Source organism: Candidatus Margulisiibacteriota bacterium, from assembly GCA_041650855.1.
Classification (GTDB): domain Bacteria; phylum Margulisbacteria; class WOR-1; order O2-12-FULL-45-9; family XYB2-FULL-48-7; genus JALOPZ01.
The window spans coordinates 1-54,101 of sequence record JBAZKJ010000001.1; the positions used below are offsets into that span (position 1 = coordinate 1).

Genomic DNA, 54,101 nt, shown 5'->3' on the forward strand with positions numbered 1-54,101 from the left:
AAACTGCACCGCTCCGCGAACCTGCACCGCTCCGCGAAACTGCACCCCTCCGCGAAACTGCACCACTCCGCGAAACTGCACCACTCCGCGAAACTGCACCGCGCCGCGAAACTGCACCCCTCCGCGAAACTGCACCACTCCGCGAAACTGCACCACTCCGCGAAACTGCACCGCGCCGCGAACCTGCTTTGGCCGACTAAACAGCCTTGACCAAATACACATTTTTCGGGAAAGACTTTAATCTCCGTCAAATCTGTATTCCCCGGGATATTTTTCCAGCCGTTCTCGTCCCTTGGAATAGCGTCAAACGCTGCTTGGGTCATTATTTTGCGTTCCATTCTTTTCCCTCCTCTTTTTCAACCGGGCCAGCGGGCGAGAGAGAATAGCCTGCTCCCCCACCCGCCGCCCTTACCCAGCTGTTGTAATGCGGCTGGGATCATTTTTTCCGAAAGGCATCTCCCGGATTCTTTCCGGCCAGCGTAAGTTCGGCTTAAGAAAAAGTGGCAGGCCGGCCGCTTGGATCTTTTCGATCAGCGGTTTGGCCCAGACCTTGCTCGAGATCTCATCCTTCGGCGTATAAGCGTTGCCGATGCTCTCCGCCCCGACGATCGCCCAATCTATGCCATCGAGGTCGATCTCTCTGATGACGCCCAGGATCGGCTCGAATGAGATGAACCTTAGCCCGGCTTCGATCCCCCTTATATCGTCCGCCCGGCCGACGTCCTCCTGGCAAGTGATCGTCGTGCCAATCCAACAGTTTTTCGGGTACGGCTGGAAGTCGGCGTAACGAGCCGGGTTTTTCGTCAAAAATTGGAAGATGTGCTGCGGGCACTTTTCTGCCACTTCTTTCACTTCCTTAATCTGCCAATCCTTCACCCATTCGCCCATCAGGTCGCCGGTATTCGCCACGAAGATCATCGTCGGCCTTTTAAGCCCCAACGGTTCGTCGTGCCGTTCCGGATGGTAGCGGGGCGTCGTGTCTTTCATGAAGCGCCGGCAGTAGCAATAAGGGCAGTTATGTTTACACCCGGTCGTGATCTTCCAGGTCATTTCCGTCCACTCGATGTTTGTCTTCTTCATTGCTCTTTCTCCACTTGAACCGTCTCCGGCAATAACAAAAATTCCTTTTGCTTCCCGCTCTCGATCTGCTCTTTGTATTGCGGCAATAAGACCTGGCCGAGCGTGGAACTGTTGCCGCGGCCATCGGAAATGATCAGGTGCGGCATAAACTCCTCCATGAACTCCGTCAGGCCGTTATCGATCGCCACGAACTTGGCTTTGAGGTGGTAGAACAATATCCGGTGCAGCCGGTTCAGTTCCTGCTCGTACTTTTTTTCGATATTGCCGGACCGTGTTTTTGGGAAATTAACAATGATCGGGACCAAAATACGAACGCCAACCGGCTTTTCCTGATCCGGCAGTTTTGCCAGGAATTCTATGGCGAACCGGTTCTCCGCGTTCGTGAACCGTGTCTGATAAATGCCGCGTTGGTTCAGCATTTTTACGATCGCCGTCTGGCTCTTGGCCCAGTTGACCGTCGTGGTTTTATAAGCCTTCATTCTTTTGTTCCCTCCTCTATCTTTTGCAGCCAGATGCGGACTCGCGGATCGTCCGGGCAAACAAACGTCTCAACCTCCCAGTGCTCGATCTGCCGGTCGTTTAAGATCACGCCGGCGAATTGCAGGGCATCGTAAACCACGTCGTCCATGTTTACGCCGTCCTGCCGCCGGTCCTTCTTGTAGATGACCAGTCTGACCGCCACCGGCCCGGTCAACCCGAGCTTGGCCGATACCGGCGTCTGCAGGGCAAAATCGCGCTTATATTGCGCGACCGCGCCGCCCCGGTGCCGGTGCCGGCCGTCGAGGTCGTTCTTCATGGACGGCGGGCAGCCTTTAACTTCCCAGGTTAAGAACATTCATCCTCCCTGCTTGCCGACTACGACCTGGAAGGTCCGGATGTTCACCTTTACGTCAAGGTCGAGGACCAGGCCGAGCCGGGACTTGATCTCTTTCTCGAACGGCAAAGCGAACGACGATGACGAACCCTCCCCCTTCAAATAACCGCAGTCCATGCTAAGCTTCTCCGCTTCCGCCAGGATCTCGTCGAACGGCCGGTTGAAGGCATCGGCGAGTTCCCGGGCAGTCGCCCGGTTGTCGATCATGCTTTGCAGCTTTTCTACTTCCGGGCCCCATGCTGCTCCTGCCCCCCCCCCCCCGTTTTTTGCGGGCGCCGCCTTTCGTTTTCAGCCCCAGGGACGTGGCTTTGGCGTTGATGGTCCCAATCTTCCGGCCGAACTGTTTGACTAAGTCATCGGGACCGTCGCCTCTCTTAACGGCCCGCGTGAGGTTCGTTATCTCTTCTGGCGTCCACCGCTTTGCCATGTCTATTTACCTCCCTTTTTCTTCTTGCCCGCGATCTCCGCCGGCACTTTGCCCTTGAGATCATGCCCCAGGATCCAGGTGATCAACTCCGGCTTCTTCATTTGCGCGAGAGCGGTTGCCTCCTCGGCTTTCCTGTATAGCCCGAGTTCCTTGGCTAGTTTGAGCAGCTGGGCCTTGGTCTTCGGCTGCAGGTACGCCTCGTCGATAACGAAATCCTTCGCGACCGACTTTTTCAGGTGGGCGGCAAAATACTCCAGGTCTTCATCTTCCAGGTTGAGGCTGCGGTTGATGGCGATGTCGAACAGATGGACCATGACCGTCGCCAATTCTTTTGAGGGCAAAGCCAGGAATTTCTCGGCAATCTTCCCGCTGCAGTCCAGATCACTCAGTTTGTCGATGAGCGGATTAGAACCCTCCCTAATCGAGGCATAATGAGAAACATACTCCAGCAAAAGATGGGCGACTATGCAGTCTATATCGGCCGGCGAAGCGCCCTCGATGATGCTCTTTTTCCAAAAACGCCGCTTCGCTTCGATCACCCGCTCCTCGGCTTGCCGTTTCTCGCGCTCTTTGCGGTAGTCCTCTCCGGTTTCCGACTTCGGACGCTGGGAAGTGGTGAGCCGGCGATAACAGGAACTATCCGGGCAATGCTCCGAGATCGAGGGCATCTGGGCATTAACTCTCTCGTCAACCACGAAAATTAAAGAGGGACATTCGCGGCATTTTTCCTCATACTTTTTTCCCAGCGTCCGCCGTTCATAGTTGTCGCCAATGTCAACCATCGAGTAGTAGTTAGGCGTGGCGTAATACTGTTTTATGGACAGCACCCTGCGACCGGCTTTTTTCAGTTCCACCACCTTAGCTGCAATAAAATCTTCCGCTTTCTTCTTGAAACATAAGGCGTTAAGGCATCGGCCTTCGAGTTTTGTGTCGACGTCGAACAACCCAGCCTGCTGGGTGCCGTTAAAGTTGCACTTGACGCATTCCTTTCTATCAAACGGCGCCTGGCTCAACTCCCGGGCAAACTCGGCCAGGGCGTTCTCGGCGGAACGGATCGACAACTTTTCCTTTACGATATGGCCGTAAAACTTGTCCCGAACCCCCGGAGTGAGCCGTAGGATCACCGCGCCATGCCCCGGGGTGATCGTGCCGCTGGCGATCGCGCTCTGGATCGTCTTTGACAACTCGAGCAGTTGCAGCCGGCCGGCGACGTAGCCCTGGCTTTTCCCTACCTTGGACGCGAGATCCTCCTGGGTGATCTTCGTTTCTTCGACGATCCTGGCAAACCCGTTCGCCTCGTCGATCGCGTTCATGTCCTCCCGCTGCAGGTTCTCGATCAGCCGCATTTCATGGACCTGGGCGTCGTCTAAGTCCATGATGACGGCCGGGATCTCTTTCAGCCCGGCCAGTTTCGCGGCTTCGACGCGCCGCGCCCCGCAAACGACCTCGTATTTGCGGACCTTCATGTCGCTCATCTCAACGACCTCGGCCTTTAGCCCCTTCCCTTTTACTTTCTCCGGCAAGGTAAAAACGACGTCCCGCACCACGATCGGCTCGATCACTCCCTGGGCCTTGATCGATTCGGCCAGGTCCTTCAACTTTCCGGCATCCATCTTCTGCCGCGGATTCGACATCGAGATCACCACTTCAGTCAGCGAGAGTTCTTTAACGTTTTTCATCTTCCAATTCCCCCTTTAACTTTTTTACTGCGGCCCTGAACTCCTCCGGGATCTCTTTTGGAATCGCCTCCCCCTGTGAATAAGTCCGGGGATCCGGTTGATTTTGAAAAAGGCCCCCTATATTTATATTATTATCTTTCCGGATATTATTAGGGGTCCAGTTTGACCCACCTTTGGTCGTTTTTGACCCACCTCGTGTCAAAATAGACCCACCTATGGGTCCAGTTTGACCCACCTTGGGGGGTGTGGATAACTCCGGGTGGGTCAAAATAGACCCACCTTCAAAGTACGCCAGGTTCTCCGGCCAGATGTCCAATACCCGGTAGCATTTGACCGGCTGCCGGCCGCCGCCGGTGGCGAGATTACGTTCGCCGATGTACTCGATCCAGCGGCGTTTCAATAGGGCTGCCAACGCCTTTTTGGCGGTGGCCCGGCTAACACCCATCCGGGCGGCCAGTTCGCGTGTGCCGGCCCAGCAGACGCCCGCTTCGCCGGCGACGCTTTTCATCACCAGATAAAGGGATTGCTCGTTAGCTTTTGCGAGGGCCGGGACGATATTAGGGATTTGCGTAAAATACTTTTTATCCCCTGAATTGTCGGCAATAAATAGACGATCGGTTCCCATTGTCATCTCTCTTTCTTTTTAAGAAACGGCCCCGTTTCCGGGGCCGTTTTATTCAGTCCACTAACGACCCTTCGTTCTTCTCGACGTAAGCCAAGGCCTCATTCAGACTGTCAAAATACCTCCGTTTCGATGGAACCCAACGCGAAAGCTCGGAACCTTCCTCGTTCTTAAAGCGTTCGCACGGCGTAACGTAGTATTGTTTCCCGGACTTGCCAACATCGAAACTCAAAAACTGTTCTCCCATTTTTATCACCTCCCTTAGAAGATCATCGATCATTGCTTCAAGTTGCCCGGGGTAACTCTCCTCGATCGTTGCGGACCATTCACCGTCTAAACAGGCGTCAATGCTTTGATAAAACCGGCTTTCCTTAGCAATCTCAATCAAGCGGTCTCTAATTGTTTTTTCTGATCCGATCACTTGATGATCTCCACCCTGCCCCGCTCGATATTGATCCGCACCGGCATTTCGGCCAGCAGGTCGTCGTCGTGACTGATGATGAAGATCCGCTCGAATTGGCCGGTCAGCGACTCCAAAAGTTTCAATATCCGGTCGCTGTTCTCCCCGTCCAGGGCGTCGGCGATTTCGTCGATAAAGAGCGACTTGAGCCGGGAGCCGCCCCGGCGCGCCTGCCAGACCGCCAGGGTCAGCCGGACGGCTGTGCGGATCATCTTCTGTTCGCCGCCGCTGAATTCTTCGATTTTGCGTTCCAGGCCGTCCATCGTGATGATGATGTCGAGGCTTTCGGCGATCGTTCCGTCTTTGTTTTCCTTTTGGGTTTCGAACCTGACGACCATCCGGCCGCCGGTTGCCGCGCCCAGCATTTCGCCTGCAAGTTGCTCCAGCTCCGGCCGGGCCTGCTCGATGATCAGCGGCTGGATCCCGGACCGGCCGAACGCCTGTTCGATCGCCCGGTAATCGGCGATCGCGATCCGGCCGGCCGCCAGTTGTGCCTCCAGGGCATCCGCTTGCCGGCCGGCGGTTTCCAGGCCGGCGATCCGCTCTTTAAGCGCGCCGATCTGGGAAGCAAACCCGGCGAGCGCTTCTTCACTGCGCCGCTGGTCGGCCTTTGCCTGGTCGTAGACGGACTTATCGACGCCCGCGATCGCCTTTTCCGCCTCAGCGGCTTCAGTCTTTAGCTTCACCTGGTCGGTCTTCTTGGCCTCTAAGGCCACCGCCTTCTTCTTGCCGGCCTCGGCCAGCACGCTCATCTTGCCCTGGGCCTCCCGGAGCCGCGGCGCGTCGGCGGTTTCGACCCGGAGTCGGCCGATAAGATCGACCTGTTCACGGAGGGTCTTTTCGTGCTCCGCCGCGTCCTTTAAGATCAGTTTTCCCAGCTGGAAGCCGGCGACCTTCTTCTCGGCCGCCTTTTCGGCCTCGATCGCCGCCGGCAACGCTTCCCGGGCTTTGACGGCGCTGGCGACCAGGGAGCAACCGCTGCAGCAGGCCTGGTTAGGCGTGCTGTCCAGCAGTTTGGCCTGGTTCGCCAGCTGCACCCGATCCCTTCGCCGGTCCTCCACGTCCCGCGTCAAGCGATCAAGTTCCGATCGCTTCTGTTCAAAGTCAAGCCGCGCCGCGTTGTTTTCCTTCTCGATCCCGGATAACTCCGCTTGCAGCCCCTCTTTGATCTCCAAAGCGGCCGCCAGAGCGGCTTCGGCCTTTTCGATCGCCGGCGCCCGGTCGATCATGTCCTTGAGCCGCCGCCACTCCAGCCGGTCGTTATCGACCTGTTTCTCGGCCTGAACGATCTCCTGGTCGAGCTTCTGCAGTTGACCGTTCAGCGATCGCCAGCGCTCAAGGGCGATTTCTCCGGCTTTGCTCTTGGCCTCCAGATCGTACACAACGGCACACTGGCGCGCCAACTCAATGGTTGCCACCTCTTGTCCTTTCTGCGCGCATACAAGACTTTCCTGCGCCGCTGGGAGGCCTTTGGCCCGCTCTCTCAACCCCGATATCTCCCGCTCCTGGCTGGCCGCCTCTGTCTCGGCCGCCGCCGCCTTACCTTTGGCCGCGGCCGACAGCCGGTCGAACTTCTCCAGGCCGAGCAGTTGGCCGAAGACCGCCTTGCGTTCGCTCGGCCGGGCGCTGCAAATGTCCCCGGAATTGGCCTGCGAACTGAACACAGAGGCCATAAACAGATCCTGCGGTCCCAAAAGGTTGACCACGGCCTGCTCGAAATCGTTGATTTTCGGCCCGGAAAGCAGTTTTCCCGGTTTATTCTTGCCTTTGAATAATCGTCCTTGCGCGCTCGTGGTCTTCCCGGTCTTTTTTAACAACCTCGTTGCCGTATAACTCTCGCCATTCATCTCAAAGTCGATCGCGATCACCGCTTCCCCCTCAAATCCCTGCGTGATCCGATCGTAAAGAGATCCCGGCCGGGAGGGAAAAACGCCGTAAAGACAGGCGACGACGGCTTCGATCAGGAACGACTTGCCCGCGCCGTTCTCACCAGTGATCGCGATGAGCGGCCCGAGATCGGAAAAGTCGATCGTGAGATCGCGGTGGGGGCCGATGTTTTGTAGATGAACCTTGTTGATCTTCACCGCAACTCCCCCGCCAGTTCCCGGGCCACCCCGGCGATCCGCGCCCGATCGACATCGTTCCTGCCTTGGCTCTTGAGATATGCGTCCAACAGGTCGGCGTCAGAACGCCCGGCCTCGACGCCCTCGACCTGGCGAACCGGCGCGACACGCTCGGGCACGATCTCAATGGTGATGTTCTTAAAGCGCGGATCGTTTTGCAGGGTTTCTAGCATTAGGGGATTCGGCTTTGACAGATATCTGACCTTCAAATAATCTCCCGGCAAACCGATTACATCCGCTGAACTATCCTTTTCAACCTCGATTGTCCGATACTGCGGCGCCGCGATCTCAATGAATTCATGCGTCCGTTTTTCGGTGTCCACGACCATGAACCCCTGCGGGTTGCCCTCTTCCCCAAAATTATTCTGGCTCATGGCCCCGACGTAGTACCGCTGGCGCTTGTGAATGTCGCCGAAAGCGATCACGTCCGCGCCAAGATCGTCGAGGATCTCGGGGTCAACCTCGAAAGACCCTTTACGGAGACAGACGCCGGAATTCAACTGCGCGCCCTTGACCATGATGTGACCGACCACGATCTTGCATTTCGAGCGGTTCCCCCTGAACAGCCGTTTGATCTCCGTCAGCCAGATCGCCAGGTTTTTCTGCCGTTCCTCGGTATCGGCGATCCAGGGAATATGGCAAACAATAAAGTCGTCGCCCTCCGTCGTTTGCCCGAACGTATCGACCACGCGGATCCCCGCGTCTTTGATGGGCTCGAGCGCCGACTTCTGATCGCCGGTCGCCATGTCGTGATTGCCCTGGTCGATCTCAACCACTATGCCGGCACCGGTCAATCGGTTCACTCCGTCCATGAACGGCCGGTAGATGGTCCCCATGCTCGCTTCGCGATCGGCGATATTCGACTTGTGGAAGACGTCGCCAGCGAGGTTCACGCGGTCGGCTTTCATTTCGAGGATCTTATCGACCACGTTATCCCAGGCGACGGTCTTGTCCTTGAGTATCTTCCCTTGGAAGTGCAGGTCGGCAACGATAACGAGTTTCATCGCACGGCCTCCGCGAAATCCATCTTCTCCTGGCCGAAATGCCGCTCCATCCCCAGCTTGAGCCCGGTTATGCGCTGCTGCAGACTCTTGATCCGATGGTAGCCCTCATGGAAAGCGGCCTCGCCGTCGGCGGGACTGCCGGCGACGTAATAGCCGCCGTGCTCGCGGTCCGATGAGGAAATTATCGGGCAGGCCCCGCTGGTCACTATCTCGGCTACGAGTTCCCGGCACCGGCGATCTTCGACGCCGATCTGGCGAGCGAAAGCCTTGAAGGTAATAGCGTTGCGCTTTCCGACGTGGCAGGTCTCGAGCAGGGACACGATCTTGGTTTTCAGGTTTTCCATTTTAGTAAAATCCCTCCTTCTTAAAGGACGAAATGCGGGTCGAGCAGGCGTAACTGATCTTGTCCAGGCCATCGCACAGATATTTCATCTGCCGGCGCGTAACCTCGTTCTTGCCGTTGATCACGAGCTCGGCTTCGATCTCTGCTTCCCCTTTAGTTATGGGCTTTCCCTTCCGGTCAAGTTTTGTCTGGAGATATTCGAACGTCAGGGCCATTACGACGTCTTTGACATCCGCCAATTCGTTATTTACCCGGGCATAATAGGCGGCCACCTCTCCGCCCAACTTGCTGATCGCATCCGGGTTGCCGGAAGATAAAACCTCCTGAATATCCTGGCTTTCCAGGCGGGCCCGGTATTTATCGAACTCGGTTTTTTTCAGCATCGATCCCCTCCAGAAATTCCATCTTGACCTGCTCCATGCTGCGCAGGAAATCGAAGGGAGCCCTGGCCTTAGCAAGCCTCTGCTTGGCCTGATCCCATTGCTCCGGAGAGATTGGGGCCGGATCGGCCCCCACGATCTTCCCGCCAAAGAACGCGGCTACCTCTTTGATCCCTACTGTTTCCACCATAGGTTCCCACCCGGGTTCTTCGGCAGCCAAGCCGCCGCGCCGCACCCTTTCTTTGGACACTTGAAATCGGGGGACTTTTCCCCCTTCTTGTTTCCCCTCACGTCCAGCGTGGGTGTGCCGCAAAATTTACAGAGCGGCGTACTCGGTTGAGCGGGCGCGGGAGCGGGAGTCTGCGCCGGCGCGGCGGCCGCAGGGGCTGGGGCCCCCTCTTTTTCGCGCTTGTTGCTCTCGGTTCGTAACCGGCTGGCCAGCGCCTCGGCGGCGGCCAGATCCGTGAATTCCATGTCGACCTCGATGCACTGATTCCTTCCGGCCTCTAACGTAACGGTTCCTTTTAAGGTCATGATCTCCTCCTATATGATCCGATCGAGGGGCTGCGATAGGTCGCCAGTGACCAGGGCGATCCCCCCGATAAAGGTGTTGGCTCTTAAACTGGCGAAGTCCCTGGCGATCCGTGTCGCCTCGTCCCGGTCTTCCTCCAAGTCGGCAGTTCGCGGGACCCAAACGTCGATGTAGATCGAGGCCCGGAATCTCCGCTCTCCATTTGATAAATCCGCTGGACTTGACATTTCCCCCTCCCCTTTGTATAATCCCCTTAGATGTGCTGGGTCCCTTACGAACAAAGCCGGAGCGACAACTCCGGCTTTTTATTTGCTCGACCTCAACTCTTTGATCGTCAGCCCCCACAACGTCCCCGTCACCAGGACCAGCGCGGCCTGAACATAAGGCGTCAAGGGCATCATCCAGCTTGCGTCAAACATTTTTCACCCCCCCTTTGGTTACACCTCGGGCCAAAATTAAACGCTTGAATAATCCGAAGTATTAATTGACGAGAAAATCGGCCGACATTATTAGAGGGATGATGCACTGTTGGGGCACTAACAAAAAAGGCCAGGACGCCGGAGGATGTGGCCGCGGATAGCCACCGGACGCACTGACCAATTATATGAACATTAAGATCACGATCCCCTCGGCAGCATCCCTTTACCATCACCAACATCTCCTCTTGAGAAGTTGGGATGAAAGGAAAAGTGATTAACAGTCACCTGCGCTACCACTGCGCTACCGGGGAGTACCTCGTCCCTTGCGGGCGCCCCCATTTTAGCAACATTTACCGCCGCGGGCAAGGGAAGCCCAGCTGCGTCCGATATTATTTTTTTCGGCTGGCCTTTTTATACCAGTTGGTATAAGCGGTCGCGCCGGCGAAACAACAGAGGGAAAACCCCCAAGTAAACCAGATCGGGGATTCGATCCCCCAATGACCGGCGGCCGAAGGGACCGCCATGAACAGGAACGCGATCAGCCAGGCCCAGGTGATCACATAATTAGCGTGAATGAACTCCGGCGCCTGCCATCTCTCTTTGGGGGTGCTTTCCCTGGCGTACTGCAGGGTGAACGGCTGGCCGACCACGATCGAGATCAAGGTGATCAGCGCCAGGGCCAGGTTCCCCAGCAAGCTGATCTCGCGCCACAGCCAGAACGGGCGCGTCAAAGTCAGCAAGAGGGCCATTAAAAAGAAAAAGACGAGCGTCCCGACCGTTAAGATCTTCAAATTGCCGGCACGCCATTCCTTCCAGGTTAGCGCCAGGGCGGCGCTGAACGCCAGCCAGACCGCCCAATGGATCTGGCCAAGGGAGAGAAAGACCCAATAGCTCAGCCAGGGGATGAAAGTGAACAAGGCACTCATGTTTTTTCTCCTTATTTACAAGCTTAGGGGCATTATAGCAAAGTAACCGGGGCCCCGGAAATGATATAATCACTTTCGGACCATGAAATTAAGATTAAAAGAGCCGCTCAGCGGCGCGCTGCATTTCCTGGGGGCGGTCCTTGCCGTCCTCGCCCTGGTTGCCCTCATCCTGAACGGCCTGGATTCTCCCTGGAAGATCGTCTCTTTCTCGATCTACGGAGCGACCCTGATCCTGCTCTATAATTTCAGCACCCTCTATCACTGGGCGCCGCCGGAATTGGGCGGCAAGAACCAGCTGTTCCGGAAGCTCGACCATCTCTCGATCTACTTATTGATCGCCGGCTCTTATACCCCTTTTTGCCTGGTCACCATGCGCGGCCCCTGGGGCTGGTCGCTGCTTGGCGTCGTTTGGGGACTGGCTTTGATCGGGATCATGGTCCAAGCCATTTACATCAACGTTGACCGGCGCCTTACTACCCTAATTTATATTGGGATGGGCTGGATGGTCTTGGTCGCCATAAAACCATTATTGGCCGCGCTGCCGCCGAACGGGATCTGGCTTTTATTCCTGGGCGGACTGGCCTACTCCCTGGGCGGCGTGGTTTACGCGCTGAAGAAACCGAACTTCTCCCGGTTTTTTGGCTTTCACGAGCTTTGGCACTTGTTCGTCCTCCTCGGCTCGTTCCTGCATTTCCTGGCGATCTATTTATATATTGCCGGAACATGACTACCAGCGGACATAACCCGGATATTTTTGCGGCCGATTCCTTTGCCGACCGGACTTTTCAGGGCGTCGTCCTGCCGGAGGGTGATCTTCGGCACAAGGAGTTCTCCGACTGCATCTTTACAAAATGCGAGCTGAACGGCTGCGACCTCTCCGGCGCGCTGTTCGTCGACTGCAATTTTAATAACTGCGACCTTTCCAATATCAAGGTCAACGGCTGCGGTTTTCGCTCCTGCGTCTTTAACGGCTGCAAGCTGGTCGGCGTCGTCTTTTCGACAGTTAACCCGCTTCTCCTGAACTGGGATTTCACCAAATGCAAGATCGCGCTCTGCAAGTTCAGCGATCTGAGCCTGAAGCGGAGCCGTTTCACCGAATGCGTCATTCAGGGAACGGAATTTATCAAGGTGGACATGACCGCCGCCGATTTTTCCGGCTCCGATCTGCAGAACAGCACCTTTGACGGGGTTAACTTGGAGAAGGCGATCTTCCTCGGCGCCTGGAATTACTATATCGATCCGACCCGGAACAAGCTCAAGCAAGCCCGCTTCTCTTATCCGGAAGCGCTCTCCCTGCTCGCCCCTTTCGGGGTCAAGATCGAGTAAAGATAACTTTAATCCTCGATCGGCGGGAGGCGTTTAAGGAACGCCTGCGCCCAGTAGGTCTTGTAGATCATCTGCGCCGCTTCGGCCCGGGTGATCGCCGCCTTCGGCCGGGTGACATTGCCGGTCAGGTTGAGCATCTTCGCCGCCGCCTCGCGGGATAACAGTTGGTCCGGCTCGCTGACGAACGCCGGCATGCTGCTCCGGGCGACCGACAGGATCGTGTCAAAAGAGCCCCGGGTCATTTTTAAGTTCGGGCGGAACCGGCCGTCCGGATAGCCGTCCATGATCCCGGCCGTGGCTAGCAGCTCGATCGCCTCCCGCGCCCAGTAGTTCTTGGGAACGTCGCTGAAATGCCGGCGCTTCAGCCGTTTCACCATCTGGCCCTCTTGCGTCGCAACAGCCGCTTCGGGCGTGGAAGTCCGCCACTCCCCGTCGGTATCCGGCACCTCGCTGTAGCTCAAGGAAAAATAATGGACCTGGTCGCCGGTCGAGTCGCCGTAGCGGTAGAGCGCGTAGTCAAAAGAGAAGCCGGGGAATTTAAGGCCGATGCCGGCCGTCAGGTTGTTGAAGACCGCGTTGCTGGTGGTCGTACCCTGGACCTCGGTAAAACTTTGTTCCACCCCGAACCGGGCCGCCAGGAACCACACCGGCCACCACTCGAGGCCGGAATGGAGCAAGAGCGGGCGGCCCCCGTTCTGGCTCAGGTCGAGATTGGCGGTCACTTCGTGCGCTTCCCGGGAGAGGAGCGCTCCCTGGCCCAGCAATTTAAAGGACGAGCCGAGCCCGATGGTCGGATCGAGCTGCTGGCGCGAACCGTCGCGGTAATCGATCCGCCCGGCAAAATCCTGCAAGGCCAGGCCCAGGTTCAGCCAGGAATACTGCCGGTATTTGAGCGCCAGGTCAATGGCCGAGCCGCTCCCGTTCGCTCCCTCAAAACCGGAAACGTTCCGCGATAGCCCTTTCACGAAAAAGTGGACGTTCAGGCCGGCGGAGAGCTGGTCGCCGTACTGCCGGGCCAGCGCGATGATCGCCTCCTGGTCGGCGTAATCGACCGTCTCGGCCGAGGCCTGGAAACCGGAAAGCGACAATCGCTTGTAAGCGACGCCGACCCAGCCGCCGAACGCCTCGGGGAAAACCGCCCCGATCGAGGCGTAAGCGACCCCGGTCTCCGGCTGGGAATAAAGACTGACGACGTTAAAAGTCTTTACGCCCGTGATCCCGGCCGGATTGGAATAGAGCGAATAACCGTCGTCGGCCAAACCGAGGTAGGCGTTGCCGAGCGCCAGCGGCCGGGCGCCGTTGTAGCCGCTGAGCGAGGTGTCGGCCCAGGCGGACGCCGCCGCGCAGAGCGCCAAAACTAATAATAATTTACGGTACAATGAACCCTCCCGTGTTGGAGCTCTTGTTGCCGTTGTAAATGATCTTCCAGATATAGGCCCCCTTCAGGGTCTCCCCCGCCACGTAACGATCGACCGTGATCGTGCCGACCGTCCCCAGGTCGGCGATCGGTTTCTGGAAGATCGTCTCCCGCCCCGGCCGCCGGATCACGAAGAGCGCCGGGCCGCTCGACGAGGTCGTGACCGTGAAATTCACCCCGGTCGCCGTCGGGATCGCGCTGACCCGGACGTCGGAGACGACCGTCAGGTTGCTGTAGGAGGTCGTGTAAGTGTCGTCAAAAGCGTTGCGCAGCTCGATCCGCAGCGTGTGCTTGCCGACCGCCAGGTCGCCCGCCGGCGAGACGGTCACCGTTTTGCTCTTGAAGCTCTCGTCGCTTAAGTAAATGATCGTCCCGTCGACGGAGATCTTCAGTTCCGTGATCGCCAGCGGCGAAACGACGCTGACCGTGAATGCCGGCCGGTAAGAGATCACCTGGCCGCTGGCGACCGTCACGCCGTTGACCGCGGTCTGCACCGTAACGCTCGCCTTGGTAATGGTGAAATTGAGCAGCGCCTGCTGGCCGGCCGGCGTCAGGTTGCCGGCCGCGTCATAAGCGCGCGCTTCGATGGTGTGGCCGGCCCGCTCAAGCGCGGTCAAGACCTGATAACTGAACGTTTCGCGCGACAAATGGCCGCTTAGCACGGCCGCGCTCCAGCTCCCGTTATCGAGACGGACCTCGACCGACGCGACCCGGAAATTATCGCTGGCCGTCCCCTCAAAGCTCGGCAGCGGATTGCTGTTGTCGAGAAAAGCGCCGAAGACCGTCGCCGGCGCCGTCTGGTCGACGGCAAAAGTCCCGACACCGCTGTAAGCCCCCCAGATCCCGACGTCATTCTGCGCCCGGACTTCCCAGGTGTGATATGCTTCGGCCAGGGCGGCGGCCGGAGCATAGCTGGTGGCCGCCTGGCTGGCGACTTCCGTCCCGTCAAGTCTCAACGCGTACCTGACCGCACCGCTGCTCGTTCCCCACTCCAGGGTCGGCTGCGCCGTGGCGAGATAGCTTTGGTCGGCCGGGGTCAGCAAGGCCGGCGCGTTCGGCCCGGCCGCGACCACCGTAAAGTCGCCGGCGCTCATCGCGCCGTCGGCGTTGCCCGCCCGGTCGACCGCTTCAACGCTGACCCGGCAATGGCTCGATTCCACCCCGCCCGGCACGGTCCAGCTGTAGGCGCCGTCGTTCGGCTCGTTGCCGGCGATCAGCGACCAGCTGCCGCCGCTGTCCCCGGAGAACCGGAGCGTGATCCCGTTCGCTTTGACGCCGCTCCCGCCGTCGGTGGCGGACCAGAGAATGTTAAAGGTCGATCCGGCGGCTATGCGTTCGCCGCCCGCCGGGGCTTCCACCGTCACCAGCGGAGCGATGGTATCCAGCCTGATCGCGGCTTCTACCGTGATCGATTTATTCAGAGCGATGTCGCGCAACCGGTAATAGACCGTTTTGACCGCGTCGCCGGCGCTCAATTCAAAAGTGGCCGGGTTCTGGTAGGCGGTCCAGTTTGCCCCGGCAAAATCGGCGTTTTCCGACGCGATCATCTCCGCGGCGTCGGCGCTGACCCCGGCGGCTTCCAGCGAAACGATCCGCTCCCTGGTGTAGTTGGCGTTGCCGGTCGCCAGGTTCCGGAGCGTGATCCCGTCAACGGCCGGCCCGTTCAGTTTGATCGTGAAAGTCCACTGCGCGCTCTCGCTCCCCCACCACCCCGCCCCATCTTTGGCCCGAACCTCCCAGGTATGCGCCCCGGAAGCCAGCGCGGTCGCCGGCGTATAAGCGGCGGTGGCGTCCCGGGTGATCAGGGCGGAGTCGAGGTTGATCTCGTAACTGGCGATGCCCGACAGGTTATCGGTCGCCGGCGTCCAGCTGAAGAGCGGGGTCGCGTCGCTGGTGGTGGAGCCGCTCGGCGGCGTCAGCAAGACCGGCGCCGTCGGCGGCGTGATATCGATGATAAAACTGCCGCTCTCCCGCGAGCCGATGTTGCCGCACTCGTCGCTGGCGGTGATCCTGACCTTTGCCTCATTCGTATTAAGCGCCGGCGTGGTCCACGGATATGTCCCGTTATTGGCAATGCCGGCGGCGATCGGCAGATCCGCCTCGCCGGTCGTGTAGTAGAGATAAACCGAATCGGCCGCCAGGGCGAGATTGTCGGTGGCTTGCCAGTTAATCGTCTTCGCTGCCCCGCCCTGCCATTTTTCCCCGCCGGCCGGGACCTCGGCCGTGATCAGGGGCGGCGTCGAATCGATCGTAAAATTCGCCGCCGATTCGCCCGTCCCCAGATTCCCCGGCTGATCGCGGACCGCGGCCTTGATCCTGACCTGGGTCGAGTTGATCGTCGCCGGGATATTCCAGCTATACGGGGAAACGACCGCCGCTTCCTGGGTGATCAAATTGGGATACGACGAGCCGCCGTCCGTCGAATACCGGAGCGACAACGAATTCGGCGCTATCCCCCGCTCATCGGTAGCGGAAAAATCGATCAGCCTGGCGGCTCCACCCGCCCATTTCTGGCCACCGGCCGGGGATTCGACCGTCACCAGCGGCCGGATCAGATCGACATAGATCGAGGCTTCTTTAGTCACCGAGATATTCTGGGCCCGGTCGCGCAGTTTAAAGTACACTGTCTGGACCCTGCTTTCGGCCGTCAATATACCTACGAATTTTTGGTAATAAGTTTCCCACTCGGCGCCGTAAAAATCCTCGTATTCCGAGACCAGCATTGTTTCCGGCGACCCGGCTACATCGAACGCCTCGACCGTGACCAGCGGGTCGTTGGTCTCCAGCGTACTGCCGGTCGTCCGGTCCCTCAGTTCGATCCGGCTAAGCGTCGGCGGCGCAGTGTCCAGGATGATCGAGCGCGAAACCGTGTTACTTTCATTGAGCCCGGCATCGCGCAATTTGTAATATACGGTCTTGTTCCCATCGCCAGCGTCGACCTCGAACGTCGTCAGCGGCTGATAAGAGCGCCACTCCGCTCCCGCGAACGACTCGCTGGTCGAGATGAGCATCTCTGTCGGGCTGCCGGTAACGCCGGCCGCTTCTACCGTCATTATCCGGTCGTTGGTCTCCAGCGTGCTTCCCGTCGTGCGGTCTTTGAGCGCAATGCTTTCCACGGACGGCCCCTGGGTCAGCACGGTAAAAAGGAAAGCGGCGGAATAGTTCCCCCAGATCCCCGCCCCATCTTTCGCCCGCACCTCCCACGTATGCAGCCCTTCGGCTAACGGCGCCGGCGTGTAGCTGGTCGCGGCGTCTTGCGTGACCAGGTTGAGATCGAGGCGGACCTCGTAGCTGACGACCCCCGACAAATTGTCGGTCGCCGCTTCCCAGGTCAGTTGCGGCGCCGCTTCTTTGGTCGTGCTCCCGTTGGCCGGGGTAACCGGGACTGGAGCGGTTGGCGGTGTGACGTCGATGATGAAAGGCGCCGCGCTCTCGGCCGAGGCGGTATTGTTGGCCAGGTCGCGGGCCAGCACTTTGACCTTAGCTTCGCTGGTATCGGTCTCCGGCAGCGTCCAATCGTAAGTTCCGTCATTCGCTTCGTTGCTGGCGATCAGCTGATAGGTTTCGCCGGTCGTGTAATAGAGCGCGATCGGGTTTACCGCTAAACCGCGGATATCGGTCGCCAGCCAGTTGATCTGTTTGACCGTCCCCCCCTGCCACTTTTCGCCGCCGACCGGCGCCTCCACCGTCACGACCGGCGGCGTCAGGTCGAGAAAGATCGCCGCCTCGAACGTCACGGAGACGTTCTCGACCGCGTCGCGCAGTTTGTAATAGACGGTCTTGCTCCCTTCGCCGGCGCCAACCTCGAAAGTGACCGGGTTCTGGTACGGCTGCCACTCTGCCAGGCTGAAATCGGCGCTTCCCGACAGCATCAGCTGCGACGGCGCGCCGCTGACCCCGCTCGCTTCCACGGAAACTATCCGGTCGTTCGTTTCTTGAGTATTACCGGTGGTCCGGTCTTTAAGCGCCAGGCTTTCCACCGTCGGCCCTTGCGTATCGACGCTGAATGTCCGGGTACTCCCGTAATTCCCCCAGATCCCCGCGCCATCTTTGGCCCGGACCTCCCAGGTGTGCAAACCATCGACTAACGGGGTTGCCGGCGTATAGTCGGTCGTCGCCCCTTGCGTGATCAAGCTTGTATCCAGGTGGATCTCGTAGCTAACGACCCCCGACAGGTTGTCGGTCGCCGCTTCCCAGGTCAACTGCGGCGTCGTTTCGCGCGTCACCGCCCCGTCGGCCGGAGTGACCGGCACCGGCGCGGTCGGCGGCGTCACGTCGATGATAAAGACGGCGCCGCTTTCGTCGGTCCCGACGTTGCCGCACTCGTCAACCGCCTGGACCCTGACCTTGGCTTCACTGGTATCGATCTCCGGCAAGGTCCAGCCGTAACTGCCGTCGTTCGCCTCTCCCGTCGCGATCGTCACGTAGGCGTCGCCGGTCGTGTAAGCTAAAGTAATAGGGTTGGCGGCCAGGTTAAAATTATCGCTCGCCGTCCAGGTGATCGTGCAAAGCGTCCCGCCCCGCAGCTTTTCGCCGCCGTCGGGATAAGTGACCGAAACCGTCGGCGCGATCGAGTCGATCGTGAACACGCTCGCCGACTCGGCGGTCCCCGGCACTTCCAGGGTGGAAACGGCCGTGACCCTGACCTTGGCCTCCAGCGTGGTGACCGGCGGGACGGTCCAGCTGTAACTGCCGTCATTCGCCTCGTTGGTGGCGATCAACGAATAGGCGTCGCCGGTCGTATAATCGATGGCGACGTAGCCGACGTAAACCGCCGCCTGCGTCGCCGTCCAGGTCACGGTATAATCGCTCCCCCCTTTGATCTTGTTGCCGCCGTTTGGCGCGGTAAGCGCCACGATCGGCGGATCATTGGTCTGGTTACGGTAGTAAGCCCCGATGTCGGCACGCGTCCCGTCCGGATCGGCCGGCGACGCGGGATCGCCCTTGTCGACCGCCGGCGAAAGGTACTGGAGATTATAATTATGCGCCTCGGCGCTGACGAACAGCGGGTCGGCAACGATATCCCCCTCGCCCGACGCAGCCCCCGACCAGTTGGTCGTATTGCCGAATAGATCGTTGTAAGTGGAAGCAACCGTCCCGTAAATACCGTAACTGCCCGCTCCGCCAAGCGCGATAATATTATTCCGGGCCGAAACCGTTCCGCTGGACCGTTCGATCCCCTTGCTGTTCCGAACGATCGTATTCCCTTCGATCGAGACCGACGGATCGCCGGCATAGATAACAATCCCTTGCCAACCGGCCACGGCACTCCTGATCAGGTTCTGCCTGATCAATACGTAACCGGTCCAGCCGTCGAGCTTGATGTTTTCTTGAGTAATGTTGCGGATAGTCGAGGTTTCGATCGTCACCGTCCCCGACCCGCCATTCAGGCGGATGCCGCGAAAAACGTTGCGGACCAGGCAATTGACGACGCGGCCGGACGCCTCAAAAGAAACTTCGCCGTCAAAATGGATCCCGTCGCTCGACATGGTGCCGGAATAGACCGTACAGCTTCTGACCTCGTTGCCGGGGCCGGTGATCAGGACCCCTTTTTTCGACCCGAGCGCGGTAATGTCCAGCGCTTCCAGCACCGCGAACCGTTCAAGCTGAAATATGTTATTGCTCCCGTCCCCTTCGACCGTCGCCAACCCGTTCCCCTTGACCTGGATGCCGTTACTGACGATCAGCGGCAAAGTTTCCGCGGAGCCGGTCATCGTCGTGGAATAAAGCCCGGGTTGGGCCATGATCGTGTCGCCGGTCGACGCAATGGTCAGCGCGTGAGTGATGGTTTGCCAGGGATTGCCGGAAGACCCGTCGCCGACCAGGTTCCCTTCGGCCGTGGCGGCGTCAACGTAATAAGTGGCAGCGATCGCCTGGCCACAAAAAGCGGATAAAATTAACAAAAAAACCGCGAATAGACGGACTTTCGCCATTGTTAAGAGTATAATTTTTATCGTCTGCCGTGTCAAACAAAATAGTAGTGGCGCCGGGCCGGTTTTTTCTATAAAATAAACAGTGATGATACCAAGATTCCTTGAAGTCTCCCGGCTCGATGACTCGCAGGAAAAATATTTAAAGGATATTTCCGAGACCGAGTTCTGCGGTTATCCGCTCGAGCCGATCATCAAAGCGGAAGAACGGCTCCTGGCCGCGGCCGAACGCTCGATCGCCTATTTTTCCATGGAGTTCGGCCTTGCCCCCAGCGTTTACCACACCTTCCAGACCGTTAACCCGATCAGCGGCTCGAATCGGATCGCCCAGCACGAGGTCTTTTCCAACATGAAGGACATGGATTACTACCATTTCCTCCCCTTGAGCAAGATCATCGATTTGCCGATCTACAGCGGCGGCCTCGGCGTACTGGCCGGGGACGCTTTGAAGTCGGCCGCCGATCTGGCGCTCCCGCTGGCCGGTGTCGGCATCCTCTGGGAAAAAGGTTACTTCAAACAGAAGTTCTGGTTCCGCGCCGGCGGCCAGGCCCCCGACGAAATGGCCTGGGACCCGCACTCCTATCCCGGCCTGATCCCGCTCAAACCGCGGATCGAGATCGAGATCAGCGGCCAGAAACTGCTCCTCAAGCTCTGGAAATATTACGTCTACTCCCACGACCTGAAACACGTTATCCCGCTCGTCCTGCTCGACTCCAACGTGCCGGAAAACCCCGATTATTTCCGCGAGCTGACCGACCAGCTCTACCGGAGCACCAACGGCTGGATCAAGCTCTGCCAGCGGGCGATCCTCGGGATGGGCGGGGTCAAGGCGCTGGAAGCGCTCGGTTACTCGATCAGCAAATACCACCTGAACGAAGGGCACGCCGCGCTGGCTTTCGTGGAAAAAGCGAAAAAAGAGGACCCGGAAAAGCTCAAGAGCTCGTTCGCTTACACCTGCCACACGCCGGTCGAGGCCGGGCACGACCGCTTTGACCTGCAGGAGCTGACGGCCACGATCGGCAACGAGGCCGCCGAGATCGTCAAACGTTACGGCCGGGACGAAAAACAACCCAACGTCGGCAACCTGACCCTATTGGCGATGAGCACCAGCGCGCACGCCAACGCGGTGGCGGCCAAGCATGGCGAGGTCACCCGTCTCCAGTTCCCCCGGTTCAAGGAAAAGATCATCAGCATCACCAACGGGGTCCATACCCCCACCTGGATGTCGGCGGCGATCAAGAACGTCCTGCTCAAATACCAGGCGCGGATCGGCGACTGGGTCAACGATAATAATCTGCTGCAGAACGTCCAGAACATCAAGAACGACCCGGAGTTCCGCCGCGACTTGTGGCAGGCGCACGTCGAGAACAAGCGCGCCCTGGCCAAGTTCCTGGAATACTGGTATTTCGACGAACACGCTTTCACCATTGCCTGGGCGCGCCGCCTGGCGCCGTACAAACGGCCGACCATGCTGCTGCAGGACCCGAACCGCCTGCTGGAAATGGCCAAGAAATACGGCCCGATCCAGATCGTGATCGCCGGCAAGGCGCATCCGGCGGACGTCCCCGCCTCCATCCACATGGACAACATGCTGGAAAAGATCACCATGCTTTCCGGCGAGCGCAAACGGCTGCGGATCGTCTTCCTGGAGAACTACGACACCTATTTCGCCAAACTGCTGACCAGCAGCGTCGACGTCTGGCTCAACAACCCGCTCCCGCCGTTCGAAGCGTCGGGCACGAGCGGCATGAAAGCGCTCCACAACGGCGTGCTCCAGCTCTCCACCCTCGACGGCTGGGTGGTGGAAGCGGCCGACAAAAAGATCGGCCGGATCTTCGGCTACGTCCCGCCCCCCGGCGAGATCGGCAGCGAGCATGACTTGAAGCTGGCACAGGACTCGCAGGAACTGTACAAAACGCTCGAGGAATTGATCCCGCTTTACTACGGCACGGCCAGCGGCCGGACGCCGATCGAGCAGTCGGAATGGCTGGAGATGATGATCAATTGCCTTGCGGAGGCCGGCTTCTTCAACACCCAGCGGATGGTGGCGGAATATAACGCCCGGATCTGGGAACGCTGATCAACCCCCGGGCAGCAGCTTCTTGATGTTCGCCAGCAATTCTTCCGATTTGTACGGCTTGGTCATGTAAATGTCCGCCCCGGCCTCTTTGCCGAGCTTGACGTCGGCCTGCTGCACCCGCGCGGTCAGCATGATGATCGGGATCTTCTGGTATTTTTCATCGAACTTCAGCATCCGGCAGACGTTATAGCCGTCCAGCTTCGGCAGCCGCACGTCGAGAATGACCAGGTCGGGACATTTGTTCCTGGCCTGGTTTAAACCGTCCGCGCCGTCACTGGCGACCAGCACTTCGTAACCGTTCGCTTCCAGCCGGAGCCGCAGGCCTTCCACCAGGTCGAGCTCGTCCTCGATCACCAGGATTTTCTTGCGCGGTTCGCTCATGATACCACCTCGGGCAATTCAAAAATGACCCTAGTTCCCGTCCCCGGCCGGCTTTCCGCCCAGATCTTGCCGCCGTGCAGTTCGACGATCCCCTTGCAGATCGACAGGCCGAGCCCGGTCCCCCGGTTGGCCATTTCGGCGGCACCGGTCAGCCGGACAAACCGCTCAAAGATCAGCGACAGGTCTTCCGGCGCGATCCCGAGCCCCGTGTCCGCCACTAAACTGCGGATCACCCCGCCGCGCAGCGAAACGATCACCGTGACCTGGCCGTTATTCGGCGTGTATTTGATCGCGTTATCCAGCAGATTGATAAAGACCCGCAGGATCTGATCGCGGTCCACCCAGGCGAGCGCGCCGCCGGCCGGCGGTTTCACCACTACGCTGATCTGTTTTTTCTCCGCTAACCCCATGATCAAGCCAGCCGCCTGCTCGGCCAGTTTGGCAATGTCCGCTTTTTCCCGTTTCAATTCCAGCGAGCGGGACTCGATCTTGGCGATGTCGAGCAGGCTGTCCAGGATCTGCGCCAGCCGGTCGATGTTCTGCTGGGCGGTCGCCAGCAGCTGCGCCTGTTTCGGGGCGACCGGGCCGGCCAGTCCGTCTTTCACCAGGCTGATGTTCTCCCGGACCACGGCCAGCGGCGTCCGCAGCTCGTGCGAGGCGGTCGCGACAAAATCGTCCTTGATCCGGTCGATCTGCCGGAGCGCTTCCATGGCGTTGACCAGCTCGCGGTTCTTGCCGGCCAGGGCGTCCTGGTTCTGGGTCAGGGTCTTGGAAAAATAGTAGATCGTCGCGGCGAACAGGAAGAACGAGCTAATGGTAAAGACGGCCCGGTTGATGATCAAAAGAAGCAGCTGGTGCGGCGATAAAGTAAAGCTGGGGCCGTAAGCCGGTATAATGCCGAAATAAGTCAAAAACAGCAGGCCAAAATAGAACAGGGCCGAAAAGAGGGCGATCAGGAAAACGACGCTGGAGTAGCGGGAAAAGTAGCCGAAGCCGGCAATGATGATCATGACCAGATAAAGGAACCAGTAGGGGCTCTCCAGCCAGCCGGTCAGGTAGATCAAATATGTCACCGCCAGCAGGTCGAGCAGCTGGACCAGGCCGATTGCCAGGAACATCTGCCAGAACCGCTGGCGGGACCGGGCCAGGTAATAAGCGTGAGCCAGTAAATTATAAGCACTGATGAAGACCAATAGATTAATGATCGGCCCGATGTTGATCCCGTTGGAATACGAATAGAACAGCAGAAAAAGGCCGAAGAGCATGACGGCGTAACGGACCAAGATCGCCCAGAAGAACTTGATCTTCAGGTCGGCGGCCAGCAGGCTTTGTTCGCTTTCGGTCAGGGCCATCCGCTCCCCCCGTTATTTAACCCAGAACATTCCCGTCGTTTTTTGGTAGTCGAGGAACTTGTCGCCGAACTGCTTTTGCATGACCAGTTTTTCTTCCAAATAGCCCTGCAGCCAGATCAAGCCGACAATGAACATCCCGAAATAGAACGAATAGACGGCGGCCCAAAGCCACCACCAGCCGACCTGGATAAAAATAACGCCAAGGTAGACCGGGTGGCGCAGGTAACCGTAAGGGCCGGCAGTCGCGATCCCGGCCGGGACCTGGCCGATCTCCAGCAGCGTCCGGCCGGCGGCCATCTTGACCCAGGCCATCAGGCCGGCGCCGGCGACAATTAGCGCCGCCCCGGCGATCCGCCACCAAAAATAATCGAGCGCGAACTGCGGTTGGGGAAAGAACACCGTGCCGAGCGGCAGGAGCAGGAACAGGCCACTGCCGACCGTCCGATAAGCGGGGAACTGCCAGATCAGCCAAAGATTTAAAGCGAACAGCAGGACAAAAACAATTTGTATTTCCATGGGGTAACTATACCATATTCTAACTGACCCCGACAATGCGGCTCTGAAAGCGGGCCTGCGTGGCGGCAAAACGGTCGAACCGGCGGACCAAGTAAAAGCTGGCTCCCAAAAAAAGCAAGGCCAGAATAATGCTCCAGAGTTCGGAGAACAAGCTTCCGGCCGCTAGACCCAGAACAAAGCAGCCGATCGGTAAACCGAAGACGATCAGCGGGATCAAACGGTTAGCTTCCGCCGTTATTTCGACCTCGACCTGATCGCCGACCTTAGCGCCCAGCGGATTGGCCGCGGTCAGGCCGTGCCGCCCGGGCGCCAGCAGCTGGCAGGCGGCGCAGCCGCGGCACTTGGCTTCGGGGAACATTTCGATCAGCGCCCGGTCTCCGTCCAACCGGTAAACAACGCCGCGATCAAGCACGGAACAGCTCGCAGAAGGTCCAGAGGCCAAAGAGGATAAAAACGGCGGCGCCGACGTATTTGACCGCTTTGGCCGGGACATATTGCCGGGTCCAGCCCCCGGCCAGGACGCTGATCAGGTTAATAAAGACCATCGCCAGGGTCGCTCCGGCCCAGACCGCCAGCGGCGCGCCGTACTTGGCCGACAAGGCCAGGGTCGCCAGCTGGGTCTTATCGCCGAGTTCCGCCAGGAAAAAACTGCCGCAGACGATCCAGAACGGGCTACCGCCCGCCCCCGTCTTGGCCTCTGCCTCCGCCTCTTCCTTGCCGAACAAGGTCCAGAGGCCAAAGAGAATAAATAAAGTCCCGGCGAATGATTGGACGTAAAAGAGCGGAACGAACCGGTTGAGGAAACCGCCGAAAATGACCGCCGCCGCCATCAGGGCGGCCGTGGCGCACGCCACCCCAGACATAACCGGCCAGAATGGATAGCGGGCGGCAAAACCGAAGGTCAGCAATTGGGTCTTGTCGCCAAGCTCGGCCAGCGCGATCACCGTCAAAGCGGCCAGGAAAGGGGCTAGGATCAGAGCGCTCCGTCAGTGTACAGTTTTTTCTTCTCCCGGCGCGTTTCGCAATCGCCGCAGTTGGACGGATCGAACTGCGGCTCGTTGCAGAGGGCGCAGCCGAGGATCAGCTTGCCGTGAACATTGTGCAGCGCCAGCTGGGCGAAGCAGGTCGGGCAAGTTATCCGCTCCTTGACCTTGACCGTCTCCGGCACTTCGATCTTATTCTCGCAGATCGGGCAAATATAGCTTTTCATCAGTAATTCTCCGCCAGCAGTTCGTAATAGGCCTGCGGATGCCGGCAGGCCGGGCAAACGGCCGGCGCTTCCGGACCTTCATGAACGTAGCCGCAATTCCGGCAATGCCATTTGGCGTTCTGGCCCTTTTTGAAGACCTTTCCTTCCTTGACGTTCTTCAGCAGCGCCCGATAGCGTTTCTCATGCTGTTCTTCAACCTCGGCGATCTCTTTAAAGGAGACCGCGACCTCTTCATAGCCTTCCGCCCGGGCGGTCTGCTCAAAATCAGCGTACAATTTCGACCACTCCATTTTTTCACCATCAGCCGCCGCCTGCAGGTTGGCCGCCGTGTCGCCGATCACCCCGGCCGGATAAGCCGCGGTGATCGAAAGCTCCCCACCCTCCAGGTACTTAAAGAATATCTTGGCATGCTCCTTTTCATTATCGGCAGTTTCCAAAAAGACCGCCGCGATCTGTTCCAACCCGGCCTTTTTCGCTACCCCGGCAAAATAAGTGTAACGATTCCGCGCCTGCGCCTCGCCCGCAAACGCTTTTAACAGGTTCTGTTCGGTTTTGGATCCTTTAACGCTCTTCATCCGTCTTACTCCTTTCTCACTAACGGGTCGTTCTGGTGCTTATTATATATGATTTCGGCCAGCTGGTCGAGCGCCGCCAGATCGGCCGGTTTCGGATATCCTTTAACGATCACCGGCGGGATGATCTCAACTTTCAGGTTGGGCAGCAGCCCGACGAGCGTCTCGGCCATTTTCCCGCCCCAGCCGAACGAGCCAAGGAGTGAAGCGTACCTGGTCTTGGGCCGCAAGGCGTTCGCCAGGTATGCGGCGTAGACCGCGGCCGGATGCGGGCCGGCCAGCACGGTCGGCGAACCGATCACCACCGTCGCCGCGTCGACCAGCGCCATGGCCAGCTCGCCGACGTCGGTCCGCGGCAGGTTGAACGGTTTGACCGCGATCCCTTTCTTGATCAAGGCGCCGATGAAGCGGTCAGCCATGGCCGCCGTACTCCCGTGCATCGAAACATAAGGAAAGACGACCTCGTTCTTGACTTGGTCGGCAGCCCACTCTTTATAAGCGTTGATAATGAATGCCGGGCGCCGGTAAACGGGGCCGTGGCTCGGCGCGATCAGCGTAAAGCCGAGGTCTTTGAGCTTGTCCAGGTTAGTTTTGATCTGCGTCCGGAACGGCAGCATGATCTCCGCGAAATAGCGCTTCGCCGAACGGTAGACCGCCGGCTCGTCGACCGCGTAAAGCTCGCTGTCCGCCCGGTGCGACCCGAAAAAGTCGCAAGTAAAAAGGACCTGGTCCTCTTTCAGGTAGGTGACCAGGGTTTCCGGCCAGTGGACCCAGGGGGTAAAGATGAACTGCAGGGTCTTATCGCCGAGCGAGAGCGTTTCGCCGTCCTTGATGATAATAAACCTCTCATCCGGCACCAGCAGATGCTCTTTGAGCTCGTCGGCGCACTTCTGGTTGGTCACTACCTTGGCCATGGGGTACGCGGCCAAGACCGCCGGGATCGCCCCGGAATGGTCCTGTTCGCCGTGGTGCGCAACGACATAGTCCAGCTTGCCGATCGCCAGCTCCCGGAGGTTCGCGAGCAGCTCGCGCTCCTTGGTCGGGTCGACCGTATCGATCAGCGCCGTCTTTTCGCTCCCCCGGATCAGGTAGGAATTATAAGTAGTGCCGTCGGGGAGCGGGATCAGTTCGTCAAACAAGCGCCGGTCCCAGTCGAGCGCGCCGACCGCCCAAATATTATCTTTGAGCAGGCGGGCGGTCACGCCTGGGCCTCGAACTGGCTCTTGTCGGCGCCGCAAACCGGGCAAACCCAGCTGTCCGGGATCTGCTCAAAGGCTGTCCCGGGAGCGATCCCATTGTCCGGATCGCCGAGCGCCGGGTCGTAAACGTAGCCGCAAACCTTACAGACGTATTTTTTCATTCCGCTATTCCTTTGCCATCCAAAGCCCGTGGATGTTGCAATATTCCCGGGCGGTGACATTGTGGGCGGTCACTTCGAAAAAGGCTTCCGGTTTGTCCCCCGGCCGCAGGAACTTGCGGTAGGTCAAACCGCCGGCCACCAGCTCGATCCATTCGATGTAATGTTTCTCTTCCATCGGGTGCGGCACCGCGCCGATCTTGACCAGCAAACCCCGTTCGCTCCGCTCGATCACCGGCACGTGCTTTTCCTTGGCCGCGTCCACGGTATTTTCCGCCATATGCTTCATCGGTTTACCGCAGCAGACCAGCTCGCCGTCGCCCGCGTGGAGCACTTCAACGATGTTCCCGCAAACTTCGCACTTATAGATCCCTAACAAACTTGCCATATAAAGGCACCTCCTGGGTCATTCTCTCAAATCTCCTTGTTCAAGGCAACTCCCTTTGTTACAATGCCAGAATATTACCGGGAGGGAAATAATGGATATTAAACCGGACGTCAAGCTCTCGATCGAACTGGAAGAAAAGGGGTACGCTTTCTATACTGCAACGGCAAAGAAAACAAGTAACCCGCTGGCCGCCTCAACCCTGGCCAGTCTGGCCGAACGAGAGCTGGAACATATTAAACGGATCGGTGAATTCTATCGGAGCCTGACCGGAGAAAAACCGCTGATCGACAACTGGCTGGCGACCGTTGAGATCCCGCCGACCAAAGAAGAACTGCTCCGGCCGATCTTCAGCCGGTTAAAAACCGGTCTGAACAAAAAATTCGAATCAGCCGATGATATCAACGAAGCTTATCAGATCGCCGAAGGGCTGGAACGGGACAGTTTTACGCTGTATGACAAGATCTCGCAGGGCAGCGACGACCCAACCGCCCGAAAGTTTTACGCTGCCTTGGCTCAGGAGGAAAGAGAGCACTACGCCATTCTTGATGAAACCTTACAATACCTGAACCGCCCCGCGGACTGGTTCCGCGAACAGGAACGCTGGATCGTTGAAGGTTAGAGGTTGACTCCGAGCAGTTGCCTGGCCAGCAAGCCGACCAGAAAGCTCAGGCCGGCTACCCCCAGGCTAACGCCGACCATCTCGAGAAAACGCCGCCGGAAAGAGCCCCCGCGGACCACGGAATAATAGTAGGTAAAACAAAAGATCACGATGATCGCTCCGGTCAACGCTAACAACAAAGAAACATAAGGGTTGCCGAGCAGCAGGAACGGCAGGATCAACACCGTCACGGCGATCACGTAAGCTATCCCGGTATAAACCGCGGCGCGGAGCGGGTTCTTTGCTCCCCCTTCCGCCTTGGTCGAGAGGTATTCGGAAGCGGCCATGGAAAGCGCAGCGGCGATCCCGGTGATCAACCCGGCAACGCCGACCAGCTTGGCGTTCTGCAGCGCAAAGGTTAACCCGGCCAGGGTTCCGGTCAGTTCAACCAGCGCGTCGTTCAGGCCAAGGACAACGGAGCCGATATACTGCAGCCGCTCCTCGTCGATCAGGGCGATCAGCTCTTTTTCGTGCCCCTCTTCTTCCCTTTTGACCTGCGCCGCTTCCGGCACTACCGCAGCGATCCGGCCGTAAGCGTCTTGCGCCCCTTCTTCCCCGCTCTCCATCAGCTTGATCGCGAAGGTCACTCCCAATAATTTGGCCAATAACTGATAGCGCCGCACTTTAAAACGGTCGGGCGGAACCTCTTGGCCGGTGATCTTGCGCCAGATCCCGTAATGGCGGAGCTCGTCGCCCGCGATCCGCCGCAGAACGTCCTTGTTGCGCTCGGACCTTTCCGTTGCGGCCAGCAGCAGATAGATCAGGTGCTCGGTGATCTCGTTGCGCTGGAAAACAAGGAGCTGTTGCTTGATCCGTTCGTCGATCATAACATCATCAACCAAAGGCTGAGGGCCATGACCATCATCCCGCCGATAAAACCGGCGATGCTCAGGTGTTCGTGGCCGCAGGCGCGCGAGGTCGGCACCAGCTCGTCGATCGAGATAAAGACCATGATCCCGGCTACGGCCGCCAGGATGTACCCCAGCAGCACCTGGTTCAGGAACGGCATCAGGAAAAGCGCCGCGATCACTGCCCCCAGCGGCTCAGCCAAACCGGAGAATGCCGACCAGAGAAAGGCCTTGCGCCGGCTCCCGGTCGCCGCGTAGACCGGCACGGAAACGGCTATCCCTTCGGGGATATTATGCAGGGCGATCGCGACGGCAATGGCGATCCCCAGTTTGACGTTGAACAAACCGCCGGCAAAGACCGCCAACCCCTCGGGGAAATTATGGATGGCGATACCCAAAGCGACAAAGAGACCGGTACGCAGCAAATTCTTGCTAATGTGGTGCTGGTCGGTCAGGTTATGTTCGGCCAGGTAATCGTGCGGAATAGCGTTGTCGATCAAGAACATCACCAGCAGGCCGCCGAAAAAAGCCACATGGGCCGGGCCGAAACCGACCAAGTGGATCCCCTGCCCCAGCAGCTCGACAAAAGAGACCAGGATCATGACCCCGGCCGAGAAACCGAGCGTGGCCGCCATAAAGCGGCTGCTCGGCTTGTGGTAGATGATGCCGAGAAAACTGCCGATGATCGTCGCCAGACCGGCCAGGCCGGATAATAACAACGCGAACCAGATGTTCATATCGCCAACTCCATTTCCATTAATTTGTCGACTTCCTTTTTCAGCTTATCAGGTAAACCGACCAAGTCAACCTTGAGGAACCCGCGGATGATCGCCGCGGTCGCTTCGTCGGCCGAGAGGCCGCGGGACATCAGATAAAGGATCTCTTTTTCGGCGATCTTGCCGACCGCCGCTTCGTGCGACATCTCCAAATTCTCCCGCTGCGCTTCCAGCTCGGGGATCGCGTGGATCGACGCGGTCGGCGACAGGACCAGGCCGCGGCATTCGATGTGCGCCTTTATGCCCGGCACCGCGCCAATCATGTGGCCGCGGGCAAAGATCCGCGCCCGGTCGGTCGCGACCGCCCGGGCGATGTTCTCGGCGCTCGTCCCCTCCGCCTTCAGGATCGCGCGAAACCCGGTATCGATCACGGAATCTTTCTTGCCGTAAACGACCGAGCTCGAGACGACCCTCGCCCCGCGCCCGTTCAAATGCACGGTCGGATAAAGTTGCAGCATCTTGACCGGCTTAAGACAGATGTAATTACTGATAAAAGTTCCGCCCTCAGCAACGTGCGCCACGGTCCGGGGCCGGACCTCGACCTCCTCCGCCCAATTGTGGACCATGGTAAAAGTAATACTGGCATTTTTCTTGATAAAGAACTCGGAAACCCCGATATGCATCCCGCTTTTAATATGGGTAGCGATCGTGCAGCCGGTGATAATATGCAAATGCGAACCTTCTTCCGCGATGATGACGTTGTGGACCTTCTGCGCCATCCCTTCTTTACCGATGTAAAGACAGGCCTGGAGCGGATAGATCGTCTCCACCCCCGGCGCGGTCCGGATAAAATAGCCTTTCGGCGCCTGTTCGGCGGCGGCCGCTTTGGTGAATTCGTCCTTGTGCGGGTCGACCGCCTGCCAGAAATACTCTTTCAGCCCGCCATATTTCCGCAGCGCCGCCTCCGTGCTCAACATTTCGACGCCCGGCTGGACCGAGCGGGCGCAGAGGACTTGCTGGTCGACCTGAAAGAACGAGCCGGACCGCTCTTTTTCGCTCGGATCGACGCCGACCAGCAGGGAGGTTTCCTGGACGTTCGGCGGCAGTTCGCTTAATTTGTTTATTGCATTATTCATCGTGCTTCCTCACCCGGCACTTAACGCAGCCTTCATAACCTTTTTGCTTGATATCCTCCAGGATCCCTTTTGGGTCGCCGCTGCAGACCAGTGCCCCATCATAGAGAACGCACGCCCTGGTCACTTCGATATAATTTAGAATATACCCCTGATGCGTAATGATCAGCCCGGAATTAAGTTTTAGATAATCGTTGATCCGTTTGCCGAGCAGTTCCACGTTTTCCAGATCAACGCCGGAATCGGGCTCGTCGAACAGCGCCAGCGCCGGCCGCTGGGCGATGAGCTGGAGCAGTTCGGAGCGCTTGACCTCGCCGCCGGAAAACCCGAGGTTGATGTCGCGGCCCAGGAACTCGGTCAGGTTCAGCGCCGCCGCGTTCTGCGCCATTTCCGCCGGCGTGATCGCCGGCCGGCAAACGGTCAGCATCTCGCTCAGCTTAATGCCGCGGATGGCCGGGGGATTTTGGAAAGAGACGCCGAGGCCGAGCTTGACCCGCTCATTGGTCGGCAACGCCGTAATGTCGCGCCCCTGGAAGAATATCTTCCCCTTGGTCACCTGATAACCGGGATAACCGAGGAGCGCGTAGATCAGCGAGCTTTTCCCGGCGCCGTTCGGGCCGAACATCACCGCCTTTTCCCCCCGGTGGAGGACGAAATGCAGCCCCCGCAGTATCTCCCGCCCGCCGACTTGTAAATGCAGGTCATCGATCCTGAGCAGTTCTTCCATTTAGTGCCTCGTCAGAAAACGAAAAGCGGAAAGCGCCGCTTTCGCCCCTTCCCCGGCGGCCACGATGATCTGTTTTTCCGGCACGTCGGTCACGTCGCCGGCGGCAAAGAAACCGGGGACCGCGGTCTCGGTCGCGCTGTTGACCACGATCTCGCCGCGCTCGTTCTTCGCCGCAAAATCGGCGCAATTCGCGTTAGGGACCAGGCCGACCTCGATAAAGGCCCCTTCCACCGCCAGCTCTTTTTTCAGCCCAAAAAGCTCGAGCCTGATCCCTTTGAGGAACCGTTCGCCGAAGAACTCCAGCACTTTTGTTTCGCACAGGATCTCGACCCGGGATGATTTTCTCAATTTATCGATCATTACCGCGTCGCCGGTGAACTCCTTGCCGTTCGTAATGACGTAAACTTTCTTCGCGATCCGGTCCAGTTGCAGGGCGGCGTCCAGGGCGGAATTCCCCCCACCGATCACGGCCACCTCCTTACCGCCAAAGAGCGGCGCGTCGCAGGTGGCGCAGAAGTTGACCCCTTTGCGTAAATATTTCGCTTCGCCGGGAACGTTGAGCAGGCGGGGCCTTTTGCCGGTCGCCATGATGACCGTTTTCGCCGCCAGCTCTTCGCCGTTCTGCAGGACGACCGCAAAGCCCTGTTCCGCCTGCCTGATCGCCGTCACTTCCTCGCCTTCTTTTAATTCGAACTGGAAAGCTTTGAGGTGTTCCCGCAATTTCGTGACCAGTTCAAACCCGCTGATGTACTGATAGCCGGGATAGTTGCCGATCTCGCCCGACCAGGCCGCCTGGCCGCCGATATCCCGGGAGACCAAGGTAAAATCGAGCTTCTTCCGGGCAGCGTAGACCGCGGCGGTGATCCCCGCCGGCCCCGCCCCGACAATGATCAATTCCTTAATTGTTGCCATACACACTATTTTAGCATATAATCCCTAGCGGGTCAGAGTAAAAGAGCCGCATTTTGCCGGCCGAGGAGAAGAAGACGAAAATGTTCAATATCATCAGCGTCGTGCTCGGCACCGTGCTGCTCGGCCTCTCACTTAACTACTTCTGGCTGACATGGCGCAACTACGGACAAAAAAGCTTGTTCGGCTGGTGGATCGCCCTGAGCGTTTTACTCGGCGGTTTTATCTTCGGCTATCTCGTTTATCTGGTCAACCTGATCACGAGCAAGAATCACTATCTGGAGGGGACCGTGGTCGCCCAGGTCTTTTTTTGGGGAGCGCTCTTCACTTTTTGCTGCGCCAACCTGCTCGCTGCCACGCTGAAAGCGCGGCAGGAATTGGCAGAGCTGGAATTAAGAGAGGCCGCCCGGCTGAAAGCGATCTTCCAGATGATCCCCGATCTATTGTTCATTACCGACAGCCAAGGAAAGATCGTCGATTACCAGGCCGGCAGGGAATCGGACCTGTTCGTCCCGCCCAACGTCTTTATGAACCGCCCGGTCTCCGATATTCTCCCCGTGCCGACCGGCCAACGGGCTCAGCAGGCGATCAGTGAAGCGCTGCGCAATAACCGGCTGATCACCATTGAATACAGCTTGCCGCTCAAGGCCGGCGAACAGTATTTCCAGGCCAGCATTTCCCCGGCCGGCCACGAACAGGCGCTGGTGATCGTCCGGAACATCACGGAGCGCAAAACGGCGGAGTCCAAGCTGGCCAAATCGGAGGAGACGTTCCGCACGCTGGCGGAATCGTCCCCCAGCATGATCTTTATCAACCAACAAGGGCGGGTAGTTTTCACGAACAAAAAAGCGGTCGAAATGCTGGGCTATTCCCTTGAGGAGTTTTATCGCCCCGATTTCAATTATTTGCATTTGATCGCGCCGGAATATCTCGAGCGGGTCAAACAAAACATGCAAAGCCATCTGGCCGGAGCGGAGATCGCTCCTTACGAGTACGCGCTGATCGCCAAGGACGGCCGGCGGATCGCCACCACCATCGCGACGAAACTGATCAAATACGGCGACGGCCCGGCGATCCTGGGGGTCGTGACCGACATCAGCGCGCTCAAGAGCGCTGAACGATCGCTCCGGGACTCGGCCGCCGATCTCAAGCAGATCAGCGATCTCGCCGTCGGGCGCGAGCTAAAAATGGTCGAGCTGGAAAAAGAGGTCGACGCGCTCCGCGCCCAGCTCGGGAAAGAACCAAAGTACAAGTGATCACGATCAGGCCAGCTGCGCCGGCCGATCTCCCCGGGATCGCCGCGGTCCTTGACGCCGCCGACCTCCGCTACTCCGCGGAAACGCTCGATCACTTTACTGTCGCCGAGACCGTCGGCCGGATCGTCGGCGTCGTCCGGCTCGAAGAACACCCGCAGTTTTTTTTCCTAACTTCGCTTGGCGTTCTCCCGGCCCGGGAAAAACAAGGGATCGCTACCGCCCTGCTCCAGTCGGTATTGTCCGATAAAAAGAAACCCGTTTATCTTTACACGATCATCCCCGGCTTTTTCCGGCGTTTTGGTTTCCAGGAAACCGCGCCGCTCGCCGGTCTCCCGGCGAAAGCGGTCTACGGCTGCGACCAATGCCTCCCCGGCCAATGCGCCGTCATGGTAAAATATCCGGATGATCCCCCATTATCCCGACTTTAGACCGCTCTCGCTCGAGGACAAGGCGCTGCTGGTGCGTCAGCTGCGGGCAACTTCGCGGGAGATCTGCGAACTCTCTCTCGGCAACCTTTTCGTCTGGCGGGAATTCGACCGGCCGCAAGTCACCTGCATCAATAATAATACCTGCGTTTTGCTCGACCCGCCGAATGAACCCGCCTATTTTCTCGAGCCGCTCGGCCGTAATAACCTGGGCGATACGACCCGGGTGATGTTGAAACATAGCGGACGCGTTTCCCGGGTTTCCCGGAGCTTTGCCGATCTTTTGCCAAAAGATCATTATCATTTTTCCCCGCTCCGCAACCAGTTCGACTATCTCTATTTGCGGACCGATCTGGCCGAACTAAAAGGACGGAAATACGACGGCAAGCGGAACCACCTGAAAAGGTTCCAGGCCAGATACCCCGATTACCGGTTCGTGGCGCTAACCCCGGGACATAAAAAAGAGGCTTTAACTTTATTTGAAAAGTGGTTTCAGGTCCGTGAAGAGTCGCGTTATTTCCCCCGCCTCGCTTATATTTCGCAAAAAGGAGCCATTACTGAAGCTTTTGCTCTTTTTAAGCCGCTCAACTTTCTGGGCGGCGCCTTGATGGTCAATGGGCAAATGAAAGGGTTTACTCTGGGCAGCAAGCTCAACCCGGAAACGGTTTCCGTCCACTTTCTCTACAGCGACCCGGAGCTCTCGGGCGGTTTCCAGACGACGCTCTGGGAAGCGAATAATAAATGCTTTAGCGGCTTTAAACACATCGACCTGGAACAAGATCTGGGCATACCCGGGATCAGGAAAGCTAAGTTATCTTACCAGCCCTGTAAACTGGTCGAGAAGTTCGAGGTCAAGCCGGCTTAGAGAATTTCTCTACCAGCTGCCAGTAAGGGTCGACTTTCGGATGTGCCAGCTCCCGTTCCCGCCCCTGGCTGGCTATTTTCAAACCTTGCCGCGCCGCGGTCACTTCGCCGACGATCGCGCTCATTATCCCCGCCCGGTCAAAGGCGCCAACCAGCTTACCGGCTTCCCGCCGGTCGACGACCGCCAGCAGCGTTCCCTCGCTGATCGCGCAGAACGGGTCGAAGTCGAACAGCTCGGCTGTTCGCTTGATCACCGGCTGGACCGGGATCAGCTCCTGTTCGACCCGGAAACCGTAGCGGCCGGCCCGGGCCATTTCGTACAGACCGCCCCAGATCCCGCATTCGGTCGCGTCGTGCATCACGCGGACGCCGGGGAACCGCCGGGCGATCGCGCAATCGTCCATGACCGACATCTGGCCGAAAACCGCCGCCGCTTCCCGCTGGAATTTCCGGCCGCCGGCCCTGATGAATTGAGCGGGAAAAAGGACGGCCAAAAGCCCGGTCGTCTCGATCGCCGGCCCTTTGGTCACCACGATCAGGTCGCCCGGCTTGACCAGGGCGGGACCGCGCAGTTCCTTTTTCGGCCCGACGGCGATCGCCGTCGCCCCGCCGACCATCGGGTAATTGCAGCCGGCGTAGCGGGCGGTATGGCCCGTCACGATGCTGATCCCGTATTTTTTCGCTTCGAGGTGAACGGACTCCCACATTTGCGCCATTTGTTTTTCCGTCATTTCCGGCGGCAGGTTGAGGTCGATCGCCAGATACTTGGGCGTTAAGCCCGAGACCGCCACGTCGGAGCAGATGATGTGAAAAGCGAACCAGGCCGCTTTCTGGAAGCCGAAGGCGGGAACGATGAAGAACGGATCGGTCGACATGGCCAGGTATTGGCGGCCGACCCTGAGGACCCCGTAATCGACGCCGTGGCGGGGCCCGATAACGATCTGCTTATCCGCTTTACCTAAACGGGGATAGATGACGCGGTCAAAAAAAGCGGGATGGATCTTACCGAGCTCGGGCAGTTTTTCCTTGTTCATGTTTTTCTCCCTCCGCAGGTCTTAACCTGTTCAGGTTATTCGGGTCCTCCGATTCGCTCGGAGCTCTCAACGCCCCCACAGGCGTTCCCCGGGCTGCTACTTAAGATTTAGCAGCTGCTTGATCTTACTCTTATCGAAACCGACGACGATCTGGCCGTCGATGTCCAAGACCGGTACCCCCATTTGGCCCGACTTCTGGATCATTTCGTGCGCCAGGTTCTGGTTGAGGGAAACGTCGATATCGTCGAAAGCGACGTTATTCTCCGCCAGGAATTGTTTGGCCATTTTGCAGTACGGGCAAGAGGGGGTCGAGTAAACCTTGACCATCAGGCGTTCAGCTCCTGCATCAGCTCTTCTACGTCCAACCCGTGGACCTCCGCCGCCTGCTCGATCGTCTCGCCTTGGGCGATGACGCAGCCAAGGCAATGCATCCCCTTCCCCATCAGGATGCCGGCGATCAGCGGTTTCAGCTTGAGCGCCTCCGCGATCGTCATGTTCCGGTGGATCCTCAGTTCTTCCGCCATGCGGCCATTATATTTGAAAAGGACCCCTGATTCAAGTATAATAGTGCCTGAATATGCTGATCTCCGTCCTAAAATCGAAGATCCACATGGCGACGATCACCTCTACCTTGCTAAACTACGAGGGGAGCATCGCCGTTGATCCCCTCCTCCTTAAAGCGTCCGGCCTGATCGCCGGCGAAAAGGTCCATGTCCTGAATTTCGACAACGGCAAGCGCTTCGAGACTTACATTATAATCGGCAAAAAAGGGGAAATATCGCTCCGCGGCCCGGCCGCGAAAATGGGCAAAAAAGGCCAGAAAGTGATCATCCTCTCTTACGGCTTTGCAGAACAAAGAAAAGCGGGCAAGATCAAACCGCAGATCGTCCATGTTGACGGGAGGAACAAGATAAAATGAAGCGACTAATGGCTGTCCTCGCCCTGCTAACGATGACCTTAAGCGCTGCTTATGCCATGGGGAGTAAACCGGCCGCACCTAAGGAAGACCCTAAATATAAACTCGAGATAATGAAGATGGAGATCGTCCCCGCCTGTGAAGTCAGCCCTGAAGCTAAGATAAACGCGCCGCAGAAATAAGCCGCTATTCCGGCCGCCCGCCCCGGCGCGCGAGTTCCTCGTTCAACAACCGGCGAAAAACCTCGGCCACCTGGCTGTTCCGGTATTTATCCGACAGGCCGAACAACTCCACTATTTGTTCCCGGGTAAAGTCCCGCACCGCCTCGTTTACCAAGCCGATTACCGCCGGATCTTTCAAGTTAGCCAAGCCGCCCAGGTCCCGGAAGTAGAAGAAAAGTTCCCGTTTTATCGCCCAGTCAACCCGCTCCGACCGCAGGAGCCGATAACGGACGCCATTGGGTAAAGAATGCCAGAGGTCCCGGTCAAGTCTCTCATCGTCCAGCGCTTTGACCGGGTATTCGCTGAGCTTGAACAGTTCGAGCAGCTCTTCCTTGTCCTGGCGTCCCAGGGGAAAACCGGTCACGAGCCGGTGAACGGCTTCGGCCGTCAGGGCGGGCGAAACCCGGTTGTCCGCTACGAGCCGGAGCAGTTCGGTCTTGCCGCCGGCCATTAACCGGGCGGTTTCCTCCTTGCTTCCCCGCCAGTGGGCAAGCGCCAGCGCGCTCTGCCGCGTAAAAGCCTGCTCGGCTTCATCCAGGCGTTGTTCGATCTCGTCCCGGTCGAGCAGCTCCGCCCATTCTTGCCCGAAACGCTGTAAATACGTCCATTGCCAGCGGTTCTCGCCGTACAGCGCTTCTAGCCGGTCCAGGCCGATCATCATCGCGCCGCCCGGGTTGATCGACTGCGCGATATTGGCGGGATGCCCGGCGCTAAAGCCGAGCTGGCCGAGGACGTGAAAAACCCGGTCGATCCGCTGCTGCACCTGGGGATCGACAATTTCCATTTCGGGATTACTGTAATCGTCGCCCCACAAGATGTAAAAAGCATACGCGTGTTCGACCGGCAGGCTGAGCGCCCGCAAGATCTGCGCGGCGCCGATAAAGGCCCGGGGGATCAGTTCCAGCTGCAGCCGCTCGCCGTGGTTGATCTGGAGGTTGCCGCAAGTATAGAGCGATAACGCCCTGGCCGACGGTTCATAGATCAGGGTAACGCGGCCCAGTTCCCGGGGCGTTGCTCCCGCCTGAGAAAAAATGAAAGGGAAGTAAGGCTGGTCCAGGCGATCGTTGCGGCGGATCTCGGTCTGGACCGTGATCTCCGTGCTGGGAACGAATTCCGGCAGATGCAGGTGTTCCAGATCGATCCTGTCCAGCCGCCGGAAATCAAAGCAAAACCGCTCCAGGTCGGCCAATCTTTGCCGGACCGAGCTCAGTTCCCGCTTGCACAGGACCTCCCGCAGGGGACCGAGCTCTTTTCCTCCGGCTTTTATCTTAACGCCCAAAGCTCCCTGCCGGACGGCCAAAGACATAACTTTATGCATCGGTTATTTATCGTTATCCCGGGAAATAATTTCAGCTTGTTTATAATTTCTACCGGTGATAAAATCCCCTCACAGGAGGAGATCATGTCAAATACTTTAAAACTCGGTCTGCCCAAGGGGAGCCTGCAGGAATCGACTTTCGAGCTTTTTCGCAAGGCCGGCTGGAGCATTAAGCCGTCGTCCCGCTCTTACTTCCCGTCCGTCAACGACCCGGAGCTGCAAGTCACCCTGGCGCGCGCCCAGGAAATGGCCCGTTACGTCGAAGATGGTGTGATCGACGCCGGCCTGACCGGCAGCGACTGGGTGACCGATTCCGGCTGCAAGGTCAAGACGGTCGCCGATCTCGTTTACGCCAAGCAGGGGATGCGCAAGGTCCGCTGGGTCCTGGCCGTGCCGGAAAGCAGCAAGATCAAGGGTGTTAAGGACCTGAAGGGGAAAAGGATCGCGACCGAGCTGGTCAACGTCACGAAAAAATGGCTGAAAGAAAAGAAGGTCGCGGCCGACGTCGAGTTCTCCTGGGGAGCGACCGAAGCGAAGCCGCCGGAGCTGGCCGACGCGATCGTCGAGCTGACCGAGACCGGCTCCTCGCTCAAAGCGAACCACCTCAAGATCATCGATACCGTTTTGGAATCGAACACGGTGGTCATCGCCAACGCCGCCTGCCTGAACGACCCGTGGAAAAAAGAGAAGCTCGCCAGCCTGGTCATGCTCGTCCAGGGGGCGCTGAACGCGGAGACCAAGGTCGGCCTGAAGATGAACGTGATGAAAAGCCGGCTCCGCCAGGTCCTGGCCGCCCTCCCCGCTCTGCAGACGCCGACCGTGGCCGAGCTATCCAACCCCGACTGGGTGGACGTCGACACGATCGTGGATGAAAAGCTGGTCCGGGAAATGATCCCGAAACTGATCAAGGCGGGCGCCCGGGGACTGGTCGAATATCCGCTGAATAAGGTTATTTACTAGCGAGCTGCTTGCCGACCAGGGCGATCAGGTCGTTCAAGGTGTTGACCGCTTTCAGCTGGTTTTCCGGGATATTGACCCCGTATTTCTTGTCCAGCGCGGCGAAGATCTCCACTCCGAGGAGCGAATCGACGTTCAGCTCGGTGAACAGATTGGCCTCGTAACTGACTTTTTCCACCGGCAATTTGGTGATCCTGGCGACCAGCTGGCGGATCTCGCCCCTTAATTGTTCCTCGTTCATAATCCCAGCTCCTTTCGCAGTTCGAACCGCTTGATCTTGAGCAGCCTGGTCTTGGGGAACTCCTCCGCCCGCACGATCACCCGCGCGACCCGTTTGAAATCGGCGGCCGTTTCGTTGTACTTGTTGACCTCGGCCTGGACCCGCTCCGCGGACACGCCCTCTTGGGGAACGATCACCGCGACCACCTGTTCGGTCCCCCGCTTGACGCCGGTCGTCGCTTTTTCGCCCAGGATGCAGATCTCCTTGAACGCCGGGATCTTTTTCAGGCTGAACTCCAGCTCTTCCGGATAAACGTTGACCCCGGAGCCGGTCACGATCACGTCCTTGGAACGGCCGGTAATAAAGAGATGCCCGCTCTCGTCCAGGTAGCCGACATCGCCCGTAAAGAGCCAGCCGTTGATCAGCACCTTGTCGGTCAGGTCTTTCCGTTTGTAGTAGCCTTTCATGATGTTCGGCCCGGTGCCGAGTATTTCGCCGACCGGATCGTCGCCGGCGATCTTGATCGACACGCCGGGGATCGGTTTACCGACGGAGCCGATCACGTTGTCCCGGAGCGTGCAGGCGGTCAGGACCGGGGACGATTCGCTCAACCCGTACCCCTGGATGAGCGGGAAACCCATCAGGTCAAAGCCGTGGATCAGTGCCGGGTCGATCGCCGCTCCGCCGGAGACCAGGAAACGGATCTTGCCGCCGAATTTCTTATGGATAACGGCGAACAGCTTACGGCCGACGTTAAACCCGATGACGTTCCGGCAGAACCGGGAGACGGCGAACAGAAGCGAGAACAACTTGGTCTTCCCCTGTTCTTCCACGTTCCGCATGATCCCGTCGAACAGCAGCTGGTAAAGGAGCGGCACGCCCAGCATCAGGGTGACGCCGGTCTCCTGCATGTTCTGCAGCAGGTTGTACGATTTTAGGCTTTCGGCGTAAGTAACGCGGCAACCGGTGTAGAACGGGGCCAGGAAGCCGCCGGTCGTCTCAAAAGTGTGGTGGAGCGGCAGGACCGACAGAAAATTGTCGCCCGGCCCCAGTTCAAAGCAGGAAGCGCCGGAAATGGCGTTCGACAGGAGGTTGCGGTGGGTCAGCATCACCCCTTTAGGGTTCCCGGTCGTCCCGGAGGTATAAACGATCGCCGCCAGGTGGTCGAGCGTTACCAGGTTATCCGGCGCTGTCCCGTCGGGCAAGGCGTCGAAACCTTCCATAACGATCTCCCGCCCTTCAACCATCGTCCCTTTGGCGAAATCGAGGAACTTGGCCGAGAGGATGAACGCTTTAGGCGCCGCGTCGGCGATCAGCGGGGTAATGTCTTCCTTCTTCAGCATCGCGTCGAGCGGCACCACCACCGCCCCCAGCCCGGTGATCGCCAAGTAGGCGATCGGCCACTCCGGCCGGTTCTCGCCGATCAGCGCGACCCGGTCCCCAACCCCAACCCCCAGGGCGGCCAGTTTGACCTGGACTTTTTTGGCCAGCTCCGCGACCTGGCAGTAAGTGTATTGCCGGTACCGGTCGTCGCACTTGATCTGGTAAGCTACTTTATCGGCGAACTTGGCGGCGTTCCGCTCCAGCAGCTGTTTAAAGGTCAGGATCTCCGGTCCGGTCATAAGTACAGCGCTCCGCCGCCGCCGATCGAGAGGAACATCATTACCACCAAGCCAAAAAGGATGATCGTCGCGGCAAAGCCGGTCTGCTTTTCGGGCGGGGTTTCCAGCATGACCGGCAGCGCGGTGTAAAGCAGGAACGCCCCGTACAGGCCGAGCAGCGTCAACGCGCTTAAACGGGGAACCAGCTGAAAAATGCTGGATAACCAGACCGGCGTCAGCGAGTAAACCACCGTCCTGGTCGCGGCCGGCAGGTCGGCTTTGGCCGCGAAGTACGGGGCCAGGAGGCTGATCACCCAACCGCTGAAGAGGAGCGCGCCCAGCAATAATATGTAGTTTACCAGCCCGGCGGTGAACAGGTCGATCAGGAACGACCAGCTGATCATCCGTCCGCGCAGCAGCAGCAAGCGGCCGGCGGCGCTGAGCGCCGGGACCAGGGCCAACGGAGCGGCGTATCCGCGGAAAAGCCGGCCGAGCGTCACTTGTTCCCGCTTGATCGCCTGCCAGGCCTGGTCCGGTGCCACGATCAATTGATATGCCCGCTGTAACATGACTGCGAGCCATTTTAACATCGGTGCCTTGCTTCGACAAGGTGCTTTTGTTACAATTCACCATTATGGCAAAAAAACTCCTGACCGTCTTTGTCCTGCTCGCTTTCTCGGCGCAAAGCGCCCTGGCCCTGTTCGGCACCCGGCCGATGGGGATGGGCGGCGCGTTCACCGCGGTCGCCGATGACGCCAGCGCGGCCTATTGGAATCCCGCCGGCCTGGCCCTGAACCCCGAAGTATCCCTGACCGGTTCCACTCAGTTAAATAACCGGAACACCTGGATCGGCGATAACACCGCCAACCTGAAAATGTGCTACGAGGCCGACATGAACCCGTTCGTCTGGATCGCCGGCGTCGGGCTCGCTTCGGCCGTCGCCCTGCAGGGGGCCCTGTATCTTAAGGACCAGGGGGTCGTGCAAAAGAACTGGAGCCGGAGCGGCGACGGCCCCGCCCCCTCCCGCGAGGAAGCGGTGACGCCGCTGGTCCAGGGGACGACCGAGATCGTCAGCCTGAAACAAGAGTTAAAAGACCTGGCAAAAAAGATCGGCGGCGATACGAAAGAATCGGCCAAGTCGTTTGCCCGCTCTACCCGGGACACTGCCAAGGAGGTCGCCAAGAATACTCAGATCAACATCGGGTTCATCCCCTATGTTCCCCTGTGGTACCGGCCCAATTACGAGCGCCCCCACTACTGGGAACAGCCGGCCGTGGAGAGCGAAAGCACCAAGGCGCAGTTCGCGCTCGGCCTCAGCTGGCTCAACGACGTCAATCAGCCGCTCGACCAGAAAAGCAACTGGTACACCCTTTCGCTCGCCTCCGGCTTTGAGCAGCGGATCGCCGTCGGCCTCGGCGTCAACTTTTACGACCTGACCAAGATCAGCACCGACATCCGGGGGATGGGCGCCGATCTCGACGTCGGCGTCATCGCCAAGCCGGTCGAATACATCGCGGTCGGCCTGGTCACCAAGGGGGTGCTGACGACCGATTTCCATTGGCAGAACGGGCAAACGACCCGCGGTTACGAGATGCTGGTCAACGGCGGCGTTGCCGTGCAACCGCTCCCGTCGCTGACGCTGGCGGCCGACGCCCATAATATCCTGAACCAGAACGGCCAGACCGCCACGATGCATTACGGGGCGGAAGCGGTCATCCTCCCCGGCCTGCTTGCCCGCGCCGGCCTGAACGACGGCAGCAAGTCGGCCGGCCTCAGCCTGGCGGTCGGGAATTTAATAATAGACTATGCGGTCCTGGGCGGCAGTTATAACCGGACGCAGATGGTCGGGGGAACCTGGAGGTTCTAATGCCCTCCGAGGTGCTCGACGCGCTCCGGCCCAATACCTGGGAAAATCTGAAGCGCGCCTCGCCCGGCCAGCAAAAAGAGTGGATCCAGCGTAACTTCAAGGAGCTGCTCAAGACCCTCCTCTCTCTGGGCGACGAAGGGAACGGTTTCTGGAACACGATCGGCTACGCCTGCATCAACAACAACCTCTATCAGGAAGCGGAAGCGATCTACGACGAACTGATCAGGAAGCTGCAGAAACAGCACAAGAGCCTGGGGCTGCCGGCCTATTTCCGCGGTATCGCCCATTTTCTGCAAGGCCGTTTCCAGGATGCGTACGGCGACTTCAAGCTCTCGCACCAGTCCGACCTGCAGACCAAGAACTTCAATTCCCCCTCCACCCAGGCGATCGCCTACATGGAAGAAACCCTGTTCCCCACCCGGGAAATGATCAAGCAGAACCAGCTGAAGCTGGTCCGCGACCTGAACACGCCGCGCGCGCTCGGCCGGGTGATCGGGCCCAACGTCCTGCGGACGATCCACAAGTGGAATTCCGCCAGCCCCCTCTATTCCCGCGGCATCTCGCAGGGCGGCGGTTATTTCCTGACGCTGAAGAACGGCCGGGGCGAGATCAAGGGGATCGCCGTCGATCCCGGTTACGATTTTTTCAATATCTTCCGCGACCTGGGAATGGGGATCGCCGACATCGACGCGATCATCATTACCCACGACCACGACGACCACACCGAATCGGTCGAAGGGATCCTCTCCCTCCTGGCCAAATACAACGACCACAATGAACAGCGCAAAAGCAAGGTGCTCGACATCTTCGGCTCGGCCGGCGTGCTGCTCAAGTTTCACGGCCTGCTCTCGGCCACCGACCCGGGCGGCAACCGGGAGATCAATTACAAACTGCTGATCCCGGGCGCGGAGGTCGCCGAGGTGGAAGGGGCGTCGCTCCTGGACAAATACGGGTTTACCATTTCGGCCAAGTCCGCCCACCACACCGAACGCTGGACCAACCAGGAATCGGCGGTCGGCCTGGTCATCCATACCAACATCCCTTATCGCGGCGGGGAAAAAATGAGCATCGGCATTACCGGCGATACCCGCTACGAGGTGGGCCTCGGCAAGGAATACCGCGATTGCCAGGTCATTCTCCTTAATATCGGCTCGGTCGAGAAAGAGGAAGGCAAATATTTGAAGCAGCACCTCGGCATGCTCGGCTGCATCAATCTGCTGAAAGAAGCGCGGCTGGGCAAGCCGGCCCTGGCGATCCTGACCGAGTTCGGCGAAGAATTCTCCGGCCGGCGCGAGATCATCAGCCGGATCATCGAGAACTGGGCTCAGCCGATGGAAGGGGTCAAGGCGCGCGACCTGCGAGTGGTGCCGGCCGACGTTCATTTGGAGATCAAGCTGGACGACCTGAGCATCCGGGAGACCGACACCGACATTTTCTTCCCCTACAACATGATCAAGGTCGACGAAACCGACCCGGAAATATTAAAATATAAATTCAATGGTTAGATCACTGGCCGTCTTAAGGGAATCCAAGACCGACGCGCGCGGGCGCGAGGTCGAGAGCCGCGTGATCCTGACCCCGCCGCTCATCAGCCGGCTGAAAGAGCGCTTTCCCGGCTTGCAGCTCTACGTGGAAAGCAACGCCGGCGCCAAGATCGATTTTGCCGACCAGGATTACGAACAGGTCGGCGCTTACATCTGTTCGCACGCCAAAGCGCTGGAACAGGACCTGGTCCTCGGGGTCAAAGAGACCCGGCCGGAAGATTTTGCCAAGCTGCGCGACAACCTTTTTCTCTCCTACCAGCATTTCGCCCAAAGCCGGGAGCGGACCGAAGCGGCGCTCAGGACGCGAGCAACTTACCTCGCTTACGAAACGATGGAGGATGAGAGCGGTTGTTTCCCCTGCCTCGCCCCGATGAGCGAAGCGGCCGCCAAGGTCATCGCCCGCCACGCCGACGAATACGCCCTGCTCAGCAAGAAGATCATCACCTCCGGCCTGCCGGAGACCGGGCTGCACGGGGTCAAGGTCGCGATCCTGGGCGGCGGGAGCGTCGGCCGGACGGCGGCCGAAGAATTTTCCGAGCGCGGCTGCGAAGTTATCCTGCTCGAGAAGGTCCCGGCCCGGGCCAAAGCGCTGGCCGAATATTTCAAAGAACACCAGTTGCGCTATCCCAAGGTCAAAGTGTCCGAGCTTTCCCCGCAGAGCGTCCGGGACGCCCTGGCCGGCGCTTTTTTCCTGGTGACCGCGATGTATAGCGCCGGCAAACGGCCGGAAAAACTGGTCACGCTCGACCTGCTCCGCACCATGGTCCCCGGCGGCTGCGTCTACCCGGTCGACATCGATCAGGGGGGCGGCGTCGACGGCATAGTTGAGACCAGTATTCTGGAACCGTTCGATCTGCCGGTGCTCCCGGGAACGGAGGTATTCTTCTTCGCCCCGCCCAATCTCCCCTCCATGGGGGCCAGGACAACTTCCGAAGCTTTGGGCACGGTCATTCTCCCTTACTTGGTCGAGATCATCGATAAAGGGCTGGAGAAAGCGGCGGCAGAGAATAAAGTGATCGCCGGCGGGCTAAATATTAAAGCCGGCCAGATCGTCCATCCGGGATTGGCGACGGTCTTCCCCGGCCTAAAATGACTGGATAGTGAACCGTTTATATTCAGCCGTCGGCGGGAACCAGTTGAGCTTGTATTTCTCGATATAGTTATCCAATTCTTCGTTAATTGTCGCCAGAAAAGACTTGATCTCTCCCTCCTCCCCTTCGACCACTACCTCAACGCTCCCATCCGGCAAGTTACGGACGAACCCGGTCAATTTATAAGCATTGGCAACATTCTCGGCCGTAAAACGAAAACCGACCCCCTGGACCCGGCCGAAAAAAGTGGCCTCCGCCCGTTTAAGCATTATTCCCGTCCGATCTTGAACCGGTGCCCGGTAACATGGTGCAGGGTCGGCGTTTTTTCCGCTCCCTTGTCCAGCCAGGCGGCGACCACTTTCACGATAAAAAGGTTGTATTGGCCGGCCATTCTTGCGTCCACCACTTTGCATTCCAGGTTGGCAAAACATTCTTGCACCAGCGGCGCCTTGACCTTGGACGCCGGCACGGGAGTTAAACCGACCTTTTTGAACTTGTCGATCTTGCGGCCGGAGACGCTGCCGCAAGCGACCACCTTCTTCGCCAGTTTGGCGCCCGGTATGTTAATGACGAACTCTTTCGTCTTTTTAACGATCCGGAACGTGTAATTTTGGTCGCCGATGCAGCAGCCGATAAGCGGCGGGTCGAAATCGAGCGGGATCGTCCAGGCGATCGTCATCACGTTCGGCTTGCCGTTCAGGCTGGAGCTGATCAGGACCGTCGGCCCGGAACCGAGCAACCGGTAGACTTTGTCCAGGGGATATTTGGTTTTGCTCATATTTACCTCCCGCCGCAATTGTATTATAATTTAAGGCATGAAGAAACTAGTTTTCGCGCTCATCTCGATCGTCGCGATTGCAACCTTTGTCCGGGCCGAGGTTTCCGCCGCCGAACAGGATTATCTGAACAAGCTCTATTACAAGCATAATAAACTGGAGCTGGTGACCAAGAAGCGGCTGATCGACGAAAAACGCCACTACAATTACACCGACATCAGTTCGACCACCTTCTCGTTCGAATCGTATTCCGACACCACCACCCGGATCACCAACCAGGGGCTGCAGCGCTCGGAGGTCAAGGAGATCAACGAATGGTACGTTTACCTGGGCGGCATCAGCGAATTGAACGATTTCGATTTTCTCAAGCTGGTCGGCGATAACCGGGAGCTGGCCCGGATCAACGAACTGGAAAGCGGCAAGGCCGTCTGGCGCAACCTCGGCACCGCCTGCATCGGCGGCGGGGTCATTGCCATGCTCGGCGGCGCGGTCGCCTCGGCCGGGTCCGGCGTCATCACCACCGGCGCGCTCGTCATGACCGGCGGCTTTTTCTTAAGCGCCTTTAACCTGACCCCCGACCACTACATCCGGCCGGAATACGCTCAGGCGAAGATCGACGAATATAACGTGGCGTTGAAGCGGAAATTAAACCTGCCGCTGACCTACGAGTAGCTCCCGGACCACCGTTTTATCGTCCAGCGGCACTTGGCGGCCGTTAAAATCCTGATACTGCTCGTGTCCCCGGCCCGCGATCAAGACAATATCGCCCTTTTCGGCTGACTTCAAGGCCTGGACAATTGCTTCCTTCCGGTCAAGGCAACTCGCGACCCGCGACTCGTGCCCCGCAACGATCTCCTGGATGATCCTCTGCGGATCCTCGCTATGCGGATCATCGGTAGTAACGATAACCTGATCGGCCAGCCGCGCGGCGATCTCCCCCATCAGCGGTCGTTTCTCGCGATCACGGTCCCCGGGACAACCGAAAACCAGGCGCAGTTTCCCTTTGGTCAATGGCCGGTAAGTCTCCAGCAGTTTCTGCAGACTGTCCGGCGTGTGGGCAAAGTCAACGACCACCCGGAAGGGCTGGCCACAAGCAACCTCTTCCTGGCGGCCGGGAATGACCTTGACCGCTTCGATCCCTTCCTTGAGAATAGCCGGACGGATACCAAAAGTAACTCCGCATTGCCAGGCGGCGGCTATATTGTAGACATTGTGGGTCCCGATCAGCGGTGTCCTGATCTCGGTCGTGTTAAGTTTGACCGTCATCTCTTTGTCACGAATTTGGACCGCGGCAACCTCCGTATCAAACTCATTATGCTTGGTGCTCCGGAGCTCATGACGGGCCTGATCGATCCCAAAGGGGACAACCTCCCCCTTGACCACTCCCATGACCGCGGCGCTCGCCGGGTCGTCGACATTGATGATGGCGGTCGCCTCGTTATCGAGCATCTCGAACAGCTTTTTCTTGGCGGTCAGGTACTCCGCCATCGTCTTATGGTAATCGAGGTGATCGTGCGCCAGGTTGGTGAAGATGGCGACGGCGAACTTGCAGCCGTGGACCCGTTCCTGGGCCAGCGCGTGGGAGGAAACTTCGAGAACGCAGTGCGTGTAACCTTCGTTGACCAGCCTGGCCAATTCGGCCTGCAGGTCGGCCGACTCGGGGGTCGTCATCCCGTGGGTAATGGTCCCGATCAAGCCGGTCTTGAACCCGGCCTTGTTCAGGATCGACCGGACCAGGAAACAGACCGTCGTTTTCCCTTTGGTCCCGGTGACACCGATCAGTTTCAGCTTGGTCGACGGGAAGTCGTAGTATTTGGCCGAGAGATAGGCCAGCGCCTGCCGGGCCGAAGGGACCAGCTCGAAATTGACCCCCTCGGGGACCGCGATCTTTTGCTCGGCCACGATCGTTGTCGCGCCGCTGGCGATCGCCTGCGGCACGAAGTCCGCGCCGTCGCGCTTCAGGCCGGGAATGGCCACGAACGTGTCGCCGGGTTTTACTTTCCGGGAATCGTATTGGATCATTCGCTTAGTGAATCCTCGATCTTCCCCTTGGTCATCAGGCTGCGCAGGTTCTGCCACCAGACCACCCCGTGCTCCAGCGCCTGGTAAAAAAGCGGGCTGTAGGGAAAATCATAGGCACCGACGTATTTGACCAGCGCGCCGTTAAAGCCTTTCTTGAACCGGTAAACGCCGAACAGCGGGTGGTCCTCCTTGGGCGCGGCCGGTATCCCCCAGAGATCGTACGCCTTGAAGCCCCGCTCCTTCGCCCACTTGATCACTTCCCAGTGGAGCAGATGGTTCGGCATGACGTTGCGGTATTCGGAGGCCGACGCGCCGTACATGTACCAGATCGTTTTGCCGAAAGCGAAGATGATGACCGCGGCGATCGGCTTGTGCTCGTAATAAGCGATAAAGTTCGTCCCCAGGCCGGCCGGGAACAGGACCTGCCTGATCTTCTGGTAATACGCCTCCGGGTGGACAAGGAAATTATCGCGCTTGGCCGTGACCCGGTAAAGCTCGTGAAAATGAGCGATCCCGTGCTCGTCCGGCTCTTCCCGGACAACGACCCCTTTTTTCTCCGCCAAACGGATATTGTAGCGGGTCTTCTCTTCAAAACTCGCCAGCAGCTGGTCCAGATCGCGCTCCAGGTTCAGGATGAAGGTCGCCCGCGGCTGGACCTGCTTGAGCGCCCGGTCAAAACCGAGCGCGGTCAGGTTGGCCACGGCTTGCCGGTCGTCTTCGGGGACCTCCGGATCGATCTTCAGCGAAATGGCGTGGTTGCGGTCCGCTTCTTTCTCGATCACCGCCTGCAGTTGATGGAGCAGTTCCTTGTCGTGGTAATCGACGACCGGGCCGCGCGGGGCGTAGAAGAGGGAGTGCTTGATGACCGGAACCTCCCTTCTCAGAATGGAGATGCCGGCCCGGAAACGCCCGTCCTCTTCCAGCGCGATGCGGAGCGGCTGCCAGCCGAAATGCGACTTCAGTTCCCCCCATTCGTACGATTGGAGGACCGAGCCGTACGGGGAATTAGCGACGAAATCGTTCCAGCGGTCGCGCTCCGGGTAGGTGATTATTTTCGCCTGCATTCGTGCTACAATTATAACATGATTCTGGTCATCGATAACTACGACTCGTTCACCTACAATCTCGTCCAGTATCTGGGCGAACTCGGCGCCGACGTCCGGGTCTTCCGCAACGACGAGATCTCCCTGAAAGAGATCGCCCGGCTTAAACCGGAGCGGTTACTGATCTCCCCCGGTCCCGGCGAACCGCGGAACGCCGGCATCTCGGAAGCGGTCATTCTGGAATTTGCCGGCAAAATGCCGATCCTGGGCGTGTGCCTGGGCCACCAGGCGATCGGCGAAGTGTTCGGGGGAAAGATCGTCCGCGCCGCGCGGATCATGCACGGCAAGACTTCGGAGATCTACCATGACGGTAAGGGGGTCTTCCGGGGGATGCCCAAGCCTTTCACCGCCACCCGCTACCACTCGCTGGTCGTGGAAAGGAAAAGCTTGCCCAGCGTGCTAACGGTCTCCGCCTGGACCAAAGAGGGAGAGATCATGGGGCTGCGTCACCAGAAACTGAAGGTCGAAGGGGTCCAATTCCACCCGGAATCTATTTTGACTTCTTCGGGGAAGCGTCTTTTGCAGAACTTTTTGTCTCTTTAACTTCTTTCTTGCCGTAGTCGTTGACGTGAAATCCCGGCCCTTTGAAGATGATCCCCGCCGGCGAGATCAGGCGCTTGATCGCCCCTTTGCATTGCGGACAGAACCTCAACGGTTCTGCGGATATTTTTTGCAGCACTTCAAAGACGTGGCCGCACTTGGCACATTTGTAATCATAGAGAGGCATCGAATAATATTATAGCACGAAGTTAAAGGCCGAGAGTTTCCAGCGATTGCGGCGGCTGGGGGTTGATCGTGAACACGCCCGGCATTCCTTCGACCGGCTGCAGCCGCTTTTGCGCGTCGTTAAAATATTCGTTCAGCGTCTCCATGAAGTTCCCCTGCCCCGCGTACCTGACCGGGTTGGTGGAAACCACCTTAAAACTATCATAGATCTTGGAAATATCGCCTACCATCATAATATTTATCGTAATAATAAAAGAAATACTTGCATTACCGTCCACTAATCGGTAAAATTAGTCGCAACGATCCGCTGCATGGAGGAAAACAAATGAAAAAAGCGCTCATTCTCTCCCTGGTCCTAGTGCTGCTGCTCGCGTCCGTTTCGCTGGCCGCTCCGGTCAAAAAGAAAGTGCCGGCCAAGAAACCGGCTCCGGTCAAAAAAGTCCTGACTCCCGCCCCGTTGAAAGCCCCGGTCACCGTTCCGGCGGCCGCCGGCAATCGCGGTTTCGCGGCCAAAGGCGGCCTGATGGGCGGCGCCGGCGTCGCGGAGCTCGGTTACTACCTGCCGACCGGACCGGTCACCACCGGCCTTTATGTCGGTTACGGCCTGGGCAATAAATTTAACGTCATGGCCGCCCAGCTTGAAGCGGTCAAACAAGTCGGCGGGTTCAACGTCGGCCTTTCGCTCGATTACGCCAACTACTCTTCCGCCGTGCGCAATATCCCCGGTCTGGCGGGCGACACCGCCAAGGGAGCGCACGCCGGGATCGGCCTGACGGTCGGCAAGGAGATCAACAATAAAATGAGCGCCGGGCTCGGTTACAGCACGGCGTTCGGCCTGACGGCGACGGTCGGCTATAAGTTCTAGAGGTAACGCTTTAACGCTTCCGGGATATTGACCGTCCCGTCAGCTTGCTGGCAATTCTCTAAGATAGCGGCCAAACAGCGTCCCACGGCCAGGCCGGAGCCGTTTAAAGTGTGGACGAACTCCGGTTTGGCGTCTTTCTCCTGCCGGTAACGGATCCCCGCCCTCCTCGCCTGGAACGACTCGAAGTTCGAGCACGACGAGATCTCCCGGTAGGCGTTCTCGCTCGGGAACCAGACCTCGATATCATAGGTTTTCGCCGAGGAAAAACCGAGGTCGCCGGTGCAAAGCTGGACGACCCGGTAAGGGAGATTAAGCTTTTGCAGGACCATTTCGGCGTCATGGGTCAAGCTTTCCAGTTCAGCGCTGGACTTCTCCGGCTCGACGAACTTGACCAGTTCGACCTTATTGAACTGGTGCTGGCGGATAAGCCCCTTAACGTCCTTGCCGTACGAGCCGGCTTCGCGCCGGAAACACGGGGTCCAGCAGCAATGCCTGATCGGCAGCGTCCCCGGCGGCAGTATCTCCTGGCTGTATAGGTTAGTCACCGAAACTTCGGCGGTCGGGATCAAATACAGTTCATCATCCCGGCACTTGAACATCTCTTCCTCGAACTTGGGGAGCTGCCCTGTCCCTTTCATCGCTTCGGGCGTGACCAGCACCGGGGTCAAAACCTCGGTGTAACCGTGTTCTTTGGTGTGCAGATCGAGCATCAAACTGATCAAAGCGCGCTCCAGGGCCGCCCCCTCCCCTTTATAGACGACAAAGCGGGAGCCGGAGATCTTGCCGGCCCGGTCAAAATCGAGCCAGCCGAGCTTCTTGCCGACCTCGTCATGGGCAAGCGGCTTAAAGGCGAACTTCGTCCGCTCGCCCCACTCGCGGACGACCGGGTTATCTTTGCTCGATTTGCCGATCGGCACGCTCTTCTGCGGCACGTTGGGGATATTAAGCAGGATATTGTTCAGTTCGTTCTCGAACCGGGACTGCTCCTCCTGCCGGTCCTTAATGCTGGCCGAGAGCGTTTTCATTTCGGCGAGGAGCGGCGCGGCATCCTGCTTGTTCTTCTTCAGCTCGGCGATCTTGGCCGAGGCGGCGTTTTGTTTGGCTTTGAGCTCTTCAATGTGGGTGGTGAGCTTGCGCCACTCTTCATCGCTCTGCAGCCAGCTTTCGATCACCGTGATGTCGAAACCGCGGTTGCACAGCCCGGCCATCACGTCATCGACCTTGCTGCGGATGTATTTTGGGTCCAGCATAGCTTTATTCTAACACGGAAGTGAAAGTAACTAAACCGAGAAACGCCAACCCGGCCCCCGCCCACATCAAACTGGCAAAGCCGAAATCCTGGGTGATCCAGCCGGCCAGGAACGGGCCGACCACCGCGGTAAAGTTAATGATCGAATTAAGCAGGCCGACGGCGACCGATTGCTCGGCCTGGTTCCGGGTCATCAGCTCCTGCAATGACCCGACCTGCAAAGTGGAAAAAGAGAGCGCCAGTAATACTTGTAAAAAGAGGACGACCGGCAGGTAGGGAAAAAGCGCGTAGCCGGCGAACGTCATCACCGTGCAGAGCAGGCCGATATTGACCAGGAAAAGGTTATGGAACCGCTCGATCCGCCCCATGATCAGGAACTGGGAAAAGGTGTTGACGAAATAAGCGATGCCGACCCAGAGCTTGTCGGCCCCGGTCATGACCAAATACAGCGGAAAGACCGCCCAGATCGATTGCGCCCCGAGCGCCCGGAAAAAATACGGGACATAGACCCGGCTGTTCCGCCAAAACAAGCGCCACGGCACCAGTTTGACCGGCCGCGGCGGCGGATATTCGCTCTCCAGCTGAAGGGAAGCGCAAAAAGCGGCCGCGAAACAGACCGCGCTTAGCGCAAAGATCACGCTGGTCGCAGCAAGCAAACCGGCCACGATCGAGCCGAGCGCCCAGCCGAGCGAGCCGAATCCCTGAAACTTCCCCATTTTCCCCCGCTGTTCGGAATAAGCGTAGACCGCCAGCGCCGCCGGAAAAACGCCCGCCCCCGCCCCGGCCAGCGCACGGAGGTAAAAGAGCGAAACGATATCGTGGGCCAGGACCTGGGCGGCAAAGACCGCCGCGCAAAAGAGCAGCCCGGCGCGCAGGATCAGCCGGCCGCCGTATTTATCGGCCAACACGCCGAACAGGTAAGAAGAGCAGAGGAATAAACCGTTATAGGCGCCGACGATCAGGCCGACCGTCCCCGGTCCGGCGCCGAAACTTTCGGCCAGGAGCGGGATAAAGATCGACGACGCCATCAGGGCGGCATAAGAGAGGAGCTGGATCAGGTTCGTGTTCGCCATTTGGTCCCGTACGGCGTGTCTTCGATCTCGATCCCCAGCTCCGTCAGCTGCTGCCTGATCTCGTCGGCCCGCTGGTAGTTCTTCTGCTTGCGGGCCGTCTCGCGCTCCGCCACCAGGTTTTTGATATCTACGGCTTTCTCTCCGCCGCTAATGGCCAAGGGCGCCACAACTAAGCCAAGGATGTCACACAGCTCGACGACCGAAGTTTTCATCAACGCCAGACACTCTTTTTCCGCTTCCCCTTCATCCAGGGCCTTGCGGCAGAACTTGATCAGGTCGAACACGGCGGCCAACGCCCCGGCAGTGTTAAAATCATCATCCATCGCCGCCTTAAACTTTTCCCGGTAAGGCATTAACTCTTCGTCCAGGTCTTCCAGCTCGATCTCCGGCGCCTCTTCCTGGGTATTCGCCGCCAGGAAGTCCAGGTTTTGGATAAAACCGCGGATCCGCTCAAAGCCTTCTTTAACGCTGTCGATCTCGGCGTTGGAGTAATTGATCGGGCTCCGGTAGTGGGTCATCAGCAGGAAAAAGCGGATGACCATCGGGTCGTATTTCTTGAAGATGTCCTTGAGCGTGAAAAAGTT

General features: G+C 58.7%; 63 protein-coding genes and 1 riboswitch (1 of these 64 running past the window's edge). Of the genes, 17 read left to right on the forward strand and 46 right to left on the reverse strand.

What is annotated here, in order from left to right; genetic code table 11:
* The coding region (locus tag WC529_00005; protein MFA5112660.1) for a hypothetical protein at positions 1-210 on the forward strand (210 nt) is incomplete at its 5' end.
* A 198-nt stretch (positions 211-408) separates the two neighbouring features.
* Here the strand turns inward: WC529_00005 and WC529_00010 are convergent.
* From WC529_00010 to WC529_00070, 13 genes are all read right to left on the reverse strand, one after another.
* A complete protein-coding gene (locus WC529_00010) occupies positions 409-1,080 on the reverse strand; it encodes a DUF5131 family protein (protein ID MFA5112661.1) in 672 nt (223 codons plus the stop codon).
* Positions 1,077-1,559, reverse strand: coding sequence for a hypothetical protein (locus tag WC529_00015; protein ID MFA5112662.1), 483 nt, complete (start codon positions 1,557-1,559; stop codon positions 1,077-1,079). The genes WC529_00010 and WC529_00015 overlap by 4 nt, the downstream gene beginning before the upstream one ends.
* Positions 1,556-1,915 carry a hypothetical protein gene (locus tag WC529_00020; GenBank protein ID MFA5112663.1) on the reverse strand — a complete coding sequence of 120 codons (360 nt, stop codon included), beginning with the start codon at positions 1,913-1,915 and terminating at the stop codon, positions 1,556-1,558. Before WC529_00020 ends, WC529_00015 begins: the two co-directional genes overlap by 4 nt.
* Complete coding sequence (locus WC529_00025) at positions 1,916-2,161, reverse strand: hypothetical protein (protein MFA5112664.1); 246 nt, start codon at positions 2,159-2,161, stop codon at positions 1,916-1,918.
* 222 nt (positions 2,162-2,383) lie between these two features.
* On the reverse strand, positions 2,384-4,060 hold the full coding sequence (locus WC529_00030; GenBank protein MFA5112665.1) for a ParB/RepB/Spo0J family partition protein: 1,677 nt from the start codon (positions 4,058-4,060) through the stop codon (positions 2,384-2,386).
* Entirely contained in the window at positions 4,047-4,691 is a 645-nt protein-coding gene (locus tag WC529_00035) for a helix-turn-helix domain-containing protein (protein MFA5112666.1), read from the reverse strand. Before WC529_00035 ends, WC529_00030 begins: the two co-directional genes overlap by 14 nt.
* Positions 4,692-4,737: 46 nt before the next feature.
* Entirely contained in the window at positions 4,738-5,103 is a 366-nt protein-coding gene (locus WC529_00040; GenBank protein MFA5112667.1) for a hypothetical protein, read from the reverse strand.
* Entirely contained in the window at positions 5,100-7,226 is a 2,127-nt protein-coding gene (locus WC529_00045; protein MFA5112668.1) for an SMC family ATPase, read from the reverse strand. The genes WC529_00040 and WC529_00045 overlap by 4 nt, the downstream gene beginning before the upstream one ends.
* Positions 7,223-8,269 carry a metallophosphoesterase gene (locus tag WC529_00050; GenBank protein MFA5112669.1) on the reverse strand — a complete coding sequence of 349 codons (1,047 nt, stop codon included), beginning with the start codon at positions 8,267-8,269 and terminating at the stop codon, positions 7,223-7,225. Before WC529_00050 ends, WC529_00045 begins: the two co-directional genes overlap by 4 nt.
* Positions 8,266-8,613: a hypothetical protein gene (locus WC529_00055; protein ID MFA5112670.1), complete on the reverse strand. Its 348-nt coding sequence runs from the start codon at positions 8,611-8,613 to the stop codon at positions 8,266-8,268. Before WC529_00055 ends, WC529_00050 begins: the two co-directional genes overlap by 4 nt.
* Before the next feature lies 1 nt (position 8,614).
* A complete protein-coding gene (locus WC529_00060) occupies positions 8,615-8,995 on the reverse strand; it encodes a hypothetical protein (GenBank protein ID MFA5112671.1) in 381 nt (126 codons plus the stop codon).
* Positions 8,970-9,242, reverse strand: coding sequence for a hypothetical protein (locus WC529_00065; GenBank protein ID MFA5112672.1), 273 nt, complete (start codon positions 9,240-9,242; stop codon positions 8,970-8,972). Before WC529_00065 ends, WC529_00060 begins: the two co-directional genes overlap by 26 nt.
* A gap of 1,090 nt (positions 9,243-10,332) precedes the next feature.
* Positions 10,333-10,869: a hypothetical protein gene (locus tag WC529_00070; protein ID MFA5112673.1), complete on the reverse strand. Its 537-nt coding sequence runs from the start codon at positions 10,867-10,869 to the stop codon at positions 10,333-10,335.
* Between the two features lie 82 nt (positions 10,870-10,951).
* Between WC529_00070 and WC529_00075 the strand changes: the two genes are divergently transcribed.
* The gene (locus WC529_00075; protein ID MFA5112674.1) at positions 10,952-11,596 is read left to right on the forward strand and encodes a hemolysin III family protein; all 645 of its coding nucleotides are present in this window, start codon (positions 10,952-10,954) and stop codon (positions 11,594-11,596) included.
* The gene (locus WC529_00080) at positions 11,593-12,195 is read left to right on the forward strand and encodes a pentapeptide repeat-containing protein (GenBank protein MFA5112675.1); all 603 of its coding nucleotides are present in this window, start codon (positions 11,593-11,595) and stop codon (positions 12,193-12,195) included. The genes WC529_00075 and WC529_00080 overlap by 4 nt, the downstream gene beginning before the upstream one ends.
* Positions 12,196-12,203: 8 nt before the next feature.
* Here WC529_00080 and WC529_00085 read toward each other — a convergent pair whose 3' ends face one another.
* Both WC529_00085 and WC529_00090 read right to left on the reverse strand, forming a co-directional pair.
* Positions 12,204-13,550, reverse strand: a complete 1,347-nt coding sequence (locus WC529_00085) for an S-layer homology domain-containing protein (GenBank protein MFA5112676.1) — start codon at positions 13,548-13,550, stop codon at positions 12,204-12,206.
* 13 nt (positions 13,551-13,563) lie between these two features.
* A complete protein-coding gene (locus tag WC529_00090) occupies positions 13,564-19,545 on the reverse strand; it encodes a right-handed parallel beta-helix repeat-containing protein (protein MFA5112677.1) in 5,982 nt (1,993 codons plus the stop codon).
* Between the two features lie 85 nt (positions 19,546-19,630).
* Here WC529_00090 and glgP point away from each other — a divergent pair, with 85 nt between their 5' ends.
* A complete protein-coding gene (gene glgP, locus WC529_00095; protein MFA5112678.1) occupies positions 19,631-21,622 on the forward strand; it encodes an alpha-glucan family phosphorylase in 1,992 nt (663 codons plus the stop codon).
* Here glgP and WC529_00100 read toward each other — a convergent pair whose 3' ends face one another.
* From WC529_00100 to WC529_00145, 10 genes are read right to left on the reverse strand one after another with little or no spacing between them, the layout of a single operon-like run.
* The gene (locus WC529_00100; protein ID MFA5112679.1) at positions 21,623-22,003 is read right to left on the reverse strand and encodes a response regulator; all 381 of its coding nucleotides are present in this window, start codon (positions 22,001-22,003) and stop codon (positions 21,623-21,625) included. It lies immediately after the preceding gene.
* Positions 22,000-23,355, reverse strand: a complete 1,356-nt coding sequence (locus WC529_00105) for a HAMP domain-containing sensor histidine kinase (GenBank protein MFA5112680.1) — start codon at positions 23,353-23,355, stop codon at positions 22,000-22,002. Before WC529_00105 ends, WC529_00100 begins: the two co-directional genes overlap by 4 nt.
* A gap of 12 nt (positions 23,356-23,367) precedes the next feature.
* Positions 23,368-23,871: a methyltransferase gene (locus tag WC529_00110; GenBank protein ID MFA5112681.1), complete on the reverse strand. Its 504-nt coding sequence runs from the start codon at positions 23,869-23,871 to the stop codon at positions 23,368-23,370.
* Positions 23,872-23,890: 19 nt separating this feature from the next.
* Positions 23,891-24,283: a SoxR reducing system RseC family protein gene (locus WC529_00115; GenBank protein ID MFA5112682.1), complete on the reverse strand. Its 393-nt coding sequence runs from the start codon at positions 24,281-24,283 to the stop codon at positions 23,891-23,893.
* The gene (locus WC529_00120) at positions 24,276-24,815 is read right to left on the reverse strand and encodes a TMEM165/GDT1 family protein (GenBank protein ID MFA5112683.1); all 540 of its coding nucleotides are present in this window, start codon (positions 24,813-24,815) and stop codon (positions 24,276-24,278) included. Before WC529_00120 ends, WC529_00115 begins: the two co-directional genes overlap by 8 nt.
* Positions 24,816-24,844: 29 nt before the next feature.
* Positions 24,845-25,081 (reverse strand): hypothetical protein, encoded by a 237-nt coding sequence (locus WC529_00125; GenBank protein MFA5112684.1) that lies wholly within the window; start codon positions 25,079-25,081, stop codon positions 24,845-24,847.
* The gene (locus WC529_00130) at positions 25,081-25,656 is read right to left on the reverse strand and encodes a rubrerythrin family protein (protein MFA5112685.1); all 576 of its coding nucleotides are present in this window, start codon (positions 25,654-25,656) and stop codon (positions 25,081-25,083) included. The genes WC529_00125 and WC529_00130 overlap by 1 nt, the downstream gene beginning before the upstream one ends.
* A gap of 5 nt (positions 25,657-25,661) precedes the next feature.
* Complete coding sequence (locus WC529_00135; GenBank protein ID MFA5112686.1) at positions 25,662-26,855, reverse strand: FprA family A-type flavoprotein; 1,194 nt, start codon at positions 26,853-26,855, stop codon at positions 25,662-25,664.
* Positions 26,852-27,013, reverse strand: a complete 162-nt coding sequence (locus tag WC529_00140; GenBank protein MFA5112687.1) for a rubredoxin — start codon at positions 27,011-27,013, stop codon at positions 26,852-26,854. The genes WC529_00135 and WC529_00140 overlap by 4 nt, the downstream gene beginning before the upstream one ends.
* Before the next feature lie 4 nt (positions 27,014-27,017).
* Complete coding sequence (locus WC529_00145; GenBank protein ID MFA5112688.1) at positions 27,018-27,398, reverse strand: desulfoferrodoxin; 381 nt, start codon at positions 27,396-27,398, stop codon at positions 27,018-27,020.
* Between the two features lie 91 nt (positions 27,399-27,489).
* Between WC529_00145 and WC529_00150 the strand changes: the two genes are divergently transcribed.
* On the forward strand, positions 27,490-28,017 hold the full coding sequence (locus WC529_00150) for a ferritin family protein (GenBank protein ID MFA5112689.1): 528 nt from the start codon (positions 27,490-27,492) through the stop codon (positions 28,015-28,017).
* On the opposite strand, the gene WC529_00155 is transcribed toward WC529_00150, so the two are convergent.
* From WC529_00155 to WC529_00175, 5 genes are read right to left on the reverse strand one after another with little or no spacing between them, the layout of a single operon-like run.
* The gene (locus WC529_00155) at positions 28,014-28,883 is read right to left on the reverse strand and encodes a VIT1/CCC1 transporter family protein (protein ID MFA5112690.1); all 870 of its coding nucleotides are present in this window, start codon (positions 28,881-28,883) and stop codon (positions 28,014-28,016) included. The two genes, WC529_00150 and WC529_00155, sit on opposite strands and share 4 nt — an antisense overlap.
* On the reverse strand, positions 28,880-29,641 hold the full coding sequence (gene zupT / locus WC529_00160) for a zinc transporter ZupT (GenBank protein ID MFA5112691.1): 762 nt from the start codon (positions 29,639-29,641) through the stop codon (positions 28,880-28,882). Before zupT ends, WC529_00155 begins: the two co-directional genes overlap by 4 nt.
* Positions 29,638-30,756 (reverse strand): SufD family Fe-S cluster assembly protein, encoded by a 1,119-nt coding sequence (locus WC529_00165; protein ID MFA5112692.1) that lies wholly within the window; start codon positions 30,754-30,756, stop codon positions 29,638-29,640. The genes zupT and WC529_00165 overlap by 4 nt, the downstream gene beginning before the upstream one ends.
* Positions 30,749-31,471: an ABC transporter ATP-binding protein gene (locus tag WC529_00170; protein ID MFA5112693.1), complete on the reverse strand. Its 723-nt coding sequence runs from the start codon at positions 31,469-31,471 to the stop codon at positions 30,749-30,751. Before WC529_00170 ends, WC529_00165 begins: the two co-directional genes overlap by 8 nt.
* A 9-nt stretch (positions 31,472-31,480) precedes the next feature.
* Positions 31,481-32,392 (reverse strand): FAD-dependent oxidoreductase, encoded by a 912-nt coding sequence (locus tag WC529_00175; GenBank protein ID MFA5112694.1) that lies wholly within the window; start codon positions 32,390-32,392, stop codon positions 31,481-31,483.
* Positions 32,393-32,472: 80 nt separating this feature from the next.
* Here WC529_00175 and WC529_00180 point away from each other — a divergent pair, with 80 nt between their 5' ends.
* From WC529_00180 to WC529_00190, 3 genes are read left to right on the forward strand one after another with little or no spacing between them, the layout of a single operon-like run.
* A complete protein-coding gene (locus WC529_00180; GenBank protein MFA5112695.1) occupies positions 32,473-33,645 on the forward strand; it encodes a PAS domain S-box protein in 1,173 nt (390 codons plus the stop codon).
* Positions 33,642-34,073: a GNAT family N-acetyltransferase gene (locus WC529_00185; protein MFA5112696.1), complete on the forward strand. Its 432-nt coding sequence runs from the start codon at positions 33,642-33,644 to the stop codon at positions 34,071-34,073. Before WC529_00180 ends, WC529_00185 begins: the two co-directional genes overlap by 4 nt.
* Complete coding sequence (locus WC529_00190) at positions 34,048-34,935, forward strand: phosphatidylglycerol lysyltransferase domain-containing protein (protein MFA5112697.1); 888 nt, start codon at positions 34,048-34,050, stop codon at positions 34,933-34,935. Before WC529_00185 ends, WC529_00190 begins: the two co-directional genes overlap by 26 nt.
* Here WC529_00190 and WC529_00195 read toward each other — a convergent pair.
* The 3 genes from WC529_00195 to WC529_00205 form a co-directional block, all read right to left on the reverse strand.
* Positions 34,922-35,968 carry an AIR synthase family protein gene (locus WC529_00195; protein ID MFA5112698.1) on the reverse strand — a complete coding sequence of 349 codons (1,047 nt, stop codon included), beginning with the start codon at positions 35,966-35,968 and terminating at the stop codon, positions 34,922-34,924. The two genes, WC529_00190 and WC529_00195, sit on opposite strands and share 14 nt — an antisense overlap.
* A riboswitch (TPP riboswitch) is annotated at positions 35,959-36,069 on the reverse strand. Its footprint overlaps the gene before it by 10 nt.
* Positions 36,065-36,295, reverse strand: coding sequence for a glutaredoxin domain-containing protein (locus tag WC529_00200; GenBank protein MFA5112699.1), 231 nt, complete (start codon positions 36,293-36,295; stop codon positions 36,065-36,067). It overlaps the preceding riboswitch by 5 nt.
* Positions 36,295-36,492, reverse strand: coding sequence for a DUF1858 domain-containing protein (locus WC529_00205; GenBank protein MFA5112700.1), 198 nt, complete (start codon positions 36,490-36,492; stop codon positions 36,295-36,297). Before WC529_00205 ends, WC529_00200 begins: the two co-directional genes overlap by 1 nt.
* Positions 36,493-36,545: 53 nt before the next feature.
* Here WC529_00205 and panD point away from each other — a divergent pair, with 53 nt between their 5' ends.
* Together panD and WC529_00215 are read left to right on the forward strand one after the other, a co-directional pair.
* Positions 36,546-36,887, forward strand: coding sequence for an aspartate 1-decarboxylase (gene panD / locus WC529_00210; GenBank protein MFA5112701.1), 342 nt, complete (start codon positions 36,546-36,548; stop codon positions 36,885-36,887).
* Complete coding sequence (locus tag WC529_00215) at positions 36,884-37,066, forward strand: hypothetical protein (GenBank protein MFA5112702.1); 183 nt, start codon at positions 36,884-36,886, stop codon at positions 37,064-37,066. Before panD ends, WC529_00215 begins: the two co-directional genes overlap by 4 nt.
* A gap of 4 nt (positions 37,067-37,070) precedes the next feature.
* Here WC529_00215 and WC529_00220 read toward each other — a convergent pair whose 3' ends face one another.
* Complete coding sequence (locus WC529_00220; protein MFA5112703.1) at positions 37,071-38,423, reverse strand: hypothetical protein; 1,353 nt, start codon at positions 38,421-38,423, stop codon at positions 37,071-37,073.
* A gap of 84 nt (positions 38,424-38,507) precedes the next feature.
* On the opposite strand from WC529_00220, the gene hisG reads away from it, so the two are divergent.
* Positions 38,508-39,383, forward strand: coding sequence for an ATP phosphoribosyltransferase (gene hisG, locus WC529_00225; protein ID MFA5112704.1), 876 nt, complete (start codon positions 38,508-38,510; stop codon positions 39,381-39,383).
* On the opposite strand, the gene WC529_00230 is transcribed toward hisG, so the two are convergent.
* Genes WC529_00230 through WC529_00240 form a run of 3 tightly spaced genes read right to left on the reverse strand, consistent with a single transcriptional unit; the run spans position 39,373 to position 41,770 of the window.
* Positions 39,373-39,621: an acyl carrier protein gene (locus WC529_00230; protein ID MFA5112705.1), complete on the reverse strand. Its 249-nt coding sequence runs from the start codon at positions 39,619-39,621 to the stop codon at positions 39,373-39,375. The two genes, hisG and WC529_00230, sit on opposite strands and share 11 nt — an antisense overlap.
* Positions 39,618-41,222, reverse strand: a complete 1,605-nt coding sequence (locus WC529_00235) for an AMP-binding protein (GenBank protein ID MFA5112706.1) — start codon at positions 41,220-41,222, stop codon at positions 39,618-39,620. Before WC529_00235 ends, WC529_00230 begins: the two co-directional genes overlap by 4 nt.
* Positions 41,219-41,770, reverse strand: coding sequence for a YIP1 family protein (locus WC529_00240; GenBank protein ID MFA5112707.1), 552 nt, complete (start codon positions 41,768-41,770; stop codon positions 41,219-41,221). Before WC529_00240 ends, WC529_00235 begins: the two co-directional genes overlap by 4 nt.
* A gap of 65 nt (positions 41,771-41,835) precedes the next feature.
* Here WC529_00240 and WC529_00245 point away from each other — a divergent pair, with 65 nt between their 5' ends.
* From WC529_00245 to WC529_00255, 3 genes are read left to right on the forward strand one after another with little or no spacing between them, the layout of a single operon-like run.
* Positions 41,836-43,068: a hypothetical protein gene (locus tag WC529_00245; protein ID MFA5112708.1), complete on the forward strand. Its 1,233-nt coding sequence runs from the start codon at positions 41,836-41,838 to the stop codon at positions 43,066-43,068.
* Positions 43,068-44,573 (forward strand): MBL fold metallo-hydrolase, encoded by a 1,506-nt coding sequence (locus WC529_00250; protein MFA5112709.1) that lies wholly within the window; start codon positions 43,068-43,070, stop codon positions 44,571-44,573. Before WC529_00245 ends, WC529_00250 begins: the two co-directional genes overlap by 1 nt.
* A complete protein-coding gene (locus tag WC529_00255; GenBank protein ID MFA5112710.1) occupies positions 44,566-45,705 on the forward strand; it encodes a hypothetical protein in 1,140 nt (379 codons plus the stop codon). The genes WC529_00250 and WC529_00255 overlap by 8 nt, the downstream gene beginning before the upstream one ends.
* Here the strand turns inward: WC529_00255 and WC529_00260 are convergent.
* Together WC529_00260 and WC529_00265 are read right to left on the reverse strand one after the other, a co-directional pair.
* Positions 45,697-45,972: an acylphosphatase gene (locus tag WC529_00260; GenBank protein ID MFA5112711.1), complete on the reverse strand. Its 276-nt coding sequence runs from the start codon at positions 45,970-45,972 to the stop codon at positions 45,697-45,699. The genes WC529_00255 and WC529_00260 overlap by 9 nt on opposite strands.
* Positions 45,972-46,481, reverse strand: coding sequence for a flavin reductase family protein (locus WC529_00265; GenBank protein MFA5112712.1), 510 nt, complete (start codon positions 46,479-46,481; stop codon positions 45,972-45,974). Before WC529_00265 ends, WC529_00260 begins: the two co-directional genes overlap by 1 nt.
* 37 nt (positions 46,482-46,518) lie before the next feature.
* On the opposite strand from WC529_00265, the gene WC529_00270 reads away from it, so the two are divergent.
* Complete coding sequence (locus WC529_00270) at positions 46,519-47,151, forward strand: hypothetical protein (protein MFA5112713.1); 633 nt, start codon at positions 46,519-46,521, stop codon at positions 47,149-47,151.
* Here the strand turns inward: WC529_00270 and WC529_00275 are convergent.
* Positions 47,125-48,501, reverse strand: coding sequence for a UDP-N-acetylmuramoyl-L-alanyl-D-glutamate--2,6-diaminopimelate ligase (locus tag WC529_00275; GenBank protein ID MFA5112714.1), 1,377 nt, complete (start codon positions 48,499-48,501; stop codon positions 47,125-47,127). The genes WC529_00270 and WC529_00275 overlap by 27 nt on opposite strands.
* Complete coding sequence (locus WC529_00280; GenBank protein ID MFA5112715.1) at positions 48,498-49,565, reverse strand: peptidoglycan bridge formation glycyltransferase FemA/FemB family protein; 1,068 nt, start codon at positions 49,563-49,565, stop codon at positions 48,498-48,500. Before WC529_00280 ends, WC529_00275 begins: the two co-directional genes overlap by 4 nt.
* An 18-nt stretch (positions 49,566-49,583) precedes the next feature.
* Between WC529_00280 and WC529_00285 the strand changes: the two genes are divergently transcribed.
* Entirely contained in the window at positions 49,584-50,147 is a 564-nt protein-coding gene (locus tag WC529_00285; GenBank protein ID MFA5112716.1) for an aminodeoxychorismate/anthranilate synthase component II, read from the forward strand.
* Here the strand turns inward: WC529_00285 and WC529_00290 are convergent.
* On the reverse strand, positions 50,095-50,331 hold the full coding sequence (locus tag WC529_00290; protein MFA5112717.1) for an FmdB family zinc ribbon protein: 237 nt from the start codon (positions 50,329-50,331) through the stop codon (positions 50,095-50,097). The genes WC529_00285 and WC529_00290 overlap by 53 nt on opposite strands.
* Positions 50,332-50,353: 22 nt before the next feature.
* Positions 50,354-50,560 (reverse strand): hypothetical protein, encoded by a 207-nt coding sequence (locus tag WC529_00295; protein MFA5112718.1) that lies wholly within the window; start codon positions 50,558-50,560, stop codon positions 50,354-50,356.
* A gap of 95 nt (positions 50,561-50,655) precedes the next feature.
* On the opposite strand from WC529_00295, the gene WC529_00300 reads away from it, so the two are divergent.
* Complete coding sequence (locus WC529_00300; GenBank protein ID MFA5112719.1) at positions 50,656-51,195, forward strand: hypothetical protein; 540 nt, start codon at positions 50,656-50,658, stop codon at positions 51,193-51,195.
* Here the strand turns inward: WC529_00300 and serS are convergent.
* The 3 genes in view from serS to cysS are tightly spaced (at most 4 nt apart) and all read right to left on the reverse strand, a layout consistent with a single transcriptional unit that may run on beyond the window.
* Positions 51,192-52,445: a serine--tRNA ligase gene (gene serS / locus WC529_00305; GenBank protein ID MFA5112720.1), complete on the reverse strand. Its 1,254-nt coding sequence runs from the start codon at positions 52,443-52,445 to the stop codon at positions 51,192-51,194. The two genes, WC529_00300 and serS, sit on opposite strands and share 4 nt — an antisense overlap.
* Before the next feature lie 4 nt (positions 52,446-52,449).
* Positions 52,450-53,517, reverse strand: coding sequence for an MFS transporter (locus tag WC529_00310; protein ID MFA5112721.1), 1,068 nt, complete (start codon positions 53,515-53,517; stop codon positions 52,450-52,452).
* Positions 53,499-54,101, reverse strand: the end of a protein-coding gene (gene cysS / locus WC529_00315; protein ID MFA5112722.1) for a cysteine--tRNA ligase. Its footprint extends 819 nt past the window's final position; the window shows 603 of its 1,422 coding nt (coding positions 820-1,422); the start codon falls outside the window, past its right edge; the stop codon is at positions 53,499-53,501. The genes WC529_00310 and cysS overlap by 19 nt, the downstream gene beginning before the upstream one ends.

What these genes read in the sequence shown, in the direction of transcription:
- WC529_00295 (MFA5112718.1), bottom strand. Translation starts at nt 50,560, where the DNA reads ATGGTAGGCGATATTTCCAAGATCTATGATAGTTTTAAGGTGGTTTCC.
- WC529_00205 (MFA5112700.1), bottom strand. Translation starts at nt 36,492, where the DNA reads ATGGCGGAAGAACTGAGGATCCACCGGAACATGACGATCGCGGAGGCG.
- WC529_00080 (MFA5112675.1), top strand. Translation starts at nt 11,593, where the DNA reads ATGACTACCAGCGGACATAACCCGGATATTTTTGCGGCCGATTCCTTT.
- WC529_00150 (MFA5112689.1), top strand. Translation starts at nt 27,490, where the DNA reads ATGGATATTAAACCGGACGTCAAGCTCTCGATCGAACTGGAAGAAAAG.
- WC529_00310 (MFA5112721.1), bottom strand. Translation starts at nt 53,517, where the DNA reads ATGGCGAACACGAACCTGATCCAGCTCCTCTCTTATGCCGCCCTGATG.
- WC529_00070 (MFA5112673.1), bottom strand. Translation starts at nt 10,869, where the DNA reads ATGAGTGCCTTGTTCACTTTCATCCCCTGGCTGAGCTATTGGGTCTTT.
- WC529_00025 (MFA5112664.1), bottom strand. Translation starts at nt 2,161, where the DNA reads ATGATCGACAACCGGGCGACTGCCCGGGAACTCGCCGATGCCTTCAAC.
- WC529_00100 (MFA5112679.1), bottom strand. Translation starts at nt 22,003, where the DNA reads ATGAGCGAACCGCGCAAGAAAATCCTGGTGATCGAGGACGAGCTCGAC.
- WC529_00260 (MFA5112711.1), bottom strand. Translation starts at nt 45,972, where the DNA reads ATGCTTAAACGGGCGGAGGCCACTTTTTTCGGCCGGGTCCAGGGGGTC.
- glgP (MFA5112678.1), top strand. Translation starts at nt 19,631, where the DNA reads ATGATACCAAGATTCCTTGAAGTCTCCCGGCTCGATGACTCGCAGGAA.
- WC529_00285 (MFA5112716.1), top strand. Translation starts at nt 49,584, where the DNA reads ATGATTCTGGTCATCGATAACTACGACTCGTTCACCTACAATCTCGTC.
- WC529_00175 (MFA5112694.1), bottom strand. Translation starts at nt 32,392, where the DNA reads ATGGCAACAATTAAGGAATTGATCATTGTCGGGGCGGGGCCGGCGGGG.
- WC529_00060 (MFA5112671.1), bottom strand. Translation starts at nt 8,995, where the DNA reads ATGCTGAAAAAAACCGAGTTCGATAAATACCGGGCCCGCCTGGAAAGC.
- WC529_00125 (MFA5112684.1), bottom strand. Translation starts at nt 25,081, where the DNA reads ATGAAAAGCTATATTTGCCCGATCTGCGAGAATAAGATCGAAGTGCCG.
- panD (MFA5112701.1), top strand. Translation starts at nt 36,546, where the DNA reads ATGCTGATCTCCGTCCTAAAATCGAAGATCCACATGGCGACGATCACC.
- WC529_00220 (MFA5112703.1), bottom strand. Translation starts at nt 38,423, where the DNA reads ATGCATAAAGTTATGTCTTTGGCCGTCCGGCAGGGAGCTTTGGGCGTT.
- WC529_00270 (MFA5112713.1), top strand. Translation starts at nt 46,519, where the DNA reads ATGAAGAAACTAGTTTTCGCGCTCATCTCGATCGTCGCGATTGCAACC.
- WC529_00075 (MFA5112674.1), top strand. Translation starts at nt 10,952, where the DNA reads ATGAAATTAAGATTAAAAGAGCCGCTCAGCGGCGCGCTGCATTTCCTG.
- WC529_00050 (MFA5112669.1), bottom strand. Translation starts at nt 8,269, where the DNA reads ATGAAACTCGTTATCGTTGCCGACCTGCACTTCCAAGGGAAGATACTC.
- WC529_00245 (MFA5112708.1), top strand. Translation starts at nt 41,836, where the DNA reads ATGGCAAAAAAACTCCTGACCGTCTTTGTCCTGCTCGCTTTCTCGGCG.
- WC529_00300 (MFA5112719.1), top strand. Translation starts at nt 50,656, where the DNA reads ATGAAAAAAGCGCTCATTCTCTCCCTGGTCCTAGTGCTGCTGCTCGCG.
- WC529_00145 (MFA5112688.1), bottom strand. Translation starts at nt 27,398, where the DNA reads ATGGCAAGTTTGTTAGGGATCTATAAGTGCGAAGTTTGCGGGAACATC.
- WC529_00055 (MFA5112670.1), bottom strand. Translation starts at nt 8,613, where the DNA reads ATGGAAAACCTGAAAACCAAGATCGTGTCCCTGCTCGAGACCTGCCAC.
- WC529_00090 (MFA5112677.1), bottom strand. Translation starts at nt 19,545, where the DNA reads ATGGCGAAAGTCCGTCTATTCGCGGTTTTTTTGTTAATTTTATCCGCT.
- WC529_00155 (MFA5112690.1), bottom strand. Translation starts at nt 28,883, where the DNA reads ATGATCGACGAACGGATCAAGCAACAGCTCCTTGTTTTCCAGCGCAAC.
- WC529_00290 (MFA5112717.1), bottom strand. Translation starts at nt 50,331, where the DNA reads ATGCCTCTCTATGATTACAAATGTGCCAAGTGCGGCCACGTCTTTGAA.
- WC529_00030 (MFA5112665.1), bottom strand. Translation starts at nt 4,060, where the DNA reads ATGAAAAACGTTAAAGAACTCTCGCTGACTGAAGTGGTGATCTCGATG.
- serS (MFA5112720.1), bottom strand. Translation starts at nt 52,445, where the DNA reads ATGCTGGACCCAAAATACATCCGCAGCAAGGTCGATGACGTGATGGCC.
- WC529_00130 (MFA5112685.1), bottom strand. Translation starts at nt 25,656, where the DNA reads ATGAAGAGCGTTAAAGGATCCAAAACCGAACAGAACCTGTTAAAAGCG.
- WC529_00200 (MFA5112699.1), bottom strand. Translation starts at nt 36,295, where the DNA reads ATGGTCAAGGTTTACTCGACCCCCTCTTGCCCGTACTGCAAAATGGCC.
- WC529_00140 (MFA5112687.1), bottom strand. Translation starts at nt 27,013, where the DNA reads ATGAAAAAATACGTCTGTAAGGTTTGCGGCTACGTTTACGACCCGGCG.
- WC529_00240 (MFA5112707.1), bottom strand. Translation starts at nt 41,770, where the DNA reads ATGTTACAGCGGGCATATCAATTGATCGTGGCACCGGACCAGGCCTGG.
- zupT (MFA5112691.1), bottom strand. Translation starts at nt 29,641, where the DNA reads ATGAACATCTGGTTCGCGTTGTTATTATCCGGCCTGGCCGGTCTGGCG.
- WC529_00255 (MFA5112710.1), top strand. Translation starts at nt 44,566, where the DNA reads ATGGTTAGATCACTGGCCGTCTTAAGGGAATCCAAGACCGACGCGCGC.
- WC529_00250 (MFA5112709.1), top strand. Translation starts at nt 43,068, where the DNA reads ATGCCCTCCGAGGTGCTCGACGCGCTCCGGCCCAATACCTGGGAAAAT.
- WC529_00165 (MFA5112692.1), bottom strand. Translation starts at nt 30,756, where the DNA reads ATGAATAATGCAATAAACAAATTAAGCGAACTGCCGCCGAACGTCCAG.
- WC529_00235 (MFA5112706.1), bottom strand. Translation starts at nt 41,222, where the DNA reads ATGACCGGACCGGAGATCCTGACCTTTAAACAGCTGCTGGAGCGGAAC.
- WC529_00035 (MFA5112666.1), bottom strand. Translation starts at nt 4,691, where the DNA reads ATGACAATGGGAACCGATCGTCTATTTATTGCCGACAATTCAGGGGAT.
- hisG (MFA5112704.1), top strand. Translation starts at nt 38,508, where the DNA reads ATGTCAAATACTTTAAAACTCGGTCTGCCCAAGGGGAGCCTGCAGGAA.
- WC529_00275 (MFA5112714.1), bottom strand. Translation starts at nt 48,501, where the DNA reads ATGATCCAATACGATTCCCGGAAAGTAAAACCCGGCGACACGTTCGTG.
- WC529_00015 (MFA5112662.1), bottom strand. Translation starts at nt 1,559, where the DNA reads ATGAAGGCTTATAAAACCACGACGGTCAACTGGGCCAAGAGCCAGACG.
- WC529_00010 (MFA5112661.1), bottom strand. Translation starts at nt 1,080, where the DNA reads ATGAAGAAGACAAACATCGAGTGGACGGAAATGACCTGGAAGATCACG.
- WC529_00020 (MFA5112663.1), bottom strand. Translation starts at nt 1,915, where the DNA reads ATGTTCTTAACCTGGGAAGTTAAAGGCTGCCCGCCGTCCATGAAGAAC.
- WC529_00190 (MFA5112697.1), top strand. Translation starts at nt 34,048, where the DNA reads ATGATCCCCCATTATCCCGACTTTAGACCGCTCTCGCTCGAGGACAAG.
- WC529_00180 (MFA5112695.1), top strand. Translation starts at nt 32,473, where the DNA reads ATGTTCAATATCATCAGCGTCGTGCTCGGCACCGTGCTGCTCGGCCTC.
- WC529_00230 (MFA5112705.1), bottom strand. Translation starts at nt 39,621, where the DNA reads ATGAACGAGGAACAATTAAGGGGCGAGATCCGCCAGCTGGTCGCCAGG.
- WC529_00265 (MFA5112712.1), bottom strand. Translation starts at nt 46,481, where the DNA reads ATGAGCAAAACCAAATATCCCCTGGACAAAGTCTACCGGTTGCTCGGT.
- WC529_00105 (MFA5112680.1), bottom strand. Translation starts at nt 23,355, where the DNA reads ATGGCCCTGACCGAAAGCGAACAAAGCCTGCTGGCCGCCGACCTGAAG.
- WC529_00110 (MFA5112681.1), bottom strand. Translation starts at nt 23,871, where the DNA reads ATGGAAATACAAATTGTTTTTGTCCTGCTGTTCGCTTTAAATCTTTGG.
- WC529_00215 (MFA5112702.1), top strand. Translation starts at nt 36,884, where the DNA reads ATGAAGCGACTAATGGCTGTCCTCGCCCTGCTAACGATGACCTTAAGC.
- WC529_00195 (MFA5112698.1), bottom strand. Translation starts at nt 35,968, where the DNA reads ATGAACAAGGAAAAACTGCCCGAGCTCGGTAAGATCCATCCCGCTTTT.
- WC529_00280 (MFA5112715.1), bottom strand. Translation starts at nt 49,565, where the DNA reads ATGCAGGCGAAAATAATCACCTACCCGGAGCGCGACCGCTGGAACGAT.